The following is a 55987-nucleotide window of genomic DNA, read 5'->3' on the forward strand; positions in this document are numbered from 1 at the left end:
TAATGTTATAGAAGGCGGCGAGGATGGGGTCTCCTAAGCTGGGGGGATAAGTTTTTTCCTTTGTAGGACCATATCAAGGACATATGTGTCCCTGGGGCTGACACCGGCGTCATTTAAAAAATCACCGGCTCGTATTAAGAAGCCGGTGATTTTTTGTGTTACGCGTTTCGTTTCTCCATCGCTCGTATCAGTCGACCAAAACCAATCTCCAAGAGCAATCCGAATGAGTTAATTCAACCCGGCGAAATTTAAAGATCTTCGATGTAACGCACAAGCTTCACAAAGATCAGCACACAGCTGGTACAATGCCTGGGGATAGGCGCTTCCATGGGCCATGAACTGGCTGGAAAGCAGGCAGATTTGGGCACAACCCAGGCAGTGTTGGATAGGGGTACGGCAACGATTCATGAAATCAGATGCCACAGGGGCATTGAACCGAACATGTTTTCGGTTAAGAAAAGCATGAATGCGTTTTTTTAACCGAACTCGCATGATATCCTCGATTTTTAGTTTTAACTCGCAAACATAAGGGGGCGTCAAAATAAACTAATCGTTGTCGTACCCCAAGCTGAGCCGAAAGAATAAAAAATCCAATTCCTGAAGACAGGAGATGTATTTTTTGTTGACCGTTTTAATGGGTATTTGTATTGTACCATCGATTTGTCAAGAATAACTTTGTTGGTTATCACGTAGCCCAAAACCGCCAAAGGGTCCACCAAATCCACCAAATTGATTTGTATAAGCCGGATATTGCAAATAAGTGGACAATTCATTCACCTCTTTCCCGGTTTGATCCTGCTTAACATATTCATGTAGGTGGTTATAAGTGCATAGGGAGAGTGGATAGTATGATAACTATTCAATATGTAGTTACAATGGCTTACTGAATCACATCTTTAACGATTTTAGATAAGGGAATTATTTACTTAGGCCATCAATCTGCACTCTAACGACAATTAAAGGAACTCGGAGGCTACGCTCCCATTGGGATTTTTCCATCAACGTGGTTCTTAGCTAGGAAATCCTCAAAATGCTGTTGGCGGGGGCTATCCCATTTTTTCATTTGAGGAGATTTTGGAGCACCATCATGAAGAGCTGTCGGAAGGCGTCTATGAGATCTGCCGCTTTTTTCATGACGGACAGAATCATTTTGTCATCGCACAGGGGGGCGAGTATTGGGAATGGCAAAGGTTTGACTCCGAGTTCTTCTATGAAGGAAACTCTCAACAAAATCTACTAATACAAAATTTTGTTTGTTAGCGGGATCTCTTTTTAAAAAGTAGGTATCTTTATAAATTACACTACAATATTCCACATCCTCGAATTCTATTGCACGGAGCAATTAATTAGACATAAACCTTGTACGAGTTCTTCATTTATTTCATATTCATACAAAGATAATTCATACACAGTAACTTAATGAAAGCACCGAAGCAGGGGGTGAAGGTCACAATCCTTCCCGCAGTTAAGCGCCGATTCGCAGCCGGCGAAATCAGGGGCTTTTATTTTTATGGAGGTAACAAAAAGGTAATTGCTGTCAATATGTAAAGTGAGATAAATTAATAAGTGGAAGAATCATGTTTGTTCGTATTTTATAGATAGAAGAAGTTGGATTCCAAGACACCTTTGTTGAGAGTTATAATGATAAACCTATAGAATTTTATTGTGTTGTTGGACGAAAATCTGAAAAATGATCCCTGTCGAGGGATTACCGTCGGAGATCCATAATGAAAATGTTGGCTAAAATGAAGCCAATCATCCGGGATCCATTCGTTATTACCATTGCTGCCGGATATGATGTCCAATCACTGGAAAAAACTTTATCCCCTCGGTCCCAGCAGGTGGCGACTCCCGGAGGAGTCACTGCTGCCGGACTGGAGGTACTGGACGAGGGGGAATTTTCCCGTTTGCTCCATAATGCCGTCCATGCGACAAACCAACGGGGAAAAGAAAATGCCGCCAAATGTGAAAAAACGCCATTCCTCAACGATATATGAGGATGGCGCTTTTTTCTGTCCGGTCCGAAGCGATGACTGAGGCGTGAGCCAAAGGAAGAGCTTGTGTACCCACGGCAACAAGCATCCACTGGGCATGCTTCATTTCTTAGTCGCTTTGCTATGGCTCGCCTTCCGTTTCCTTAACGCTTTGTCACTGAGTACGTCGGTCAGGTCACTACTTGGTAGAAGAGTCTTCTTTTTCAAAAATGTGCTTTGTGAGTAGCCTCATTTATTGTTTTTTTGTTTATCAAGAAGTGTGTGCGGATCGGGATGGGATATGCAGCAAATGCTCCTGGATAAAATGACCGACGGCACCTTCTTCGTTGCTGACCGTAATCACATCGGCGGCCTGCATCAATTGAGGGTGAGCGTTGGCCACGGCGGCGGAGATCCCGGCTTGCTGAATCATTCGCAAGTCATTCAGATGATCGCCGATAGCCGCGGTTTGTTCCAATTCCAGATCCAATCGCTCGGCTAATGTTTGCAAAGCAGCTCCTTTGGATACATTTTTTGGCATCACTTCAAAGTAGTGCGCGGAGGATTGCACGAACTCGACTGGGTAAGTGGTGGTATTGCCCCATTGGTGCAACTCCTTCATCGCCGTTTCATCAGCCACGGCAACCAGTTTGATCAAAGGTACAGGGGGGAGTTGGCTGAAGGAGCTGATCATTTCCAAGTGAAACTCAGCGCTGTCCAAGCCGGCTTGGGCCAAGGGACCGATGCGGGTCGCATACACCGTGTTGGCTGTGTAGACAAAGGTGTCTACAGAGGGGGCGGTCCGTTGGATTTCCTGCAGCGCGGACAGCACGACATCCCGCTCCAAATGAGCCACTGGAGTTACTTGCTGACTATCCGGTTCAAAAATCAGCGCTCCGTTACACAAAATCACCGGCAGATCGACCCGGAGCTGCTGAATAAACCGCTGGGCTTCCCGGTAACTGCGGCCGGTTGCCAAAGTGAACCAGCCTCCTGCCTTCCGAAAGCGGTTGATGTGTTCCCGGTTTATTTCCGGGATCTCCTTCATGGCGGTCACCAAGGTTCCATCGATGTCGGAGACCAAGAGACGATATGGCAAATGGGACATGGAATCATCTCCTTTTTCCCGTTCAAAACCAACCTTATCTCTTCAATATAAAGCCAGCGTGAATGGCAAGTAAAAATGCAATGGACCTTTCGTCAAACGTTCCGTCCATTATAACATATTTGAGAGAACTTCTGGTTGTCGATGGGCACAAAGACCTATGCGATAATAAACCATACATCTATGTATGCAATCATCCTGATTTTTATGGGGTTGAGGAGGAAGAGATCGTGGACTTGCTCACGATAGAGAAAACCTATGCCGGATGCACCCGCTGTCCCCTGCATGCGAAGCGGACGCATATCGTGTTTGGGGAAGGCAATCCGGCCTCTCCGCTGATGTTTGTCGGGGAAGGGCCGGGCGCAGATGAAGATCGGCAAGGACGTCCCTTTGTAGGAAAAGCCGGGCAATTGCTGAACAAAATGCTGGCAGCGGCGGGGATTCCACGGGAAGACATCTATATTACCAACATCGTCAAGTGTCGTCCGCCGGGTAATCGAACGCCGACGCCGGAAGAGATGGGCACATGCATCACGATCCTGAGGGAACAGTATCGGGTGATCCGCCCCAAGCTGATCGTAACACTGGGCTCTGCACCGACCCGGGCGATGATCGACCCGAAGGCGAGAATCACCCGTGTGCGGGGACAATGGTTTGAGCGAAAAGGAGTCCGCATGATGCCGACGTTTCACCCGGCTTATTTGTTACGTAACCCCGACAGCAAACGAGAAGCATGGCAGGACTTTCAGGCGATCCGTGATGCCTATCGGGAAGTGTTGGCCATGTAGATCACCCGCATACACCATCGGTTTTTCTGGACACGATGGATCATCTACATATGGGCTGCCGAATGCTCCCTCGGCGTCCCGTAATCGACCAACAGGGCTGACAGTTGAGAATCCAAGTGAGCCGGGCAGTCATTTGCAAAATACCTCGTTCCATTTGTACCATAAGTGTCAAAGACCCTGTCTTCGGGTAAATGAGTTGGGGTACTATGTACTATAGCATCCTTCGTTCCAATATTTTGCTTTCCCAAGGAGGAATCGGGTTTGAAACAACTGCAGCAGATTCTGCACCGCATTGACGGTCGAGGATATAAAGCATACAAAGACATCCAGGGGGAATACCGCTTCCCCGATTTCCGGCTGTTTATCGATTATGTCCAAGGGGATCCTTTTGCTGCCCCTTCCCGGATTCGGGTGCGGATGTCTCAGGAAAAAGCCCGTTACCTTCGAGAATGGTTTCAGGAAACCCATCGACGAGTTGCTTTGGAAGATTGGATTACCCGTTTGTGGGCTCAAAAAACGGCTTCGTATTCCCATCAGGTGAAGGGAACGGGAAAAAGCGGATTGATCGCGGTAGACAAGCCCGGGCAGGAGATTCTTCCCCGTACATCTTGCGTGGTCAACGAAGATTATGTGGAGGTGCGGATCACGGTTGGTTTGCCGGCACGGGGACGGACGGTGCTGGGCCGCAAAGCGGAAGAAATATTGTGCCGCCTTTTGCCCGAGATGGTGAAACAGACGTTGCCCGCTCACGCACTTCAACCGGATCAAGTGGATAAGCGCATGCGCCTGGTGGACAATCAGCTGGCGATTCGCCGCTTCCTCAGCGAAAACGGTTGGATCGCCTTTGTTGCCAACGGGTCTGTCTTGCCCCGGGAAAGCGGGGTAAGCGATCGCCCCTTGAACACGGGGCGGGTGATTCCTTTTCAAGCGCCGGCTTCCATGGAAGTCGCCGTTGAAGTTCCTCACGGGGATCCGATCAAAGGCATGGTGATCAAAGACGGGATTACGCTGATCGTAGGCGGAGGATATCACGGCAAAAGCACACTCCTGAAAGCTTTGGAGCGCGGTGTCTATGATCATGTGGAAGGAGACGGCCGGGAGTACGTCATTACCGACCGGCAGGCGGTCAAGGTGCGTGCCGAAGACGGACGACGGGTGGAAAAGGTGAATATCTCTCCCTTTATCAACAACCTTCCCTTCGGCCGGGATACGGTTCGCTTTTCCACAGAGGATGCCAGCGGCAGTACATCCCAGGCCACCAACATTATGGAGAGCCTGGAGATGGGAGCTTCCTGTTTGCTGATTGATGAAGATACCAGTGCCACCAACTTCATGATTCGGGATGGACGGATGCAACAGCTGGTGGCAAAGGGGAAAGAGCCGATCACCCCGTTTATTGACAAAGTACGGCAACTGTACGAGGAAAAAGGGGTGTCCAGCATCCTGGTCTTGGGCGGTTCAGGGGACTATTTTGACGTGGCCGATACGGTGATTATGATGGATGAGTATCTCCCCCATGATGTAACGGAGGAAGCCCAATCCATCGCCAGGGACCAGTCCAACAAACGTGTTCGCGAAGGCGGCGATCGCTTCGGCGAAGTGACGCACCGTGTTGTGTTGGGAAAAGGATTTGACCCCCGGAAAGGGAGAAAAGAAAAAGTAGATGCCAAAGGCCTTCACTCCATTTTGTTTGGCCGTACGCTGGTGGATCTGTCCGGGTTGGAACAGCTGGTGGATGTCAGCCAAACCCGGGCGATTGCAGAGATGATGCGCAAGCTGGGCAAGGAAGCGGATGGCAGAGCAACGTTGAAGGAATTGGTGGATGATCTGTATCAGCGGATGGAGAAAGAGGGACTGGATGTGATTTCACCATTCCGGGGACAGCATCCCGGGGATCTGGCACTGCCGCGCAAACTGGAAGTGGCAGCTGCGGTTAATCGTCTTCGCACCTTGCGGGTAAAATGAGGAGGAAACCGATGAAAGAAGTGATTATTTACACGGACGGGGCTTGTTCGGGAAATCCTGGCCCCGGCGGTTGGGCGGCGGTGTTGCTGTATGGAGGGCACCGGAAGGAGATCTCGGGCGGAGAAAAGGAGACGACCAACAACCGCATGGAATTGCAGGCGGCCCTGGAGGCGTTGCAACGCTTGAAAGAGCCTTGCCGGGTCAAGCTGCACACCGACAGTGCATACCTATTCAATTGTTTTAGGCAGGGATGGTACCGCAAATGGGAAAAAAACGGTTGGATCAACAGTAAAAAAGAACCGGTGGAAAACAAGGATCTGTGGCAAGCATTGCTGGAGCAAACCCGCAAACATGAAGTCGAGTTTGTAAAGGTCAAAGGGCACAGTGATGTCGAGTTGAACAATCGCTGTGATGAACTGGCCCGTGCTGCGGTACCGAGAAGTTAGTCGGTTTCATCCGCATCACGAGCAACCCGGTATTTACCATCGAGCTCCAGTGTAAAACGACGCCGCAAAACGTTTCTTTTGGTTAAGAATGTAACCCAAGCCAAAGTTTTAAGCATGTGGACTTTGCCCCCCAGATAAAATAACATTATGATCCGGTGTCGATTCAGGGCGGACGGGCTAGGTTCATGTTATGATAATGGAAACGGGAGGAGGTGATGGAGATGAAATGGCAGCCGGAAGCAATAAAGCGTGAGCTGATTCAAGCAGCCAAAGATTTAAACATCGATAAAATCGGGTTTGCTTCTGCTGATCCCTTTGAGGAACTGCGGGAGCGGCTTCTTCGTCATCGGGAACTGGGCTATGAATCCGGATTTGAAGAGCTGGACATCGAGAAACGGACGGATCCGCGAAAAACACTGCCGGAAGCCAAAACCATCATCGCCATCGCCTTGGCCTATCCTTCCAAGATGTCTGATCCGCCTCGATCGGAACCGGGTAAATATAGGGGGGTGTTTTGCCGGGCATCTTGGGGAGAAGATTATCATCGCGTGTTGCGCCGCAGATTGGAAGGGCTGAAAAAACGGTTGTTGGAGATGGTCCCGGAGGCTGCTTGTGAAATCATGGTGGATACCGGTGCTTTATCGGACAGGGCCGTGGCGGAACGGGCCGGGATTGGCTGGATTGGGAAAAATACCGCGTTGATTACGGAAGAGTTCGGTTCATGGGTGTATCTTGGGGAGATGATTACCGATGTGTATATTCCGCCGGATACACCGGTGACCGAGGGGTGTGGGGATTGCACCCTTTGCATCGACGCTTGCCCCACCGGTGCCCTGGTAGCGCCGGGGCAGCTGAATGCCCAGGCTTGTTTGGCTTACCAGACCCAGACCAAAGGGTTTCTTTCTCCGGAATACCGCGACATCATCGGCAACCATCTATATGGCTTTGACACCTGCCAGCTCGTTTGCCCCAAAAACCGCAAGATCAACTTTACCCACCAGGAAGAGTTCCGGCCAGATCCTGAAAAAGTGAAACCGTTGCTTCAACCTTTGCTCACCATGAGCAACCGGGAATTCCGAAAACGATTCGGCAATATGGCCGGTTCGTGGAGAGGAAAAAAGCCGATTCAACGTAACGCCATTCTTGCATTGGGGCATTTTCGCGACCATACGTCAGTGCCTTTGTTGATTCAGCTGTTGCAGGAAGATCCCCGGCCGGTCATCCGAGGAACGGCTGCATGGGCTTTGGGCAAGATCGGCGGGCCGGAGGCCGAAGATGCCTTGCGGCAAGCCAGGGATACAGAAAACGATCCAGATGTACTCCGGGAAGTGGATGAGGGTCTGATGTTGTTGAAAGAAGATCAGCGATCCCACAATCGCAGAGGGCTGGGTTGAGGAAGCAAGCAGAGATGGAGGAGGCACGTTTTATGGCTTCGGGTTCTCGTGTCGTGGCTTGGAGTGAGATGGACAGTCCTGTCGGTCCCTTGACTTTGGCATGGAGTTCCATAGGGTTGTGCCGACTTGAGTTTGGCAACGGTGAATCCTCACTGATGTCTCTCAAGGTGTGGCTAAAAGAATGGTTGGGAACCGTACGGCTCGAGCGGAACGATGTGGAGCTAGCCCCTGTTATTCACCAGTTGCAGGAGTATTTTGAAGGAAATCGGCGGGAATTTCACATCCCTGTTGACTTGCACGGCACCTCTTTTCAAAAGCTGGTATGGCATAAGTTACAGGAAATCCCGTATGGAGAGGTGCGTGCTTACAAGGAGATCGCCCTGGAGATGGGGGCTCCCAAAGCGGTGCGTGCCGTGGGTGGAGCTAACAATAAAAACCCCGTTTCCATCATTGTTCCCTGCCATCGGGTGATCGGTTCCAACGGTTCGCTGGTTGGTTACGGAGGGGGACTAAAGATCAAAGAGTACCTGCTTCAATTGGAAGGATCCCTCCCTCGCGAAGAAAGAGCATAATCTCTTTACCCGCGCAGTTCTTTGCTCTGATTTCTATTTTTCACCGTACAGAACCACTTCAAGCTGACGGAGTCATCGCTCCGTCTTTTTTTTATCATCAGAGCGGCCTTTTCACATCCTGCTCAAGTTCCTAATCATACCCGTCATCCCTTTCCTCATAAGATGATGACAGAGACGTTTTAAGGGTAAAGGGGTCGGTGCCAATGAGGAATCGTGTTTGGAGACAACCGGTGACCGCTTGGTTTCGCGGGCTGAATCAGCTGTGGGTGGAAGGAAACACCGACCGGATTTTTTGCTGGGTCAAAGATGAACAGGCAGATTGGGTTCAGGCGGAACGGGAGCGCTGGCGAAGGATCCGGGAGCAGCAGGATGAGCGTGAGTTGAAACCCTTAAAAGGAGAAACGCGGATCCAGGTGATCCGGGAAGAGGAAGCGGCAGTGGAACAGATAAAGATGGAGGTGCTTGTTCATCATCGGTATCTGTCCACGGTTGCCGGTCATTTCTTGGAGCAGGAAGAAGTAAATGGGTATCGTTTGCAGTTGGAGGAAGGGGCGAACGGGTGGGAGATTTCCCATTGTGAACAAAACCGGGAACGTGCTAGTGATGCGGGCAAAACCTGGTCCTACTATCACCCGCCGGAAGAGCATGTATCTTCCCGATCGGGGTATGACCGGATGCGTGCCGTGCAGTATGCCGAAACCTGGTGGAACGGCCACAATCCGCGATACGCCAAATTTGCGGATGATTGCACTAATTATATCTCCCAGTGCTTGCATGCCGGCGGTATTCCGATGGAGTTTACGATGCGGCGGGATCGAGGCTGGTGGTATAAAGGCAGCCGGGATAATTGGAGTTACAGTTGGACAGTGGCACACAGCTTTCACAATTATCTGGCCGGCGGTGGGAATGCCCAAGCTCGGCCAGTGGGATCGCCTGGAGAGTTGAATCTGGGAGATGTTATTTGTTATGACTGGGACGGTAACGGGCGGTGGCAACACAACACCATCGTAACCGCCATCGATCCGGCCGGAATGCCCCTGGTCAACTCCCATACGGTGGATAGTCGGCACCGTTATTGGGATTGTCGGGATTCGTACGCATGGACTCCTCGAACAAAGTATCGTTTCTTTCAAATTGGGAACAGCTGATGCATCCCCGTTCGGTTGAGCGGGGATAGCTGATTTAATGTAGGATCCCTCGCAGGTGAAAGGTGACAGGTGTCGTAAAAAGAGCCCAAACGCGATGTCTGGGCTGGTAATGGTAACAGGGCTGATGGCTGTCCTTCATTCTTCATCGACGGGATTGATCACAAGGCCGAGAAGGCCGGGCCCCGTATGGACCACCAGTGCAGGGCTGATGCTGCTGAAATACAATTCGCATACGTTTTCCATCTCTTTCAGCCGTTCCTTCAGTGCTTCCGCTTCTTTCTCCGCTCGTCCTTGCAAGACGGTAATCTGTGCTTTGGTATGCTCAATCTGCTCCATGATTGGTTCCAGCAGCTTTTTGATGGCCTGCTTTTTGCCTCGAGCCATGGAATAAGGGAAGTATTTCCCGTCTTTGTCGATGGAGATGACCGGCTTCAGGTTAAGCACGGAGCCCAGTACGGCAGCCACCTTGCCGATCCGTCCGCCTTGCTTGAGATATTCCAAGCTGTCCACAATGAAATACCCTTTGATTCGCTCTTTGGTTGACTCGATTTTGGTCAGGATGTACGGTAAGGAATGTTCTTCTTAATTAATTGGGCAGCTTCGATTACCAGGAACCCCAATACCCAGGACAAGCCTTTGGAATCGATCACATCGATCTTCATCTTTTCAAAGTCCTGAGAGATCACCTTAAATGTATTGAAGGTTCCGTTCAATCCGGAGGAAAGGGCCAGAACGATGCAATGGGTGTACCCTTGTTCCTCCAGCCGTTGAAAAGCAGCATGGATATCTTCGGGGGAAGGCATTGAGGTGGTGGGTACCTCTTCTTCCAGACGGTCGTAAACTTGCTGAGGTGTGATGTCTACGCCGTCCCGGTACTCTCCTTCCTTGTATATCAGACGAAGCGGGATCACTTCGATATCGAACTTTTTTAACATATCCACGGGTAAGTCGCAGGAACTGTCCGTGACCAGTGCAATTTTATTCATGTTGAACCCCCTTTGATGGTACTTTCAGTATATCGGCCGAGGCTTGTGTCATCAATGACCGATATTTCGTCCTTCTTTGTCAAAGGATGGCAAAAGGAAAAAATCACCTTGAGCCGTTTTGATTTAGAAAGTTTTTCGGTACAATAGAAAATGGACATATCAGGTAAAGGGTGTAGAAGAAGATGTCGTTTCATATCTGTCTCGTGGAACCCGAGATTCCCAACAATACGGGCAATATTGCCCGCACCTGTGCGGTGACGGGTTCGGTTCTGCATCTGATCCGGCCGTTGGGTTTTTCGACGGATGACAAGTATCTGAAACGGTCGGGAATGGATTATTGGTATCAGGTGGATGTACGCTACTATGATTCTTTTGACGAGTTTGCGGATGCCTTTCCAAAAGGGCGCTTTTTTTGTGCTACGACGAAAGCGGACAAGCCTTACACTTCTTTTCGCTTTCAAAAGGGGGATATCTTCGTTTTTGGCAAGGAGAGCAAGGGGTTGCCGCCGGAGATTTTGGAGCGCTACCGGGAAACGTGTATGCGGATCCCGATGAAGCCGGCCTTGCGCTCCCTGAACTTGGGGAACTCTGCCGCTATCATTGTATATGAAGCCCTTCGGCAAACAGGCTTTCCGGATATGTTGTAACGAACAAAGATAGACAGGGGAGAAACGCGATGATCAAAGTGTGTTTGTTTGACCTGGACGGAACTTTGCTGCCCATGGATACCGAAGCGTTTGTAGAAAAATACATGGGGACATTGGCACCTTATGTGGCCGATGTGATCCCGCCGAAAGAGCTGGTTTCCCTGATATGGGACGCGACCAAAAAGATGATTGCCGATACGGATCCAACAAAAACCAACGCCGAGGTGTTCGAGGAGCGGTTTTTGGCCCAGTCCCGTTTGGAAAGGGAGGAGATTTGGCCCCTTTTCGACCGGTTTTATGTGGAGGAATTTCCCAAACTGAAAACTTACGCGCAACCGACCCCGATCTCCCGCCAAGTGGTGAAAGCCGCCCGGGAGAAAGGGTATAAAGTAGTGGTGGCGACCAATCCGGTCTTCCCGCGGGAAGCCATTTTGGAACGCATGCGTTGGGCGCAAGTGGATGATCTGGTTCATTGGGCGACGGTATACGAGGAGACGCATTTCTGTAAACCGCAGCCGGGTTACTATCGGGAAATCGCGGAACGGTTGGGCGTACGCCCCGAGGAATGCGTCATGATCGGCAATGATATGCAGGAAGATATGGTGGCTTCCACGGTAGGAATGAAAACCTTCTTCTTGACGGAGTGCCGGATTGACCGGGGACAGCCCAAGTATCAACCGGATCAGGAAGGAACGATGGAGGAGCTTTTGACAGCGATTCGCGAAGGAAAAGGGTTGTTCGCAGCGAGCGGCTCCGCCAGCTCGATAGGGAAATAGGAGGAAGTGGAGGCTGCTGATTAAGCCTTTCTTAAGGGCGAGCGGAATCCTCCCCATTTCACTAGGGTAGATGTAAGCGAGCGTCGGTCGAGGGGAGTGTTATCCCCTCGCAGACCGACCATCCTTGTAGACGATCAGACTATATGTTAAAGAGAAATCCCATGAAATATAGCCGAATACCACCGTGCCCTGTGGGTACTTGTGCCGGGTGCAACACAGGTTTTTCCTGTTGCTCAACAAACAAACCCAAGCCTCCCGAACAGGAAGGCTTGGGTTATTCGTTAGTTTCGCGTAATGTTGCTGGCTGTACCCATTTTCCAGGCATAGACATCATAGCCGGCAGCGAACCAGAGAGACAACGGATGGTCTTTCCGGTCAGTAGTGTGCTGGGTGACGTAGACTTGGCCGTTTTCGATCTTGGTGACGATGGCGGTATGATCGATATCACCGTCGTTATCCAAGTCCCCTTGCACAATGTCGCCCACTTTTAATTCAGACATGTTCTCGGCCTGTTTGGCTCGAACTTTCATGTGTTTGAACAAGCTGTTGGCCAGCCCCCAGGAGTAGGACGGCTTTTTCGGTTGATTGTAGTAATACCAGTAGTAGAGATAGCTGGGACCGCTCTTCCATTGTTTCAGCCCACCGGCATACATGGCCTGGGAAACAAAGTTGGTGCAGTCGTACCAGCAGTTGTAGCAGTCGCCGTTGGCTTTGCTGTAGTAAGAGTATTGCGCGTTATTTCGTTTGTCCCACCATTGGTAGGCATAGTCGCGGGCTTTGGCGCGATCATAACCATTGGCTTCCTTCATCGTTTCCTGGGCTTGAACGATGTTTTGTTCTTGTTGTTGCTGATCGGCGGGCTGCTGTTCATCCTGGACAGGCTGCTCTTCCGGCTGATCTGGGTCGGTAGACGGCAGATCCCCTTGCTGATCGGCAGAAGGCTGGTCACCGGTTGTTTGGTCAGCATCGGTATTGGGTTGTTCTTGGTTTTGAGAAGGCTCCTGCCCCGAGCTGGTACCTTCTTGATCCTCTGGAGTTTGCTGGTTGTTCTGATGCTCATCCTGGGCAGGCGACTCTTGTTGTTGCTCGTCGTTGGTGTTTGGCTCCGGTTTGGCCGTACCCGGCTGCAGTTTAACCCCTTTGTCTTTTGTCGGGAGCAAATCCCGCAGCAGGTTGCGCTCGGCCGGGGTCAAACCCTTGGTCTTCGCTTTTTGTACCAATTGCTTGATTTGCTGGTTTTTCAGTTTGTTTTCGTATGCATCCACTTGTTTAGCCAAAGCGATGATTTGCTCCCGCTCGGTCGGAGACAAAGAAGCCAGGTCGGTTGCCATCCCTTTGATGTAATCCCGGTATTGCTGGTTGTCCAGGTCCGGCTTTACCGGTGCCTTCTCTTTCGCGGCTTTCTCTTTTACTTTTTTGATCGCGGCTTGGTTATTGGACTGAATCTCTTCTTTTTTCGTTTTGGACTCATTGTAATACGAGATGCTATGGATCAGTTCCTGATCCGTTTGCGGATCCTTGGTCACTTCCTCGGGAAGGTCCTGAGGAGACTCGTTATCCAATGCGACGTCTCGGGCAGGTTGTTCCGATTTCGTCAGTTTCTTCACTTTGTCGGAACCGCCAAAAAAGGCATCAGCAAATAAAAAGGAAGAACTCAAGGCTATTGCGACGACTATCCCTGAAGTTACCAGAATTTTTTTCTTCAAGCGCCATTCCCCTTCTCCACGTTCAATCTACGAAAATTCTTCCAAGCATTTAATATGATATTTTTCGTGCCAGAATCCGTCAATAGACTGAAATGCCTAACCATTTTCCTTTGAAACCCTTTCAGGAGAAGGTGAGTGACACGCTTATGCATGTTCATGCAGGTCCGGCTTTTTCCACTCCTTAGAGAAGGAGTAGCTGTTTTTGGGAACTAAGTGAAAGAAACATTGTCCCTCGATTCGCATACATATATAGTATCCCTCGCCAACACTCTTCCGGGGTCATTGCTAGATTGTGAAAGGTTTTCTCCCGGACAGAAAAGGCATCATGTACCTAAGGGACATTGAATACCATGGATAAAAATGCGTTGGAGAACAACAGTCAGAGCGGAGCTGAGGGGAGGCTTCTATGGACATCTTAAAACGCATTGCCGAGCAGCGGGAAAGGGAAGAGAAGCTGGCCTGGGAAGGAACTTTCAGTGATTATCTGGCGTTGGTCCGCGAGCGCCCGGAATTGTCTCAAACAGCTCATTCACGCGTGTACAACATGATTGCTGACGGAGGAGTCGAAAAGGACGCAAACGGGAACACCAAATATTTGTTCTTCAGTCGGGAATTGTTTGGTCTGGACCGGGCGATCGAGCGCCTGGTGGAGGAGTATTTCCACTCGGCTGCACGGCGTCTGGATGTCCGCAAACGCATCTTGCTGTTGATGGGGCCTGTCAGCGGCGGAAAGTCTACCATCGTTACCTTGTTGAAGCGAGGGTTGGAACAGTACTCCCGTACCGACAAAGGAGCGGTCTATGCGATTAAAGGGTGCCCTATGCAGGAAGATCCCCTGCACCTGATTCCCCCACCGCTTCGGGCGGAGGTGGAACAGGAGCTCGGGGTGCGCATCGAAGGGAACCTGTGTCCATCCTGCCGTCTGCGAGTGAAAGAGGAGTATGGCGGACGGATCGAGGATGTACCGGTATACCGGGTCTTGTTGTCTGAGGACGACCGGTTGGGAATCGGTACATTTAGTCCGTCGGATCCCAAATCCCAGGATATTGCAGACCTGACGGGCAGTATCGACTTTGCTACCATTACCGAGTATGGTTCCGAGTCGGATCCCCGTGCGTATCGGTTCGACGGGGAGCTGAATAAGGCCAATCGGGGTCTGATGGAATTTCAGGAAATGTTGAAATGTGATGAAAAGTTTTTATGGAACCTGTTATCTTTGACGCAAGAAGGAAATTTCAAGGCAGGGCGGTTTGCCCTGATTTCAGCGGATGAATTGGTGATTGCCCATTCCAACGAAGCGGAATACAAGGCGTTTATCTCCAACAAGAAAAATGAAGCTCTTCATTCCCGGATTATTGTTATGCCGGTACCCTACAACCTCCAGGTATCCCAGGAGGAAAAGATTTATGAAAAGCTGGTCAAACAAAGTGACCTAGGGCATATTCATATCGCTCCTCACAGTTTACGGGCAACAGCGATTTTCACGATTTTGACCCGGTTGAAGGACTCCAAAAAACAGGGCATCGATTTGTTAAAGAAGATGCGGCTGTATGACGGAGAGTCTGTAGAAGGGTTTAAGGAAGCCGATGTGGAGGAATTGCACAACGAACACTTGGACGAAGGCATGACCGGAGTAGATCCCCGCTATGTGATCAACCGGATTTCCAGCGCCCTCATCCGGACAGAAGCCCCATGTATCAATGCGCTAAATATCCTACGGGCGATCAAGGAAGGATTGGATCAGCATCCCTCGATCAATCGGGAGGAGCGGGATCGTTATCTGAATTTTATATCAATTGCCCGGAAAGAATATGATGAACTGGCCAAGAAGGAAGTGCAGAAAGCTTTCGTTTACTCCTATGAGGAATCGGCCAAGACCTTGATGGACAATTATCTGGACAACGTGGAAGCATACTGCAACTGGTCCAAGATGAAAGATCCCATCACCGGGGAAGAGCTGGAGCCGGATGAGAAGTTGATGCGCTCCATTGAAGAGCAGATCGGCATCTCCGAAAACGCCAAAAAAGCCTTCCGGGAAGAGATCCTGATCCGTATCTCTGCTTATGCCAGAAAAGGGAAAAAGTTCGACTACAACAGCCATGACCGTCTGCGGGAAGCGATCCAGAAAAAACTGTTCGCTGACTTGAAAGATGTGGTTAAAATCACCACTTCCACCAAGACGCCGGATGAACATCAGCTCAAAAAGGTCAACGAAGTGACCGCTACCTTAATCGATGAGTACGGTTACTGTCCCACCTGTGCCAATGAATTGTTGCGCTATGTGGGTAGTCTTCTCAACCGTTGAGGCACCAACCGAATCATTGGGGACAAGGATGGGAGGTGAACCCAATGTCAGAACCGCTCTTTATCGTCTCCCAGGAAGATTGGTCCCTGCATCGCAAAGGGTACCAAGACCAGATGCGGCACCAGGAAAAAGTGAAGGAAGCGATCAAGAAAAATCTCTCCGACCTCATTTCGGAGGAAAACATCATTTTGTCGGATGGCAAGCAGATCGTCAAGATCCCCATTCGATCCATGGAAGAGCATCGTTTTCGCTACAACTACAACAAGGGAAAACACGTGGGGCAGGGAGACGGCAAAAGCCAAGTGGGTGATGTTATCGGCCGGGAACCTGCCGGCAAACAAGGGGGCAAAGGCCAAGGCGCCGGTGATCAGCCGGGAGCAGACTACTATGAAGCCGAAGTCCCCGTAGAAGAAGTGGAGAACATCCTGTTCTCGGAGATGGAACTGCCCCGTCTGCAACAGAAGGAAGAAAGCGAGATCGTCACCCGGGACATTCGTTTCACCGACGTCCGTAAAAAAGGTTTGATGGGCAACATCGACAAAAAACGAACCCTTCTCGAAACACTCAAACGAAACGCATTGCGAGGAAAAAAGGGCTTCGGCCCGATTTCCGACAATGATTTGCGATTTAAAACGTGGGAAGAAACCGTTATTCCCCATTCCAATGCCGTAGTCATCGCCATGATGGATACCAGCGGCAGTATGGGAGTCTTTGAAAAGTACGTCGCCCGCAGCTTTTTCTTCTGGATGACCCGATTCCTCCGGACCAAGTATGACAAGGTAGAGATCGTCTTCATCGCCCACCACACCGAGGCCAAAGAAGTATCCGAAGAACAATTCTTCAGCAAAGGAGAAAGCGGAGGAACCATCTGCTCCTCCGCTTACCGCAAAGCCCTGCAAATCATTGATGAGCGCTATTCACCCCACAAATACAACATCTACCCCTTTCACTTCTCGGACGGTGACAACCTGACCTCGGACAATGAAAAGTGCATCAAGCTGGTGCGGCAGCTGATGGAATGCTCCAATTTGTTCGGATACGGAGAAGTGAATCAGTACAACCGCCACTCTACCCTGATGACCGCTTACAAGAATTTGAAGGATCCGAAATTTATGCACTATGTGATCCGAGAAAAAGCTCAGGTCTATGATGCTTTGAAGCATTTCTTCGAGAAGAAGCCGGAGGGTGCGGTGGTATAGGGGAAATACAAAAAAGGTGAACAGGCACAAACAAAACCGCCTGCCGTGGGAGGGCGGTTTTGTTTATGGATAAACCGCACTGTCGAATGCGAAGGCCAGGCTGCTTTATTCCTTTAATCTCCCTCGAAAAAAAAGAATCCAGCTACGGTCAATACCAACAGGGTGCCGAGAAAACTGAGGATCACCCCGCCGATATCGCCGATGAGCGGCAATTGACCGGGAGCGAAGAAGGCGACGACCAATCCGATCAATGCGAGCCACAGGAATGTTTTTAAGGTGAGTTTGAGAAGCTTCCAAAAGATGAAAGCAAAGACGAGACCGATCAGGATGTGGGATAGATCCATGATGTTCACTCCTTATCGATAAAATAAGACCGTTTATATGACAAGGAATATGTACATACAAAATAATCATTCGATTACATATATACAAAACGGACCACCCGATGGGAGTGTTTCGTTTCTTGTTCAATGAAAAAGTTGTTGTCTTAAGGTTTGACATTTCTTGATCCCTTGGCTAAGATAAAGGAAATTAAACCGCGAAAACCTACCTATTAACTACGGATTAATGGAGTGAAGTTCAATTGAAACGGGTAACATGGATTGTCCTAATAATTTTCTCCTTGCTAGTGACGACGGCTTGCAGCATACAAAGTCCCCCGCAAAGCAAATCCTCTGACACGAATCACCTGTTGGCCGACATCAAAAAACGGGGGGAGATCCGCATCGGTACGGAAGGGGCCTACAAACCCTTCAGCTTTCGAGATGAAAAAACCAATCAACTGACCGGGTACGATGTGGATGTGGCCAAGGAAGTAGCGAAGCGTCTCGGGGTCAAGGCCAAGTTTGTCGAAGGTCCATGGGATTCCATGTTGACCGGATTGAAGACCGGGCGGTTCGACACCATTGCAAACCAAGTCGGGGTCAGAGCAGACCGCAAGAAAACCTTTGATTTTTCGAAGCCCTATACCGTGTCCTACGCTCAAATCGTGGTCCATAAGGATAACAACCAAATCAAGGGCTTGAAAGATGTCAAAGGAAAACGGGCAGCGCAGACGCCCACCAGTAATTACGGAAAGATGGCCAAACAAGCCGGGGCAGAACTCGTCGCTTATGAAGATATGATGACTTCTTTGAGGGATGTTGCCGCCAAACGGGTGGATTTGAGCATCAACGATCGTCTGGCGATCGCTCAAGTGATGAAAAGCTCCAATCTGCCTTTGAAAACGGTGGGAGAACCCTTTGAAAAAGGGGTTTCCGCTTTCCCTGTCCCCAAAGGCAATCAGGATCTGGTGAAGGAAATCAACAAGGCACTGGATGACATGCGGAAGGACGGAACGTTGGCGAAGATATCAAACAAATGGTTTGGTGAAGATGTCTCCAAGCCGTGATGGAAGAGCCTCGGATGCTGCCCATCCGGGGCTTTTCTAGATACTAATAAAAGGAGAGGCGTATAAACTTGGACGTATTACAACAGATCCAATGGGAGAACTTATTCAATCCGCAGCTGGCATGGGAATCATTCCCTTTCATTATACAAGGTTCGGTATACACCCTGTCGCTCAGCTTGGTAACTATGGCGATCGGCTTGATTTTAGGTCTTTTTACGGCAGTTGCGCGCATGTCCGGCAATTTGGTGTTTCGTTGGCCGGCTCGCGCTTACATTTCCGTGATCCGCGGTACCCCTTTGTTGGTGCAATTGTTCATCCTGTACTTTGGTCTCACCGTGACCGGAATTACACTTACTCCGGTTACTGCCGCATTGATCGGTCTTTCTCTCAATGTGGGAGGTTATACGGCTGAAACGATCCGGGGGTCCATTTTGTCCATACCGAAAGGACAGTGGGAAGCAGCAAAATCTCTCAATATGACTTACTGGCAAAGTCTGAGACGGATTATTATTCCCCAGTCGGTTCGGGTGGCACTTCCGCCTCTGGCGAATACCTTTCTGAGTCTCGTCAAAGATACGGCTTTGCTGTCCGTGATCACGGTTCCGGAGATGTTGTATCAGGCGAAAATCGTAGCCGGGCGGACTTATGACTACATGACGGTGTATATTTTGGTGGCTGCAATCTATTGGGTCATCTGCACCATATTGAATATTTTCCACGAGCGGCTGGAGAAGCGTTACGGGCGCTATACGGTATGACAAAGAGGAGTGTCGGGATTGATCGAAATCAAATCATTGCATAAGCGTTTTGGAACAGCGGAAGTATTAAAGGGGATCGACCTCAAGGTAAACAAAGGAGAAGTCTGCTGCATTATCGGTCCCAGCGGTTCCGGGAAATCCACATTGCTGCGATGCATGAATCTCTTGGAAATCCCCTCCGCCGGGGAGCTGACGTTGGCCGGTATACGGTTGTCCTTCGGTGAAAAGCTGCCCAAAGAGAGGGAAGTCCGACTTCTCCGGGGAAAAACGGGCATGGTTTTTCAAAGCTTCAATTTGTTTCCCCACAAAACTGCTTTGGAAAATGTGATGGAAGGGCCGTTGGTCGTGAAAAAGATGGATCGGGCCCCATTGAAGAAACAAGCGGAAGCACTGCTGGCCAAAGTAGGGATGGCGGACAAAAAGGACGCGTTTCCCTCCCAGCTTTCCGGCGGTCAGCAGCAACGTGTGGCTATCGCCAGGGCTTTGGGCATGGAACCGGAAGTGCTGTTGTTTGATGAACCGACCTCGGCTTTGGATCCCGAGTTGATCGGCGAGGTTTTAAAAACGATCAAAGCTCTGGCGGAAGAAAATCAAACCATGGTCATCGTCACCCATGAGATGGGGTTTGCTCGGGATGTGGCGGATCGAGTGATTTTTATGGATGAGGGGCGGATTGTGGAACAAGGGGCCCCCGAGAAGATATTTTCCAATCCATCCGAGGAAAGAACACGCAAGTTTCTTGCGAAAATGCTGGAAAAAGAACCCTGTTGAGATTCCACACGCGTGAAGGCGTGGGATTCTTGGGTAGTTAGCGTCCTCCATCAAGCAACGCCGTTTTTCATCCCACGATGAAAATACTCCAAGGGTACTTCCTATGGGCGCCGTGGGCTTTCAGTCGGCGCTTTCTGTAAATCTGTCTCCTGTCGGCGATACAGCCGTTGTATTTGAAATGGCTCGATTCCAATGGGAGAATAAAGACAAACCCGTCAGCTGGGAGGAATACAAATGCCTGATAAGCCACGCCGTGAGGAATTGAAAAAACGGCTCACCCCCATGCAGTACGAAGTGACGCAAAAGAACGGAACGGAGCCGCCCTTTCGCAATGAATATTGGGATAATGAGCGAGAGGGGATTTATGTGGATATCGTATCCGGGAAGCCCCTGTTCAGCTCCAAGGACAAATTTGACGCCGGGTGCGGCTGGCCCAGTTTTACCAAGCCGTTGGATGAAGAGGAGATTGTGGAGAAGCTGGATACCAGCCACAATATGATCCGGACGGAAGTGCGAAGCAGACAGGCGGACTCCCACCTGGGCCATGTCTTCAATGACGGGCCGGGACCGACAGGACTTCGCTATTGCATCAACTCTGCTGCTCTTCGCTTTATCCCCAAGGAAGATTTGGAGAAAGAGGGATATGGGAAGTATCTGAAGTTGTTTCAGGAAGAAGCTGATTGAAAAAAGAAGAAAACACGAACGCCCGCCGGGAATATGGCGGGCTTTTTGATTTCCCGGCTGAGTCCTGTAGGGATAGGCGAGTCGTCTGTTCCAACTTCCTGATCGGCCGCTCTCTTTTTCTGCGGGTGAGCATTTGTTTTGTGAGGAGGTTATTAAATAAAGGGAATAGAAATAATGAAATAAATACATTTTTGATCGGTCTGAAAACCCGTCGAGAAGAATGGAACACAAGGTGAAAGCCGCCCTAAAAGTGCTACAAGAGGCTTGCGGTATCAGGACAGGAGGGAACAAGGTGAAACCCGTACCTGCAGAACGGTCACGAACAGTGAAAACCTCACTGGTGTTGCCGCCGGACACCAATCAACACGGGACTATTTTCGGCGGAAAAGTATTGGCGTATATCGATGAAGTGGCGGCGATTGCTGCCATGCGTCACTCCCAAAAGCCGATCGTGACAGCCTCCTTCGACTCGGTGGATTTTTTGTCCCCGGTGAAGGAAGGAGATACGATTAATATTGAAGCTTTTGTCACCTGGACCGGTCGAACATCCATGGAGGTGTTCGCCAAGGTGACTTCGGAGAAATTCCCATCTGGCAAAGAACGGTTGACGGCCACATCTTTTGTGACGATGGTGGCGTTGGATGAAAACGGGAAACCGGCTCCTGTGCCGCCGGTCGAACCTCATACTGAAGAAGAAAGGGAATTATATCAGACAGCCCCCGAACGGCAAAAGCAGCGAAAAGCGCGGAAAAAAAATTGGGGGACTGGAAACGGATGAGCCTCTTTACCCTGCTAAAAAGCTAAAATATGATATACAAGGTGCTGGTAACCGCTTTCTCGTGGTTTTTCTCGGGATCGCGGTTCTTTTTTGCCCTGATTTTCCACATGTACTGATGAGGCGATCCTGTTATACTTGACTAATATATACAGACAAATATGCGTTTGGAGTGGACACTCTATGTCGGAGAAACAGTTGAAGAAAGAGTTGGGGTTTGCCGTTGCCTTTTCTTTGGTGGTAGGAACTACAATCGGTTCCGGTGTGTTTATGAAGCCCGGCGAGGTGTTGGAATACACGGGCGGCTCCAGTATGGCGCTGCTGGCATGGCTGTTGGGCGGGGTGATTACCTTGGCCAGCGGGCTGACTGTTGCGGAAGTGAGTGCCCAGATTCCCAAGACCGGGGGCTTATACGTATATATGGAGGAAGCATACGGCAAGGTGTGGGGATATCTTAGCGGATGGGTACAGACAGTAATCTACGGGCCGGCTATTATCGGGGCGTTGGGCCTGTACATGGGATCCATGGTGACGTTTCTCTTCGGATGGGAGAAGGAGTGGGCCCCATGGATCGGAATCGGAACGGTTTTTTTTATGGCCTTGGTGAACAGTTTGGGTACGAAATATGCCGGATGGGTGCAAACGGTATCCACGGGAGCGAAACTGATTCCCATTGTGCTTATCATTGTGTTCGGCCTGTGGAAAGGGGAGGCTCCGGTCTTTGGTGCAGACAGCGGTTCCGGTGCGGCGGAGTTCAGCATGGGTGCGGCGATTCTGGCTACGCTGTTTGCCTATGACGGCTGGATTTTAGTGGGATCGGTGGCTGGTGAGATGAAAAATCCGTCCCGTATTTTGCCCAAGGCCATCTTTATCGGCATCGGTTTGATTACCGTGGTTTATCTTTTGGTCAACGCGGCGATCCTTCATATCCTTCCGGCGGAACAGATCGTCAAGTTGGGGGAAAATGCTGCTGGTGCCGCTGCCAGCGTGGTCTTCGGGCCGATGGGCGGAAAATTGATTACGATTGGTATCATCGTGTCCATTTTCGGCAGCCTGAACGGCAAAGTGTTAACCTTTCCCCGGGTTCCCTTCGCGATGGCCGAACGGGGACAATTGCCGGGAGCCCGCCTGCTTTCCTGGGTCCATCCTGCTGCGGGTACGCCGGTAATTGCCATTCTGTTACAGGTGACCCTTGCCACGCTAATGATGCTTGCCGCCAACCCGGATAAATTGACGCAGATTTCCATCTTCATCATCTTTATCTTTTACTCTTTTGTATTTGCGGCGGTCTTTTTGCTGCGCCGCCGCCATGAGGGAAGGGTACGTCCTTACAGTGTGCCTTTGTATCCGTGGGTGCCGTTGTTGGCAATTGCCGGTTCCGGATTCGTGGTGGTAAGCACCTTGATCCAGCAACCCGCAGACAGTTTGGCTGCGATCGGTATTACGCTGGCAGGGCTGCCGATGTATTGGCTGTTAAAACGGCGGCGTCAAACCGAAACGGAACAACATGAACAAAAGGCTTCTTGAGCTGTAGCCCGCCATTAGGTGGCGGGCTTTTTCATTGGTATCAACTGTTGGCACTTGTGATTCGGCCCCCTGTTTTTTCGTCGGTCGAAAAGGTCACGCAATTGTCAACCATTAGGGTAATATTTCTGGTGTCCATCCGGTACACACAGCAGCCGAAATTTGTTATGATGAAGCAATCATTCAATCAACTTTATTTTTTTCAGTAAATTTGATGAATAAAAAATCAACGGATAAGGAGTATAGAGCGATGAATCAGTTGTCCAAAAAGGAAACATTGTCAGTGGGACTCATGTTATTTGCATTATTTTTCGGAGCTGGAAACCTGATCTTCCCTCCGGCTCTCGGACAAGCTGCCGGGACGGATGTGTGGCCGGCCATTCTTGGCTTTATCCTTACCGGTGTTGGCCTGCCTCTGGTCGGCGTGATCGCCATCGCCGTTACCGGTGGAAACCTGCAAAGCATCGCCAAACGGGTGCATCCCGTCTTTGGGGCTGTCTTTACTTTCTTGATTTATCTGATTATTGGGCCCTTGTTTGGTATCCCGCGTACGGCCAGTGTCGCCTTTGAAATGGGAGTGGCTCCGTTCTTGCCGAAGGGGATCGACTCTCATGGTTGGCCGCTTTTGGTTGGATCGATTTTGTTTTTTGTCGTAACCTATTGGCTGTGTCTCAATCCGTCCAAACTGGTGGACCGGATCGGGAATGTACTAACCCCTATGTTGCTCGGAACGATTGTTGTGATGTTGGTCCAAAGCATCCTTCATCCCATAGGTTCCCTGGGTGAACCGACCAAAGCTTACCATGCGTCGCCGTTTTTTAAAGGGTTTATGGACGGTTATCTGACGATGGATACGTTGGGAGCGTTGGTGTTTGGAATCGTGGCTGTCACTGCCATCCAGAATAAAGGCGTGAAAGATCGGAAACCGTTGGCTGCCACCACCATCAAAGCCGGATTGATCGCGGGGATCGGCTTGGCTTTTGTCTATCTCACCCTGGGATACATGGGGGCGACCAGTCAATCCTTGGGGATGACGGATAACGGCGGACAGATCATGACCATGATGATGCACCATCTTTTTGGGCAATCGGGAGCTTTGTTGCTGGGATTGGCGGTCTTCTTGGCTTGCTTGACCACCTCTGTGGGCTTGGTGACCGCGACCTCGATGTATTTTTCCAAGCGATTCCCTTCGCTTTCCTATAACCATTTGGTGTTGGCGCTGTGTGTTGCAGGTACGGCGGTGGCCAATATGGGACTGACCAAGCTGATCGCTGTCTCCGTACCGGTGCTGACGGCGATTTATCCCGTGGCCATTGTGATGATCTTGCTTACGTTCCTGCACTCGTATTTCAACGGCTATCGCACGGTGTACGGTTGTGCTCTGCTGGGGACCGTGCTGATCAGCATTACGGACGGCCTTAAGGGTTTGAACATTCCGCTGGGAGTCTTGGGCGATGTTTACAGCCAAATCCCCCTCTACCAAGAAGGGATCGGTTGGGTGCTGCCGGCTGCGATTGGAGCGGTGACCGGGTATGTTTGGGGCCGGATCGGGGACCATTTCTCCGTGGCGGAAGGACAAAAAAGCGCCGGATGATGAAAGAAAAAAACCGACGGGATGCCTGGGAGCTTACGACCCAGGCGTGACTTGTACTTTTTGAGTGCACTCCGCATTATGTCGCGTCTCGTTGGTGGACAGTATGGACTTCTGTGTCGGAGGAAAGGGAGCCACGGGCAAAGAGTTGAAGCTATCATACGGGTTTGTCATCAATCTGAGCTTAGTGCGGTTTATTTCCGGTGCTGTCAACGGATGTTCACGCCTCCTTTACGAAATTGCGATATAGTTAAAAGAGAATCCGAGTAAAGGTGGATTGGCATGGACGACACTTTGCTGACATTTCAAACCCATATCGGGAAACAGAAACCGGAGACGATCCGTAACCGGAATAATCCCTGTCCGTTTTGTCAACCGCAGATCACGGAGCAGCTGATCGAACAGGACGGTCCCATCCTGTGGGTTGAAAACAAATATCCGGTATTGAAGGATACCTGCCAAACGGTGTTGATTGAGACGGATCAATGCGATTCGGAGTTGTCCTTATATGAGAAAGCACACCTGCACCGGCTATTTCGTTTTGGAATTCGGCGCTGGTTGGATATGGAGCAAAGCGGGGAGTATCGATCCGTCATCTACCTGAAAAATCACGGGCCGTTGTCCGGAGGAACCATCGCCCATCCTCATTCACAGATTATCGGATTGAAACACGTGGATTGCATGCATCAGGTTCGTCCGGAACATTTTATGGGAATACAGATTGACAGTCGGCAGGAGATGGAATTCAATGTCTCCACTCACCCGCGTTCTGGATTTGTGGAGTTGAATGCATCGGCTCCGGCCGGGGAGGAGCCGGCTTGGACCGATTTGGCGGATTACGTACAAATCGCTGCTCATTTTGTTCTCAACCATTACCATGCTGCTTGTACCAGCTACAATCTGTTTTTTTACCATATCGACGACCGCATCTGGGCGAAGATCATCCCGCGCTTTGTTACCTCGCCCATGTACATCGGATACTCTATCGCTCAGGTGGCGGATCATGTAATGGAGATCGCCGGGAAGGTGCGGGAATTGTATTTTCGTGAAGGAAGTGATTGGATGACCCGGCGAGAAACCGCGGATGTTTGAATCAGCGGCCTTTGCTGGCCGTTTTTTTTTATGAAAATCCGCTGTCGTAAATCCGGCAAAAAGTCCGGCCAAGGGAAAGGATGTCTGCCTGTGGAAGTATACTTCCAACGAGTGCCGAAGGGGGAGAAGAAATGAAGATTGTCCAGGTGGAGGCATTTCCTTTGTGTTTACCGATGAAGCGGGATTTTGCCATTTCCGGCGGCAAAGTGGGGGATCGGGCGAAAGGGGCGCCCCACGTGTATGTGCGGATCACGGACGAAGAAGGATACACAGGGTGGGGTGAGGCCCGGCCCAGTCACCGCTGGAGCGAGGAAACCTTGGAAACGGTGGTGACCACGGTCCGTAATTATTTGGCGCCTGCTTTGGCCGGGCAGGAGGTGGAAGACGTCGAAGGGGCTTCCCGGCAGATGCAGGGGGAGATTCGCGGCGGGATGACCTTGGGGCAGCCGATCGCGAAAGCGGCGGTGGATACGGCTTTGCACGATCTCATTGGAAAACGGCGGGGACAATCGCTGGCTCAGATCTGGCTGCGCCGTCCCTGTTTCACCATCCCGCTGTCGTATCTGATCAGTACCCGGTCTCCGGAGGAGGCGGCCAAGTTGGCCCGCCAGGCCAAGGAAGAAGGATATCGCGGGGTGGATGTGAAGATCGGGTCCGATCCGCGCCGGGATGTAGAGATTGTGGAAGCCGTCCGGGGAGAAGCGGGGGATCTCTTTTTCCGGGTGGACGCTAATCAGGGATACACCTTGTCCCAGGCCCGGTATGTTGTGAGAGAGCTGGTTCGTTTGGGTGTCGATGTGCTGGAACAACCCCTGGCTGCTCATGATTGGACGGGTCATGCGGCATTGCGGCGCCAATCGGATCTGCCCATCGCCTTGGATGAAAGTGTGTGGACAGCCGGACATGTAATGCAGGCGATTCGTCTGGAAGCCTGCGATATGGTTGTCGTCAAGCTGACCAAAATGGGCGGGTTGCAAGAGGCGAAGCGGTGTGGAGAGATTGCTGCAGCCGCCGGGTTGCAACTGTTGGGCGGGGGGTTGACCGAATCTTCGATCGGCTTGGCGGCCAGCGCGCATTTGTTCCACGAGCTGGGTATTGATACCCCGGTGGATCTCAACGGACCTTTCTTTTTGGCGGAGGATCCGGTTCGGGAGCCGATCATTGTGCAAAATGGAGAAGCCTTGCTCCCTGCCGGACCGGGGCACGGATGTACGGTGGAGATGAAGGCGCTGAAGAAGCTGGCCTGGAGCGGCGATGGGACGTAACAACATATTCGGCTGAAGGCTCTTTTCCTCGATGGGGTAGAAGCCCGGTTTTCGGTTCGTTTAACTGTCCCGCGTCAAAAAGGAGAGGCGGTAGATCTGCCTTGGGCGTCCTTTGCTGGATACCTTCTCTTCGCCGACGATTTCCACCAAGGATGCGTCCATCCACTGCAATAAAATTCGGTGGGCGCTGCGAACCGTTACACCGAGCACGGAAGCCAGTTCATGGGCGGTGTAATCCGTTTTGTCGTAGCGGGTCATTTGCGCCATCAATTTGGTCATGTAGGCGGCAGACATCCCGGCTTTCTGAGCTTCTTCCAGGATGTGAGCGTCGGTGATGGAAAGCTCGTAAACAATCGGGTGGCTGATTTCCACCGGGCCGAGCACGCTCCGGTCTTCTCTCACGATAAAACAGATATTGCCCCCGAATTCCCGTGACTGGCGCAAAGCCAACCGGGCATGATTCCCTGCATCTGTCGCGGTTCTGCCAAACCCGATACCGATACTGAGGGATATGCCCAAGTGGTGCCGGGCGTCTTGCAACAGCGGGATGTATTTGTAGCCGCGTGTTTCTCGTTCAAACACTCCGCGGGTGGTGAAAAAAAGGTATTCTCCTCCACCCAGCTTGGTCAAATGACCGTCCAGCTGCTTCACATAATCCAGCATGATCCGGTGAAGATCCAACTCCATCCGCTGAAGTTCATGTTCCGATCGCATCCCTTCCGAGACCCGTTGAAAATGATCCGTACCGATCAGGCCGACGACGATTTGGGACTCTTTGTTGCGGCGGGTTTGCGTTGACAGCAGGGCCCGTTCCAATACCACCACCAAATCCTGGCGGGTGGGAGTCACCCATTCATGGGGGATGTCTGCTTGTCGGAGAGACGCGGCGACGGCGCTTAAGCCGGTTAAGGCGATCGTTCCGGGATGTCTCTGTTGCAGTTGGCAGTGAAACTGAACGATTTCTTCCACCGAAGTGCGACTGGAAGAAGGATGCGGCGTCAACTCGGTGGGGGTTTCGGGTTCCAACTCTTTCAAAATATGACGGACGTAGTTTTCCGGCACGGAATCCACGGACAGCCGCTCCAGCCCGTAACGATTTTTCAGGCGAAACAGAGCCCGGTACAGGCCGGTGCCCATCAAGGGCACGTAATGGGCAGGTGTTTGGAGCTCGCCTTGTTCCATCGCTCGTTTATAGGAGCGGTACTCCGAAAAGAGCAATACTTCCATCTGTTGTTTCACTTTTTTTACAGCGGGGATGACATCGGCTTCATCCGAACAAATGTACATTTCTGCCGTAAAGGAAGGAAAGAGCTTCAGAGCCTCTTGGATCGGTGTTTCCAGAGCGGGGGGTGTAATCACTCCGATGGAGATCCCTTTTTCCGTCGGGGCGGAGATCGACATGGATGAAGGCCTCCTTTCCAGGCTCGTGATTGGATGGTCAGTTACAGACAGTATAGCGTCTTTTTTGAGACAATTTACAGACTTGTCTTTCAATTTGCAGAGCATTATAATGTCTATTAATTTCACAAAAGGGAATATGAGGATTTTTATCGTGTAGATGGAAGGGGGATGGTTATGAAACAGATCCGCATAGGCATGATCGGCTTGGATACTTCCCATTGTACAGCCTTTACCGAATTGCTCCATGATGACACCCATCCGTTTCATGTGCCGGGTGGAAAAGTGGAGGTCGCCTATCCCGGAGGTTCCCCCGATTTCCCTCTCAGTGCCAGCCGCGTAAAAGGAATCAGCCGGGATTTGGAAGAAAAACACGGCGTACAGCTGATGGAGTCACCGGAAGCGGTGGCAGAGACGGTGGACGCCATCCTCTTGACTTCGGTGGATGGACGGGTGCATGCGGAGCAGTTTCAACGGATCACTCCTTACCAAAAGCCCGTGTTTATCGATAAGCCCTTAGCTGTCTGCAGTAAAGATGCGGAGGAGATTGCGAAGGCGGCCGCCTCACATGGGGTTCCCTGGATGAGCGCTTCGGCGCTCCGCTATGCGGAACCCTTGGTACAGTTGTCGGCTTCCGTGGAGGAAGCGGCGGTCAGCGGAGCGGATTGCTATGGCCCGATGCAGATGGAACCGACCCAGCCCGGGTACTTCTGGTACGGGATTCATACCGTGGAGATGTTGTACTCTCTGATGGGACCGGGGTGCAGCAGAGTTTCGGCAGTGTCTACGGCTGATCACGATGTGATCACCGGGATCTGGGAAGACGGACGCATCGGAACAGTGCGGGGAAATCGGGTGGGGAACGTGGGTTTTGGCGGGGCGGTTCATCTTACGAACCGGAGCCTGCCTTTCGATTGTTCCGCTGCTCCAAAGCCGTATTATGCCGGTTTGCTGGAACGGGTGATACATCTGTTTCGCACGGGGGAACCGTTGATCGATCCTGCAGAAACCCTGGAAGTGATCCGGTTTATCGAGGCAGCCAACGAGAGTCGTTCCGACGGATGTGCTGTGGATGTTGCCGTAAAAGAAACGGGGGGTTGACCGGTGCAGATCGCCACGGTGGGCGTGTTTTTGGACCGCAAGGAAGCCGAAGGGAAATGGGCGCGAGGAGAAGAGGTGTGGGGGGAGTACTGGGGGGAGATTCTGGGGCGGGCCCGGATTCCCTTTCGATGGCTGGAGAAGGAAGGGGATGTAAGGGACTCCCCGCCTGATATCCTCGTTGTTGCCTTGGCAGGAGAAGAATCTTGGGAATCGTTGTGGCGTTATGCGGAAGCCGGGGGTGAGCTGATCGTTCACGGGAAGGTGACAGCGGGGATAGGCAGCCGTTTGGGTGTTCGGCAGGAAATATGGTTGGACACCGCCTACACGCGATTGCCCTGGATGGAGGACTTTCCACCGTTACGGTGCTTCGACGTATCCCTCTGGAAAATGAATACGAAACCGGCGCTCGTAGAGAATCGGGGGGAACTTTTGCTTCATCCCCAGGCGGATGGAGAAACCGGAATACTTCAACGCTTTGCGGTGGGAAAAGGATTCATCACCCGATGGGCCGTAGATATCCCGGCTACGATCGTCGGTTTGCAACAGGGACGAAAGCCGGTGGTGGAGGACGGGTCCCCCGCCCCCGACGGTACCGGCAATCTGGATGAAGGGATCTTGAAGGCGGACGACGGGTTTTCCCTGGATTGGACGTGGGACCGCAGACGGACGGAGACTGGGCAGCCGTACTTCTTTTTTCCCTATGGAGACGGATGGCGGGAAGCGTGGATCAGGGAGCTGCTCCGGCAGGTGCTGGCCCGAGGCTGGACGCTGCCCTTCGTGGATACGTGGCCAGCCGGAACCCGGGGAGTGGCCATGATTTCACTCGACAGCGACCTCAATCTGGATATTTCCGCTGAAACGACATTGTCGCTGCTGGGCGAGCGGGGGATTCGTGCCACGTGGTGCATGATGGAGCCGGGGTACAGCCTTGCGATCTATGATCAAGTAAAGGAAGCGGGTCATGAACTGGCTTTCCATTTCAATGCGTATGAGCGGGACGGCGGTGCTTGGAGCGAGGCGGAGTTTGCGCGCCAGCTTCATTGGCTGAAGGAAGCGGCCGAGTTGGAACAGGTGATCTCCAACAAAAACCATTACACCCGCTGGGAAGGGTGGGGGGAGCTGTTCCGGTGGTGTGAAACATTCGGCATCCGCTCCGATCAATCCCGGGGTCCGAGCAAAAGGGGGAATATCGGGTTTTTGTTCGGCACTTGTCAGCCGTACTTTCCCATCGCTCGCGCCGATGAAAAGAACCGCCGCTATGATGTGGTGGAGATCGGATTTTTGACTCAGGACATGAATCTGGGACGCTGGGCGGACGACAGCATGGTCGAACCGCTTTTGCACGAAGTGGGTCAGCGCAGGGGTGTCGCTCATTTTCTGTTTCATCAAATACACCTGCACCGGGAGGAACCGGTACGCAAAGGATTGGATAAGCTGGTCACCCTTGCCCGGCAACGGGGATTCGCCTTCTGGACGGGCCGGGAAATCGCCGAGTGGGAACGGCTGTGCCGCGGAGTCAAGGTAACCGGTTGGCGATCCAACGGGCCTGTGGTAGAGAATCCGGCAGATTGTGACGATGCCGTCGTTCTGGTACCCCTGTCCGGGGAACAAGGAAGAGTGGAGGGGGAAACGATAGTGAGGTACGGCTTTCGGTGCCGGAAGTGGGTGATCTGAGAAAGCGAACCACGGAAAACAACGCGCGAACCGATGGTTCGATAAAGGATATTTGCAACGTGAGTAGGGAGCACCGGTTTAATGACTCGGCTTCGGCAAGCGGATCAAAAGGAAGGAGTGTTCCGACATGCAGGGGACCTTGGCCATCCATGGGGGCTGCAAAGTAAAATCGACCCCCTTTGGCACGGGAAAGCGGTTCGGTTTGGAAGAGGTCCGGGAGTTGGTCGAGGCGCTGGAACAAGATACGCTTTTTTATCACGCTGGGGAAAAAGTAAAAACTTTTCTCGCGCGGTTCAATGAGTTGTATGGGATCACTCACAGCGTGGCCGCGTCTTCGGGAACCGCGGCCATCCATGTGGCGTTGGGAGCCGCCGGGGTGACGGTAGGGGATGAGGTGATTACCAGCCCGATTACCGATCAGGGCACCCTGATCGGGATACTTTATCAAAATGCCATTCCCGTCTTCGCCGATCTGCACCCACGGACGTACAACCTGGATGCGGCATCCGTGGAGAGGCGGATCACTTCCCGGACCAAAGCGATACTCGTCGTCCATCTGGCTGGTACGCCGGCGGATATGGACCCGATCATGGAGGTGGCCCGCCGTCATGACCTCGCGGTCATTGAGGACTGCGCCCAGAGTTATCTGGCCCGGTACAAGGGGCGGCTGGCGGGGACGATCGGCAACTACGGCTGTTTCAGCACCAATGATTTCAAGCACATCAGCACCGGGGACGGCGGCATTGTCACCGTCAACTCCGGTCAGGAAGAAGAATACCGGACGGTCCACGCTTTCGCCGATAAAAATTATCAGCGATTGGAGGGGGAAGTGTTTCGTGATTTGGACTATCTTGCTCCCAATTACCGGATGACGGAACTGCAGGGGGCTGTCGGGATCGCCCAGTTGAAGAAGCTGCCCTGGATCTGCGGGAAGCGCAACGAATACGGAGAGCGGCTGACCGAGCAGATTCGGGAAATCCCGGGCATTTTGCCGCCGCAAGTGCCGGAAGGGAGCAGGTCTTCTTATTGGTTTTATCTTTTCCGTTTGGATCCCGCGCAATTTCGTTGTGACCGGGATACGTTTACCCAAGCCCTTCGGGAAGAGGGAATCCCCGCCCATCCGGGATACATCCCCCGCGTGGTTTACCAGCAGCCGCTCTTTCAAAACAAGCAGGCCTACCTGCATTCTTCCTTTCCATTTGACCGTTCTCCCGATGTCTCCTATGACAAAGGGCTCTGCCCGGAAGCGGAAGCCATCCTGGAAACCTCCATCCGGTTGCCGGTCAGCGAGTTTTTCACTCCCGGCGATATCGATGAGATGGCGGAAGCGATCCGCAAGGTAGCCGCCTACTACCGGCGTTAGGAGGTTGGCTCATGGACGAAACCTTGGCGATCCACGGCGGTCCGCCGGTTCGCAAGCGCCCTTTTCCCGACTGGCCGGTATTTGGAGAACGGGAAGAGACATACGTGCTGGAAGCCCTTCGCTCGGGAAAATGGGGCGGATCGGGACAGGTGAAGCGGGCGGGATTTCAGGCGAAGCTGCCGGAATGGGAACGGCGGTTTGCCCAGTTGCAGGGAGCCAAGTACGGTGTATCGGTGGTCAATGGGACGATGGCCATCACCGTCGCCCTTCAGGCTGCCGGGGTGAAACCGGGGGACGAAGTGATTATACCGCCCTACACCTTTATTGCCAGTGCTTCGGCTGCCCTGCTGTTCGGGGCAGTCCCGGTATTCGCCGACGTCAAAGCCGAAACAATGCAACTGGATCCGGAACAGGTGAAGCGGGCGATCACTCCTCGCACCCGTGCGGTGTTGACCGTTCATCTCGGGGGCGGGATGGGGGACATGACCCGGCTGAAACAGGTGGCGGACAGCCACGGACTGGCGTTGATCGAAGATGCGGCCCAGGCTATCGGAGCCCGGTGGGATGGCATCGGCGCAGGTGCTTGGGGAGATGCGGGCACTTTCAGCTTTCAATCCAGTAAAAATCTGACCGCCGGTGAGGGGGGAATCGTGCTCACCAGCGATCCGGAGCTGATGGAACGCGCATGGTCCGTTGCCAATGTAGGCAGGGTGTTGGGCGGAGAGTGGTATCAGCACGAGCGGATCGGCTGGAATTTACGGATGACGGAGTTTCAGGCGGCGATCCTGCTGGCCCAGCTGGACCGGCTGGAGGAGCAGTTGGCTCGTCGCCATCGCAATGCCATGCTGTTGGATCGGCTGCTGGGGGAAGTGGAGGGGGTCCGTTTCGTGCATCGGGATCCCCGGAACCGCCATGGGTGGCATTTGTATTTGTTTCGGCTGGCGGATCGGGTAACGAAGCGGGTGTCCAAGGCCGAGTGGGTACGGATGGTGCAGGCGGAAGGGATTCCGGTGTCACCGGGGTATTTCGCCTTAAACAAGCATCCGGCCGTGATGCGCTCCATCCGGGATTGGACGGGGGAGCACCGCGCATACCCGTGTCCGGCAGCAGAACGGTTGGCGGAACGGGAAGCGGTCTGGCTGGGACAACAGGTGTTGCTCGATACGGAAGCCGGGATGGAAGAAGTGGCGCGGGCCATAACCAAGGTGAACCGGTATGTGCTTGCCGCCCGATCGTAAAAGTCAAAGGGGGATTCCGATGAACGTTACCTTTTTAGGAGATGTGCGGAGCAACGAACAGGGACTGCACGAACTGGTCAAAGAGCTGGGCTGGACGGTTGTGGCGGACGGGATGCCGATCCGTCTGCAACAGAGGATGGAAAATTGCTTAACGGTGAAGGCGGAATCCGACCGGGGGAGCATCAGTTATCGGGAGCCGATCCATCTGTTCCGGGGACTGGGCCTGTTGGCAGAGGCTTGGAACGAAAAAAAGTACGGAGAAATCACCGAGATCCCCAAGTTTCGGACCAACGGCGTCATGTTGGACTGCTCACGGAATGGCGTGATGAAACCGGAGGCGGTAAAGAGTTGGTTGCGTAAAATGGCCTTGATGGGGCTCAACATGCTCATGTTGTACACCGAAGATACTTACACCATAGAGGGAGAACCGTATTTTGGCTATATGCGGGGACGTTACACCCCGGAGGAACTGAAAGAGCTAGACACTTACGCCCATGAATTGGGGATTGAGCTGATCCCTTGTATCCAGACACTGGCTCATCTGGCGTCCTTCCTGGCCTGGGCCCGGGCGGAAGAGCTGCGGGACACCTGGGACGTACTGTTGGCACAACAAGATGCCACCTATACCTTTATTGAAAAAGCGATTGCCTCTGTCTCCCGATGCTTTCGGAGCCGACGGATCCATATCGGGATGGATGAGGCTTTCAGTCTGGGCCGGGGAAAGTATTTGGACCTGTTCGGTCATCGGCGGGCTTTTGACATCATGTCGGATCACTTGCGGCAAGTGCTTCGTATCACCGACAGATACGGGCTGTCCCCGATGATTTGGAGTGATATGTATTTCCGGTTGGGTTCCCGTCGCCATGAGTACTACGATCTGCAGGCGGACATTCCAGAAGATGTGATTCGGCAGATGCCCCGGGGAGTCCAGTTCGTCTATTGGGACTACTATCATGAAGATTCCTCCTTTTATCGGCAGTTTATCCGTATGCACCGCCGGTTTGGTTCCGACCCGGTGTTTGCCGGCGGTGTGTGGACGTGGTTGGGCCCGGCGGTTCATTATAAAAAAACCTTTGCCGTGACTGAAGCGGCGCTGACCGCGTGCAAGGAGGAAGGGGTCAGCGAAGTGTTTGCCACGTTGTGGGGGGATGACGGGCAAGAAACCAATCAATGGCAGGGGCTGTTGGGCTTGCAATTGTTTGCGGAACACGGCTATGCCGCTGCGGTGGATCGAAAGCGGCTGGGGCAGCGGTTTGCCTACTGCACCGGCGGCGACATGGACGCGTTTTGGCGGCTGGGGAAAATCGATACGTTACCCGGTGCGAGGGTCAACGATCTTACTCCGGATAACCCGTCCAAATTCCTCTTGTGGCAGGATGTGTTGATTGGGCTGTTTGATGAGCATATCCGGGGGCGGGACATCTCCTCCTACTACAGCCGACTCGCAGAAGAATTGGAACGGGATGCGGAACGGGGCGGAACGTATCGCTCTCTGTCGGAGACGGCGGCCCGCTTGTGCCGGGTGTTGAGCTTGAAGGGCGAGCTGGGCCTGCGTATCAAGGGATGCTATGACTGGAGGGATCGGGAGGGGTTGGCTCGGATCGCAGAAGAGGAACTTCCTCGGCTTTCACAAGAGGTAGAAGGGTTGCGCCGGGCCCACCGGGAGCAGTGGCTGTCCACTTACAAGCCCTTTGGATGGGAAGTGCTGGACCTCCGGTACGGCGGGTTGATCGGCCGGATCGAAACGGCCGCTCATCGGATTCAGGCCTACTTGGAGGGAAAAGCAGAAGGGTTGGAGGAGTTGGAGGCGGACCGGATCGGATTTGACAGTTACCAGCCGGGGCCGGACAGCGGAATCGGAAAAGCCAACCTCTATTCCCGGATCGCCACCGCCAATGTGATGGGATTTCGGTAATTCTGATTTATGGACAGTTTAAAGACTTGTCTTGAAGAAACTGTCAGCCCTACAATGAGAGTAACTCCCCGGATTGCTGAACATTCTGAAATATAATGAAAACCTGCGGCGTACTTTAATCTTTCTTACCGGATGTGTGCGGCGGGGAGAAGATGCATCTCAAGGAGGGAGCAAGATGAAAGGTTGGCAGAAAGTCCTGTCGGTGCTGATGGTGGTCATCCTGGCGGGTACCGTGGCAGCGTGCAGCTCCAATCGAGCGGAGGAGAACAAGGATCAGAAATATACGATTACGTCCTTGGACTTCCTCTACACCGATATCCCGCCCAAAGACGGGAAAGGACTGCAAATGATCGAGAAAAAATTCAACGTCGATTATCAGCGGGAGTATGGAATTTACACGGAATATCAGGAAAAACTGGCCGCACGGGTGGCATCGGGAGATGTCCCGGATGTGCTCGGCTTCACCCTGGAAGAGGATAAGGCCAACTTTTTCAAGTGGGCGCGGCAAGGGGCGTTTCTTCCGCTGAATGACTATATTCAGGAGTACCCCACGTTAAAAGCCGTGCCCAAAGAAGTGTGGAATGCGGTGACCGTTAACGGCAAAATCATGGCCATCCCCAAGTACTTCCCCAAGACGTATCTTAATACCCCTATTATTCGCAAAGACTGGCTGGATAATTTGGGACTGAAGATGCCCACCAATTACGATGAGTTGAAGAAAGTGGCGATCGCCTTTACCAAGGACGATCCTGACGGCAATGGAAAAGATGATACTTACGGCATGGTGTTGGCGGAAGACTGGTATCCCTTTTACGCCTTCGGTGCCTACTGGGACGTAAACGCCTGGTATCATAAAAATGCGAAGGGGCAGTACATCCCCGGCGTAATTTCCAAGCCCCACAAAGAAACCATCCGAATGATGGCCGACCTCTATAAACAGGGTGCGTTGACAAAGGATTTCGTCTTGTTAAGTAGCAATGAGGCCAACACCAAGGAATTTTACGCCGGCAAGGCCGGGATCATGGTCGGATCGCCGCGGGGGATGTCGGATCCGTACATGGAAGCCTTGAAAAAGATTCATCCCAAAGCCGAGCTGGCCGCCATCCCGCCGTTTAAGGCACCGGATGGCTCCCAGGGGTATACGGCAGGTTCCGGTTACTACACGGCGATCGCACTGTCCGGCAAACTGGCCCAGGATCCCGGCAAAGTGCGGCGGATTCTCGACATTGTGGATTACGGGCGCAGATTTTACCCCTTGGAGAAGCGGAATGCGGCCAACAAAGATTTTGACTGGCTGTACGGAAAAGAGAACAAGGGCTATCAGTTGGTGGACGGAAACCCGGTCGTCAGTGAAGGGAAAAAAGGGATCGCCCCTTATCACTACATGCTGGACAACAAGATGTGGGCACCGGATGATGCCGCCAACCAATACTCCAAAACCTACAAAACGGAAGGACTACGGCAAGTCACCCGGGATTTGGAGAACATGCACGCTGCTTATAAACACTACCTCAACCCCGTCCACCAAGTCTACTCCCCCACGCTGGTGATGAAGGGACAGGAAATCACCCGCGCGCTGCTCAATGAGCAAGCCAAGATTATTACCGGCGACCGGCCGATGTCCGACTGGGATGCGATCGTGCAAAAGTATTTGAAAGACGGCGGTGCCCGGATGATCACCGAAATGAACAAAGAGATCCAGGCGAAAAAGATTCAACCCGGTTGGGAGTAAGGGGATTGCAGTCGTGCGTTTGAAATAGGAAGCGGACGCCGTTTTTCTCCGGCTGCGCCGTTTGCCCTTTGCAAGCGAGCGGGAGGATAACGGCGTCTCCCGGATTTCCAGGGGTGCAATATCCGGGTAATGGATCATCTCAAGGTGGACTGTGGACATCCGCTTCTTCAACAACGGTTGGTTATTCGTCAGGGACACCGCTGTCCCTGGGTGTGGAGTGGAGGTGGCCTATGAAGACTGTAGCGGAACTGGAAACTTGCCTGGCCCGGCCGTCGGAGAAGTTGGTACGGGATATGGCTCATATAGAGGGAGATATCCTGATCCTTGGTGCAGGGGGGAAGATGGGCCCCAGTCTGGCGAAGCTGGCCAAGAATGCACGGGAGCAGGCCGGCAGCAAACATCGGGTGATCGCGGTTTCCCGGTTTTCTTCTGATCCGATCCGACAGGATTTGGAGCAGCATAGAGTGGATACGATCGCCGCTGATCTGCTGGATGAAGAACAGTTGAACGCCTTGCCAGAGGCGCCCTATGTCATTTATCTGGCGGGGCGAAAGTTCGGAACCCAGGGAGCGGAATCCCTCACTTGGGCGATGAATACGTACTTGCCGGGAAGGGTGGCGGAGAAGTTTCGAAAATCCCGGATTGTCGCGTTTTCTACCGGTAATGTATACCCTTTGCGTCCGGTGGTTCGCGGAGGGGCCTCGGAAGAGGAACCGGCCCGGCCGGTAGGAGAATACGCCCAGTCGTGTCTGGGGCGGGAACGGATTTTTCACTATTTTTCGGAGAAATACGGCACGCCGATGGTTTTCTTTCGTTTGAATTATGCGATCGATCTTCGGTATGGGGTGCTGCTGGAAATCGCCCAGGCAATCCAACAACGCCGTCCGATCGATTTGTCCATGGGAACGGTCAATGTCATCTGGCAGGGAGATGCCAACGCGACCGCCTTGCGTGCGCTGAACATCTGCTCCTCTCCCCCGAAGATCCTCAATGTCACCGGCCCGGAAAATGTGTCGGTGCGGTGGTTGGCCGAGCGGTTCGGAGAGCGGCTGGGTGTGGAACCGATCCTTCAAGGAGAGGAATGCGAAAGCGCTCTTTTGAGCAATGCATCGGCTTCCCACCAATTGTTCGGTTATCCACAGGTTTCCCTGCGCCAAATGATTGCTTGGACGGCGGATTGGGTGAAAGCCGGGGGTCCGTCTTTGGCCAAACCGACCCATTTTCAAGAGCGGGAAGGGGTTTTCTAAAGATGGCACCGGATAGGGGAGTACGGAAGACGGAGAGTCTCCGGCTGGATGAAGACAAACGCCGGGCCCTGCATGAAGGAGTAGTCATCCCGGCGCATCCCCTGGCCTTGAATCCCCATCGCCAGCTTGATGAACGCCGCCAGCGTGCGCTGACCCGTTATTATTTGGACAGCGGAGCCGGCGGGGTAGCGGTGGGGGTGCACACCACCCAATTTCACATCCGTCAGCCGGAAGTGGGCCTGTTGGAGCCGGTCTTGCGCTTGGCAAAAGAAGAGGTGGACCGGGCACGACTAAACCGCCCTCTTCTCCTGGTCGCCGGAGTGTGCGGGCCTACCGCACAAGCGGTGGAAGAAGCGGCGTTGGCAGCCAGTCTGGGCTATGATCTGGGGCTGCTCAGCATGGACGGGCTGGAACATTGGCGGGAAGAAGAGCTGCTGGAGCGGGCAGAAGCGGTGGCGCAGCACCTCCCCCTCTTCGGCTTTTATCTTCAGCCTTCCGTGGGCGGCCGGGTGTTCAGCTATTCCTTCTGGCGGTGTTTTGCCGAAATTGCCGGCGTGATGGCGATCAAGATCGCGCCTTTTAACCGATATCAAACCCTGGATGTGGTGCGGGCGGTGTGCCATTCTTCCCGGTGTCGGGAGATCGCCTTGTATACCGGCAACGATGACAATATTGTCGCGGACCTGTTGACGACCTACCGGGTCCGAGTCGGAAGGCAAACCGTGGAAAAGCAAATCGTCGGCGGGTTGTTGGGCCATTGGGCGGTATGGACGAAACGGGCGGTGGAGATGTTGGCGGCGATCAAGAAAATCCGCTCCCAGGAGGCCATTCCCCGGGACTGGTTGACGAAAGCGGTGCACGTGACGGACGCCAATGCGGCTCTGTTCGATCCCGCTCACGGGTTTCGCGGCTGCATCCCCGGCATTCACGAGGTCTTGCGGCGGCAGGGATTGCTGGCGGGGAGATGGTGTCTCGATCCGAAGGAAGAACTGTCGCCGGGGCAAATGGAGGAGATTGACCGGGTGTATGCGGAGTATCCGGAACTCAACGATGACGATTTCGTGCAAGCCCACCTGCCTCGGTGGATGGAGACATTCTCCCCGGGAAAGGGTTGATCTTGATCGGGTTCACTCCGCTGAACAACGACAGGGAAAAGCTCTTCAAGGGGCAGTGGTGAAAAAAGGCCATGGGAGTCTCTGAGAGACGTCAACAACGTTAAGGGAAAAAGCCACGGGTGAAAACGGCAACGCTTTGTTGACGGACAGGGAGGGGAGGGAATGGCCCTGGAGATGAACGGATGGACCGGCCGCTTGTTATCCGTATGTGAGTGGATCACCCGACTCTGTCTTCTGCAACTCGGGTGGATCCTGCTGTCCCTTCTCGGATTGGGGATATTCGGTCTGTTTCCGGCGACCGGAGCGGTGTTTGCCGTGTGGAGGCAATGGCAGCTCCGGCCGGATGTGCCGGTGGTCCGGACCATGTGGGAGGTGTACCGGAGGGACTGGCTGCGGTACAACGGCTGGGGGCTGGCTTGGAGTGCGGCGGCCTTGGCGTTGGTACTGGATATGCGGCTGTTGGCTTTGGCAGCTGATACGCCTTGGTATTACCTGTTTACAGGAATCTGGTGGGTGGTTTCTGCCGTGGTTCTTATGAGCTTCCTCTTCTTTTTCCCGATGGCGGTCCATTGGAACTGGAAATGGCATCAACATCTGCTGTTTCCATTGTTGGCAGTGTTGGATCATCCGTGGCTGGGATGGTTGGCACTGGGAATGGTCGGCTTGACAGCCACTCTGTACCTGATCGTTCCGGCCTTGGGGATCTTTTGCGGGGTCAGCCTGCCCGCGTATGGGTTGATGAAAAGCTTGCTGCCCCGGTTTCAGGAGTGGAAGGAAGAAAAGGAGGGGAAGCGGGGGCAAGAAGCGGCTTGAGATTTGGAGGGATCGGAGCCGGGAGGATTCCATCACTGGAATCGGACAGGACGACAAGTCTAAGCGCCGGATGCTCTCAAAAGGCTCTCATTCCTCTTACCAGGCACTGTCTGAATCTTGTCTAGCCTGCTGGTACGAATGGTAAAAGGAGGGGAGGGAGGATGGGAGTTATCGGTGTAGACGTCGGAGGTACGAAGATTGCCGCTGCCTGGGTGGATGAAACGGGTGCCTGTTCCGGCTATACCGTGCTTCCCAGCGTCACCCGCGAGGCAGAAGCGATGCTTAACCAAGTGGATCGCTGTATAAGGGAAGTGCTTCGACGAGAAAATCGCTCCTTGGACGAAGTGGAGGGAGTGGGGATCGGGATACCGGGAAAAGTGGACCGCGAACGCGGAATCGCCGTGTACCAAAATAATCTCCCCTGGCGGGACTTCCTGTTGGTAACCCGGTTGCAGGAAACTTTTCCCGTTCCCATGCTGCTGGAAAACGATGTCCATGCCGCTGCCTTTGGGGAGTGGGCCTTCCATGGGGGGAATTCGGAGGAGCTGATGGTGTACGTCACCATCAGCACGGGACTGGCCTGCTGTATCATCCAGGAAGGCGAGGCGCTGACGGGGGCGGGATTTGCGGGTGAAATCGGGCTGGTGCCCGTGGTGCCCGACGGTCAGCGGTTGGAGGAGCGAACAGCAGGTCCGGCCATCGCCAGTCGGATGCAACAAGCAGCAGGCGGCAGCTGGACAACGGCACAAGTGATGGCCGCTTGGAAACAGGAGGACGTGCATGCGAAACGGGTGATGGATGCGGTGTTGGATGAATGGGCACAGGCACTCTATACGGTGATTTGCCTGTTGGATCCGCACCGGCTGGTGTTGGGAGGCGGGGTGATCCTTCCCCATCCGGAATTGCTGTCGGAGATCGGAAAACGGGTGGAATCTCACGCCCATCCCGCTCAGCGCGGGGTGTCCGCCCGGATCACAGGGAGCCGGTTGCAGCACCTGGCCGGGTGTGTGGGAGCGGGAAGGTTGTGTTTGCAACGGGCGGAGCGTTGCTTGCCGCCCGGAGGAAGCTCTGTCAATAAAAAAGAAAGCCGTTCTGTGTCTGATAATCAACGCTAACCGGCGCATGCCTGGAAAGGGGGGATCCGATGGAACCGGTGATCAAACCGGAGGTGAAGAAGCCAACCGTTTTTCGTTCCGTTCCCCGAAAAAAAAGAAAGACGCGGGTAGATGTCGGACTCGTATTGCTGCTCCTGCCGGGTGTTCTCTATTTTCTCGTTTACAAGTACTTGCCGATGTTGGGGTTGGTGATGTCTTTCCAGGATTACAGTCCTTTTCTGGGGTTCTGGAAAAGTCCCTGGGTAGGGTGGAAACACTTTGAAACCCTCTTCCAGGACAAGGAATCACTGCGGGTGATCTGGAACACCTTGGTCATCTCTTTCTATCAGATTCTGTTCGCCTTTCCCCTTCCGATCTTGCTCGCTATCCTGATTCATGAACTGCGTCATCAATGGTACCGCCGTTTTATCCAATCCCTCGTTTATCTGCCGCACTTTCTTTCTTGGGTGGTCATCGTCGGTATTTTCGTCGTATTTCTCAGAAGCGACGGTCTGGTCAATCAGCTGCTGGGCTGGTTCGACATACGTCCCATCTCTTTTTTGACCAGCCCGGATTGGTTTCAGCCGCTTATCGTATTTCAGGTGATCTGGAAGGAATCTGGCTGGGGGACGATTATCATTTTGGCTGCATTGGCCGGAGTCAACCCGGGACTTTACGAGGCGGCGGTGATCGACGGGGCCAACCGGTGGCAGCAGATGTGGTATATTACCTTACCCGCGATTCGCAACACCATCATCATTTTGCTGATTCTCCGGCTGGGAACGGTGATGGACACCGGCTTTGAACAGATTTTCCTCATGTTGAACCCGTTCACTATGGAAGTGGGCAATGTGTTGGATACCTATGTCTACTACAAAGGAATCCAACAGGGAGATGTCAGTTTTGCCACAGCGGTCGGTCTGTTTAAAGGCGCGGTGGGCCTTGTGCTCGTCGTGATCGCCAACCGCACGGCTAAACGCTTCGGCCAAGGCGGCATTTACTAGAAAAGGAGGCGGAACGATGCACTTTCGCAGCCGGGCAGGAAAGATGTTCGACTGGTTGAATGCCGGTTTATTGCTTCTTATTGCTTTGTCGATGCTGTTTCCCTTTGTCTATATCTTTTCTGTCTCCTTTTCCAGTCTGGAAGATGTGCTGCAAAATGATCTCCTGCTCTGGCCCAAACGATGGGTCACAGACGCCTACACCTATATCCTGCATTCCGACCAGTTTCTCACTTCCTTCTGGGTGACGGTCTATGTGACGGTGGTGGGAACGGCTGTTAATATGTTTTTTACCGCTACCATGGCTTATGGATTGTCCCGTCCCTTTCCGGGCCAAAGGGCTGTTTTGTTTATGGTGGTGTTCACGTTGCTGTTTCAGGCGGGACTGATCCCCACTTACATGGTGGTCAAAGAAACAGGGCTGATGGATTCCCTTTGGTCCCTGATTTTTCCGGTGGCGATCAACCCCTTCAATCTGATCGTGATGCGGCAGTTTTTTCTCAACATTCCCCGAGAGCTGCAAGAAGCGGCGATCATTGACGGGGCCAACACCCTGCAAGTTTTTTGGCGGATCGTCCTGCCCTTGTCCAAACCGGCTTTGGCGGCCTTCAGCCTGTTTTATGCGGTGATGCACTGGAACAACTATTTTTCCGCCATTTTGTATATCAACGATCCGGCCAAATGGCCCTTGCAGGTGGTGCTCCGTCAAATCGTCATCGTGGATGAGCCCAACGCCGCGCTGCAAGGCGGGCAGTCGATGATGGAACATCCGCCCCCGCCGGAAACGGTGCAGATGGCTGCGATTCTACTCACTACTCTCCCGATTCTCGTGTTGTACCCGTTCCTGCAAAAGTATTTTGTGAAAGGTGTGATGTTGGGTTCGATCAAGGAGTAAGAAGGAGTTTCGCCGGGGGTCGTGGATGGATGATCCCTCACTTGAAAGGAGTTTGGGGCCATGTCGCGATGGCTCAGGTGGACAGCAGCTTGTTTGACTGTGGTGTTGGCAGGAGGAGCGACGGCGTGCAGCTTCCCGCAGGCGGAAAGGGAGAAAGGTCGCTTCACGATCACCTCCCTGGATATGCTTTATGCGGACTTGCCCCCTGCCGAGGGTCTGGGGGTGAAGATGATTGAAGAAAAGTTCGGTGTGGACTATCGGCGGGAATATGTGGTCTATTCAGAGTACCAGGAGAAGCTGACGGCGCGGGTAGCATCGGGGGATATCCCTGATGTGATCGGCTTGGAGCGGCTGGATGCCAACTTTTACAAATGGGCGAAGCAGGGAGCATTTCTCCCCCTCAATGACTATATCGATCAATATCCCACATTAAAAAGGGTCCCCCGGGAAGTATGGAATGCCGTCAACGTCGACGGCAAGATCGTCGCCATTCCAAATATTTTCCTCCCAAATACCTGAACACTCCGATCATCCGTAAGGATTGGCTGGACCGGCTGGGCTTGAAAATGCCCGCCAACTACGATGAGTTGAAAAAAGTGGCGATCGCTTTTACAAAGGATGACCCCGACGGCAATGGCAAAGACGACACCTACGGCATGGTATTGGGGGAGCACCTGTGGCCCAACTACCATTTCGGCGCCTATTGGGACATGGATGCGTGGTATCATCAAAATGACCGGGGACAGTACATCCCCGGAGTGATCACCCCTCAGCGCAAGGCCTTTATCCGCATGATGAAAGAATTGTACCAAGAAGGAGCTGTCACCTGGGATTTCGCCATCACCAATCCCAACGAAGCGAACACGAAGGAGTTTTACGGAGGGAAAGCGGGGATCATAATCCGGGGGCCGGTGGAGATGACGGAAGCCAACATGGAGGCGCTGCAAAAGATAGATCCCCGGGCAGAGCTTGCACCGATTCCTCCTTTTGAAGCACCCGACGGAAGCCGGGGTTATACGGCGGGGTCCGGCTTTTACACGGTATCGGCCCTGTCAGCCAAATTGGCGGATCAACCGGAAAAAGTGCGGCGTATCTTGAAAATCATCGACGTTGGGCGTACCTTTATTCCGCCGAAACAACGGACTCCCAACAACAAAGATTTCGACTGGCTCTACGGCCGTGAAGGGAAAGGGTATCACATGTCGGACGGACGTCCGGTGTTGACCAACGGAACAAAAGGCCGGGCTCCCTGGCACTATCTGATCGACAATAAGATGTGGGCACCCAACGACGAAGCCAACCGCTACTCCGATACCTACAAAAACAAAGCTTACCGCTCCTTGGCTCAGCAGCTGGAGCAGATGCACAAGAAGACCCGACACTATGTGAACCCGATCCATCAAGTGTATTCGCCCACATCCGCCCAGAAAGGATTTGAACTGAATTTGAAGCTGGTGGATGAACAGGCCAAAATGATCACCGGCAAACGCCCTCTCTCCGACTGGGACGCATTGGTTCGGGAATGGCTGCAGAATGGAGGGCAGCGAATCATTGATGAAGTAAACGCGGATATGAAGAGGAAACATATAAAGCCCGGTTGGAAGTAGGATGCATTTCATCGTGCGAAGTGTCGACGCTCCATAGTCCCGTTTCCATTTAGAACGGAAAGAACACATCTGTGACGTTGATCTATCTATCTTTACCCGATGGGCTTCTTATGACCACACGTACTTTACTTACCCATCCTTCCACTTCGGATTGCTGAATAAAACCGGCCACGGGAGCGCAGGCATTGGAGCAGGCGCAGGCGGTGGCCAGACGAAGGGCTTGTTCTACGGACTCTTGCCGCTGCAGAGATACAGTAAGACCGGCAGTGAAGGCATCTCCCGAGCCCACCGGATTGACGGCAGGGACGACGGGTGGCCAGACGCGGTACACGGTGTTCCGGTAGGCTGCCCAAGCCCCGGATTCCCCCAAGGTGACGATGGCCAGAGGGATGCCTTGGTGATTGAGACGGCTTAAGATGTCCGGGTACTTTTCTGGAGAGACTGGACAGCTCCACCAGTCCAACAGCTCTTCTTCATTCATTTTGACGGCATACGGCACAGCAGCAATGGCATGTTTCAAAGGAGCCCCGCTGACATCGACGACGGCACGGGCTCCTTTTTGCTGGATGCGGGTAATCAGTTTTTGGTAGGTTTCGGGAGCGGCTCCTTTCGGCAGACTGCCGGAAAACACAAACCAGCTGTTCGGTAGGGCCAGAGAATCCAACAACTGTTGCAGCCGCTCAAGATCGGAAGCTGTTACGCGCGGACCCGGTTCCAACAACTCCGTTTGCCGGTTGCCGGCCTCCAGGAGATTGAGACAGCAGCGGGTTTCTCCTGCTGTGGATACCATTCGGTGATCGATTCCGCGTATCTTCAGCTGGTGCTGAAGTGTGCGGCCAGCGGCTCCACCGGAAAAGCCGACAGCAAGTACCGGGGTGTGAAGGGCATGGATGACTTTTGCCACGTTGATCCCTTTGCCGCCGGGCTCAGTATGAACCGACTCGATCCGGTGAACATGTCCCGGAGCAAGCTTTTGAAGAGTATAGGTCTTATCCAGAGCGGGGTTGAGACAGACAGTGGTGATCATTCGGAAATCCCGTCCATTGCTGGGGGAGTGAGGGTTGCTTTTGTCGTAGGCGAAATGCTCACCGCGGCGAGAAGTTCCCGGGCGGCGGCTTTGACGGCTTCTCTCGCCGGGCGAAAAAACCGGCGCGGATCGTTCTCTTGCGGATGGTTCACAAGGTGCTGACAGAGAGCTTTTCGGAAGGCGTCTTTCAGTTCAGTTGAGACGTTGACCTTGCTGATCCCGTGTTGTAGCGCTCGCCGAAGGGAGCTGATCGGGACCCCGGATGCGCCGTGCATCACCAGCGGCACCTGGGTGCGTTGATGAATGGCCGCCAACAGGGAGAAATCCAGACGGACTTCCTGTACATAGTGCCCATGGGCGGTGCCGAAGGCCGGTGCCAGAAAGTCGATCCCTGTTTCCCGGACAAAATGTTCCGCCGTCTCCGGATCGGTAAACCCGGGAGCGTCGTTGTCGGTAGTATCCCCCGCCCCGCCGATGGTTCCCAATTCCCCTTCGACGGGTACGCCCACGGCGTGAGCGGCTTCCACCACCCGACGGGTCAGAGCGATATTTTCTTCCAGCGCCAAATGAGACCCGTCTACCATGATCGAAGTGTAGCCTGCGCGCAGACAATGCATCACTGTCTCAAAGGAATTGCCGTGATCCAGATGCAAGGCGACGGGAACAGCGGTTTTTTCAGCGGCGATGCGCACCATGGCGGCGATGGTATCCGCTCCCATCAGGCGGACAGTGGCAGGTGTGGTTTGTAGGATGATCGGGGCAGCCATCTCTTCCGCTGCTTCAATGACGGCAGTTATCCCGTCCCAGTGGTGAGCGGCAAAAGCGGCAACAGCAGTGTGCAGGGTATAGGCTTCCAGCAGCATTTCCCGGGAACTGACCAGGGGCATCTATTGTCCCTCCCCGGGTAGGATGACTACCTGGTCGAGGTGGCGCGGCCGGTCGGGATGAAGACCCGACTGCAAGGTCCGATAATAGGCCACCCACTGAAGCAGCGGCAGGTAAAGAAGACAGCGCGCTGCATCGGAAAAACCGGCAGGCAATGGAAGCGGACGATCACAGTCGAAGGAGGCGGCATCCTCGGCCAACACGACCACATCGGCGTTCAAGGCGCGGAGATCCCGGGCTACGGCTTGTTCTTGAGAGGAACAGCGTTGTTGGCTCAGCAGGAAGACCCGGCAGCCTTCTCGAAGGACAGAAAGCGGACCATGGCGAAACTCCAAGGGATTGTAGGCTTCACATACCACTTGCGTCATTTCCTTCGCTTTCAACATGCCTTCGCAAGCCAGTCCATAGTAGGCGCCGAGACCCAGATAGATCAAATGGTCATAGCGGAGGTCTGCCCCCAGCTGTTGGCCCAGTGTGTGTGCAGCAGACATGCTTTCTGCGGCGGCTGTCGGCAGGTGTTGCAACTCGCGGGCAGGACCTTCCTTTTTAGCGACTGTGGCGGCGATCCATTGGAGAAAAAGCAACATGCTGGTGAAACTGCCGGTCATCACTACGCTTTTTTCCTTGGCATGGGGCAATGTCCAGGATTGGTGGGCTGCTTGGGTCAACGGACTATCTGGATGACAGGTTAGCCCCCAAGTTGTTACCGTCGGGCGGGAGCGGAGTCGTTGGACGGCTTTGACCACTTCGGTGGTGGACCCTGAGCGGGAAGCGGCGATCACCAACGTCTTGGTGCCGGGTATCAGTACGGTATCCGGCACTAAGAGCATTTCGGAAGCGGGAATGGCACGTGAAGGAATGGTCCACTCCTGAAACACAGCGGCTGCTGTGATGGCGAGATAATAGGAGGTTCCGCAACCCGTTAAGATTACTTCGTCTACCTGAAGCTGGTGAAACAGATGTCGGATGCGATCCGTTTCTTGCTTCCCCTGTGTGAGGGTTTGTTCCCAAAGTTCCGGCTGACGGCGGATCTCATCAAAGACAAAAGGGGCACCCATATTTTCACCCTTTTCCGAATTTTATTTAAATCACTATATCACTGGGGTTTTCACAGGGTCAATGTTACTCGGCATTTTGGACGTTTTTGGGACGCAGGGCAAGGGGAGGGTCTCTTATCCCGTGTGGAGTCTCAAGGGAACCCGGTAGAAATTCGTAAACCTTATCTCTACAATTATACGAGTGAGGCCGTATGCGTTTTTTAAGAGGAAAAAGAAAAGGTAAAGATCATTGGATGCTTCGGAGGGGAATCAAGACCGGCGGTTTTCCTTGTGCCGAACCCCCTGTTTTTTGACACCTCTCGGCTCCAGCCCGGGGGTGGGTTCCGAAGTAGTTTCCCGGCCAGGTTCCCCGATGATTTCTTGGCCGCCTACGGTATTTTCGGAGTTGAAGGGGCCGAAATTGATAGTATTGCCGATATTCACATTGCCCCGATTTTCCCGGATATGAAATCGGACAATCTGGATCTCTGTGTAACATCCCGCCGTGTTAAACAGGCTGCTGACTGACATCTATCATCGCTCCCCCTGCGTATTCAATCAATATAGTATGTGGGGATGAGCGGTTTGAAAGGGCTGAGAGAGCCCGATTGCGGCTATTAGTAGATAAAGGGTGGATGAAACGATGAGTCAATGGGTTTTTATTCTTCATATAGCGGGGGCTGTGGGGATGGGGGTTTATGTTTGGCTGCCCTGGTGGGTGCGGCAGAGCATTCGCCTTCCCTTTGCCGTACAAACCAGTGCCTGGCGCATGGTTTATCGGGCTAACTTCTTTAGCCAATGGATTTTGGTGCTGCAGATGTTCACCGGCGGGTATTTGTTGGCTATTGGAGACCATCCGATATTATGGGTGATCGGTGTGCTGATCGCTTTTTTGGCCATCGGCGGTTTCGGCGGGATGTTTGGCTTGGTGTTACGGCGATTCGATCAAGAAGGGCCGGATCCCCGGTGGATTCAAAAAATAAAGCGGCTGGCTGACGGAACTGCGATTAGCTTTTTTGTGATACTACTGTTGATGTTGTTCCGGCCGTGGTTTTGAAACAACCCTATATACCCCTGGGGGTTTATATTTCTGTCCCAGCAGTATATGTTGTTCTTGAGAGGGAAGCCAGCAAGGGATCAAAAGGAGAGTGAATGGATGTTACTCCGATACTTTACCAACGATTCTCTGGCCCATGCCTCGTATCTGGTGGGCTGCCAGGCGACGGGAGAGGCCCTGGTGGTGGATCCGGGCCGGGATATAACACCCTATGTGGAGACGGCTCGGGCTGAAGGACTGAGAATTGTGGCTGCAGCAGAAACCCATATCCATGCCGACTATGTATCCGGAGCCCGGGAGTTGGGACACCGGCTGGGAGCACGGTTGTACTTGTCCGGAGAAGGCGGGGCCGCATATCCGTATGTGAATGAGCTGGATCATGTGTTGGTCAAGGATGTCGATACCTTTCACATCGGCCGTCTTCGTCTGGAAGTGATGCATACACCGGGACACACACCGGAGCATGTCTCTTTTGTGTTGACGGATGGGGGTGCCGAGCATCCCATGGGAATTTTCACCGGGGATTTTGTGTTTGCAGGCGATGTGGGGCGTCCGGACTTGTTGGAGAAATCCGTCGGGATCCAAGGATCGGCGGAAAAAGGAGCCCGTCAGATGTTCCGCTCGCTGGAACGGTTCAAAAAGTTGCCGGATTATCTGCAGGTTTGGCCCGCTCACCGAGCGGGGAGTGCTTGCGGCAAATCCCTGGGAGCCGTTCCCTCTTCGACTGTGGGCTATGAAAAACTGTTCAACTGGGCACTCCATCATAAAGAGGAGAAAGCCTTTGTCGAGGCTTTGTTGGAAGGACAGCCAGAGCCGCCCGCCTATTTTGCCGAGATGAAACGGATGAACAGGGAAGGTCCGCGTTTGCTGGAAGATGTGGCCGATCCGCAACCGTATCAAGCGGACCCTGACAAAGTACGTACATGGTTGGATGAACAAGTGACCTTGCTGGATCTCCGGTCGGCCAATCGTTTTGCGGACGGCCATATTCCGGGCTCGATCAATATTCCCTTCAACCGCTCTTTTGTTCAGTGGGCAGGTTGGCTTGTGGATTCTAAACGACCCATCGTCTTAATCATCGCCGAACAACAGCGGGAGGAAGCCCTCCGTCAGCTTCGTTCCATCGGTTTAGATCATGTAAAGGGGGTATTTGACCCGGAGATTGTATCCGCGTGGAAGGAATCCGGTAGACGGCTTTCCACGTATCGATCGGTCGATCCGGAAACTGCGGCTTCCAAGATCGAGAAAGGGGAAGTGGACATACTGGATGTCCGCACCCAACAAGAATGGAATGAAGGCCGGATTCCTGGAGCCCGGCGTATTCTGCTGGGGCACCTGCCGGATCAGGCAGAAAAAATATCCGGGGATAAACCGGTGATGGTTTACTGTAAGGCGGGGGGACGTTCCGCCATTGCCAGCAGCATTTTGTCCGCTCGCGGCATTCCGGTCATCAATATGAGCGGCGGCTTTGATCAGTGGAGGAAGAAAGGGCTGCCTCAGGAAAAGGAGTGAGTGAAATAAAACCGGACCTCGTGTCCGGTTTATTGATATCGCATGTTGTCCCACTGATCGAAAAAGGTGAACAACGTTTACGCAAGCTTCGCGTATGCTGTATAAGAAGCCGGAAGGGGGACGACAGAGATGACTGAGGAGATCCGGGCTTTGGAACGGGCGATCGCGGAGATTACGGAGATTGCCAAAGGATTTGGTTTGGACTTTTATCCCATGAGGTATGAGATCTGTCCGGCGGACATTATTTATACCTTTGGTGCGTACGGAATGCCGACCCGCTTTTCTCACTGGAGTTTTGGCAAGGCGTTTCACAAGATGAAGTTGCAGTATGATTTAAATCTGAGCAAAATCTACGAGCTGGTTATTAACTCCAATCCTTGCTACGCCTTTTTGCTGAAAGGAAACAGCCTCATCCAAAACAAACTGATTGCTGCCCATGTACTGGCTCATTGCGATTTCTTCAAAAACAACGTCCGCTTTTCCAACACTTCCCGGGACATGGTGGAGAGCATGGCTGCCAGTGCCGAACGGATCCGGCAGTATGAGTTGGAGTATGGAAAAGATCAGGTAGAAGAGTTTTTGGATCATGTGCTGGCGATCCAGGAGCATGTGGATGCCAGCTTGTTGAAGAAACCCCGGCGGCAGACTACGTCCAAAGAGGAAAGAAAGCGCAAGAGATCTGCCACATCCTATGATGATTTGTGGAATTTGGATCAGACTGGTGAAGAACAAAAGCCCAAACGCAAAAACACAACATTTCCCGAACGCCCAGAGAAAGATGTGGTACTGTTCCTGATGAATCACAGCCGGGTATTGGAAAGCTGGCAGCAAGATATTATGACGGTGCTGCGTGAAGAGATGCTCTATTTCTGGCCGCAGATCGAGACCAAAATTATGAACGAAGGCTGGGCTTCCTATTGGCATATCCGCATTTTGAGGGAAATGGATTTGACCGAGGAGGAAACACTGGAATTTGCCAAGTTAAATGCATCGGTTGTGCAGCCTTCCCAATCCTCCCTCAATCCCTACTATCTGGGGCTGAAAATCTTTGAAGACATCGAGCGGCGCTGGGACCACCCTACGGAAGAAGAGCGGCAAAAATACGGGAGAGAACCCGGCAAAGGGCGGGAAAAGATATTTGAAGTGCGGGAGCTGGACTCGGATATTTCATTTATCCATAATTATCTGACCAAAGAATTGGTAGAAGACCTGGATCTGTACATTTTCCAACGAACCGGAAATGAATGGACCATCACCGATAAATCCTGGGAACATGTACGGGATCAATTGATAGCGAGCCGAATCAACGGGGGCCATCCGTATATCGAAGTGGTGAACGGGGACTTTGCTCAAAACGGGGAACTGTATTTGAAACACAGATTTGAAGGGCTGGAACTGGATATAAAATATATTGAGAAAACCCTTCCTCATGTCCATGCGTTGTGGGGCCGGCCCGTTCATATCGAGACGGTCATCGAAAAGCGCCCTGTTTGCTTCACCTTTAATGAGAAGAAGTGCAATCGGCGGTTTTTGTGAGAACCATAAGCCCGTTATCGAACGGGCTTTTTTGTATGTGCTAAAATGAATGAAAACATCGGATGAGGGGGAAGGGATTATGGCCTTATTGGATGATATCTTGCAATTTAACCGTAAATTTGTGGAAGAAAGACGGTTTGAACCCTACCAGACTTCCAAATTTCCAGACAAAAAAATGGTTATTTTCACTTGTATGGATACCCGCTTGGTAGAGTTGCTCCCCAAAGCGATGAACCTTCGCAACGGGGATGTCAAAATCGTGAAGAATGCGGGTGCCACTTTGACTCATCCTTTTGACAGCACCATGCGCAGCATTTTGGTTGCTATATATGAGTTGGGAGCGGAAGAGGTAGCCGTGATTGGACACCATCGTTGCGGAATGGCAGGTTTGAATCCGGAAGCGACCATAGGGAAAATGAAGGAACGGGGCGTGGCGGAGGAAGTGTTGGACACGCTGGAACACAGCGGGTTATCCGTAGCTCAATGGTTGGAAGGGTTTCAATCCGTCGAAGAAAACGTGCGTAACAGCGTGGAGACGATTCGCCGCCATCCGCTGCTTCCCGAGGGTGTTCCTGTCCATGGCCTGGTGATTGATCCCGACACGGGGAAACTGGATCTGGTTGTCCGTGGACAAGCCTAAGAAAAAATGCCTGTCTGAAAACAGGCGAGGTTGTTGATAAACCCATATCCGGAAAAGAAACGTATCTCTCAAGAAGCGACCTTTGAACGACGCACCAGCTTTGAAACGTAGGACCGAGGCCAAAAAACGAGCCATAGAGCGAACCAAGGTGTGTTTGGTAATTCCATCTTCTTCGATAGATGGGGAGGGTCGGTGTGATCGGTGAAGATCCTTTGCGCTTTTTGCAAGAGATCGGAGACGGGGACACACCGGACCCTCTAAAACAAATGTATCAGATAGACCCTAGAAGCAAGTAACTAAGGCGAAGATTGTGCCCGTGTCTTTGGCTCACACCTGCCCAACGGATCGGAGCGGACAGTCTGACATCTTAACGTGGGAGAGGGAGCGACGGGTACAAGAGCTTTTTACTTTCTTATCCTTCGGAATCATCGTTATTCATTGCATCGTCTCCCCAATCTGTATTTTCAGGATCATCGCTCAGGGAGTCGTCATTCGAAAGGGTAAGAAACTTAAAATCAATAACGTTCTCAACCCCATCTGTTTCCGCAGCTTCGAAGAGGTCGGCAGCTTCCTCTGAGAAGTTGACAGTTTCGTTGATTTCTTCTGAAGTATCGTCGGAGTCCGGATCTGCGTCCTGTTCAGAGAAGTTGACAGTCTCGCTGATTTCTTCTGGAGTATCGTCGGAGTCCGGATCTGCGTCCTGTTCAGAGAAGTTGACAGTCTCGCTGATTTCTTCTGGAGTATCGTCGGAGTCCGGATCTGTGTCCTGTTCAGAGAAGTTGACAGTCTCGCTGATTTCTTCTGGAGTATCGTCGGAGTCCGGATCTGCGTCCTGTTCAGAGAAGTTGACAGTCTTGCTGGTTTCTTCTGGAGTATCGTCGGAGTCCCAATCTGCTTCCTTTGCGCCTGAAAGGGTGGCGTAATGAAGCAGTTCCTCTTCGGTATGCGTGTCCTCACTGGATGTTTCTTCGGTTGTGTCGCGGTCGCAACCGGCGATAAAAGTGACAGGTTCTTCCGCCGGGAAGTCAGATGCAGCGACGCTGTCGGTGGACTCTTGCGCTGTCGAAACGGGGAGTTCTGGGTTTTCTGTGGCGATCCAAAAGAGGGTACCGCTGATTGCTTCTTTGTCGCCGGAGTGACGGCGCAAACCAATGACGAATCCGTCTTCTCGGCGCTCCTGAAGGGATGTGGCACAATTCCATTGATCCGTCATGGCTACGACCACATATTTTGCATCGGCGATGGGAGCGTCCAAATGGACGAAGATGAAAGCTTCCTTCTCTCCTTGGCTTAGGTAAAAGGAGGCAAAGCCGGAGCGTGTGTCGGAGCGGGGGATAGAAAAAGAGAGTTTCTCGGCACCGATGGAACCATCTGCGATCTTGTCGCTCGTTACTGCACCGTATTCGATGTGTTCAGATTGGACCGACTCCGCTGCCAGGTGGTCGGAGTGTATTTGGTTTCTGGCGATATGCCGGCTGTGGATGACATTGTTCAAGAGATGATCACTGCGGACACTGAGCTGTGCCAATTTGTCGGAGGTGACGGATTCATCCTCTAGGTGCTTCGAAGTGACGGAATGAGCTTTGATTTTCTGGCTGGTCACGCTTTGATCCGCCAGATGAGCCTGTTGGATTTGATTGTCAACGATATGAGCAGCCCCGATGGACTCGGCTTGCAGATGTTGGCTGCCTACACTGTTATCAGCCAAATGGGAGGCTTGAATTTGGCATTCGCCAATGTGGGAAGAACCGATGGATTCAGGTAGCACATGTTCTCCCGTTACGCTCTGTTCNAATGACACTGTCCAAGAGATGATTACTGCGGACACTGTGCTGTGCCAGTTTGCCGGAGGTGACGGATTCATCCTCTAGGTGCTTCGAAGTGACGGAATGAGCTTTGATTTTCTGGCTGGTCACGCTTTGATCGGCCAGATGAGCCTGTTGGATTTGATTGTCCCCGATATGAGCAGCCCGGATAGACTGGGCTTGCAGATGTTGGCTGCCTACACTGTTATCAGCCAAATGGGAGGCTTGAATTTGGCATTCGCCAATGTGGGAAGAACCGATGGATTCAGGTAGCACATGTTCTCCCGTTACGCTCTGTTCAGCCAGGTGGTCGGAGTGTATTTGGTTTTTGGCGATATGCCGGCTGTGAATGACACTGTCCAAGAGATGATCACTGCGGACACTGTGCTGTGCCAATTTGCGGGAGATGACGGATTCATCCGTCAGGTGGTCCGAAGTGACGGAATGAGCTTTGATTTTCTGGCTGGTCACGCTTTGATCCGCCAGATGAGCCTGTTGGATTTGATTGTCCCCGATATGAGCAGCCCGGATAGACTGGGCTTGCAGATGTTGGCTGCCTACACTGTTATCAGCCAAATGGGAGGCTTGAATTTGGCATTCGCCAATGTGGGAAGAACCGATGGATTCAGGTAGCACATGTTCTCCCGTTACGCTCTGTTCAGCCAGGTGGTCGGAGTGTATTTGGTTTTTGGCGATATGCCGGCTGTGAATGACACTGTCCAAGAGATGATCACTGCGGACACTGTGCTGTGCCAGTTTGCCGGAGATGACGGATTCATCCGTCAGGTGGTCCGAAGTGACGGAATGAGCTTTGATTTTCTGGCTGGTTACGCTTTGATCGGCCAGATGAGCCTGTTGGATTTGATTGTCCCCGATATGAGCAGCCCGGATAGACTGGGCTTGCAGATGTTGGCTGCCTACACTGTTATCAGCCAAATGGGAGGCTTGAATTTGGCATTCGCCAATGTGGGAAGAACCGATGGATTCAGGTAGCACATGTTCTCCCGTTACGCTCTGTTCAGCCAAGTGGTCGGAGTGTATTTGGTTTTTGGCGATATGCCGGCTGTGAATGACACTGTCCAAGAGATGATCACTGTGGACACTGTGCTGTGCCAGTTTGCCGGAGGTGACGGACTCATCCTCCAGGTGGTCCGAAGTGACGGAATGAGCTTTGATTTTCTGGCTGGTCACGCTTTGATCCGCCAGATGAGCCTGTTGGATTTGATTGTCCCCGATATGAGCAGCCCCGATGGACTCGGTTTGCAGATGTTGGCTGCCTACACTGTTATCAGCCAAATGGGAGGCTTCAATTTGGCATTCGCCAATGTGGGAAGAACCGATGGATTCAGGTAGCACATGTTCTCCCGTTACGCTCTGTTCAGCCAGGTGGTCGGAATGTATTTGGTTTTTGGCGATATGCCGGCTGTGAATGACA

50 protein-coding genes and 1 pseudogene (1 of these 51 running past the window's edge) are annotated in these 55987 nt (G+C 52.8%); 40 read left to right on the top strand and 11 right to left on the bottom strand.

Annotated features, from left to right (window positions below):
- A protein-coding gene (locus tag IEW70_RS15000) for a hypothetical protein (protein WP_188648728.1) crosses the window boundary here: on the top strand, positions 1-3 show its final stretch. Its footprint begins 372 nt before the window's first position; only the last 3 of its 375 coding nucleotides appear in the window; the start codon falls outside the window, past its left edge; its stop codon occupies positions 1-3.
- Between the two features lie 225 nt (positions 4-228).
- On the opposite strand, the gene IEW70_RS18720 is transcribed toward IEW70_RS15000, so the two are convergent.
- Positions 229-492, bottom strand: a complete 264-nt coding sequence (locus IEW70_RS18720) for a four-helix bundle copper-binding protein (RefSeq protein ID WP_505712055.1) — start codon at positions 490-492, stop codon at positions 229-231.
- Between the two features lie 1235 nt (positions 493-1727).
- Between IEW70_RS18720 and IEW70_RS15005 the strand changes: the two genes are divergently transcribed.
- A complete protein-coding gene (locus IEW70_RS15005) occupies positions 1728-1997 on the top strand; it encodes a pyrroline-5-carboxylate reductase dimerization domain-containing protein (RefSeq protein ID WP_188648729.1) in 270 nt (89 codons plus the stop codon).
- Positions 1998-2244: 247 nt separating this feature from the next.
- On the opposite strand, the gene IEW70_RS15010 is transcribed toward IEW70_RS15005, so the two are convergent.
- Positions 2245-3081, bottom strand: coding sequence for a Cof-type HAD-IIB family hydrolase (locus tag IEW70_RS15010; RefSeq protein WP_188648730.1), 837 nt, complete (start codon positions 3079-3081; stop codon positions 2245-2247).
- 227 nt (positions 3082-3308) lie between these two features.
- Here IEW70_RS15010 and IEW70_RS15015 point away from each other — a divergent pair, with 227 nt between their 5' ends.
- From IEW70_RS15015 to IEW70_RS15040, 6 genes are all read left to right on the top strand, one after another.
- Positions 3309-3866, top strand: a complete 558-nt coding sequence (locus IEW70_RS15015) for a uracil-DNA glycosylase (RefSeq protein WP_229752024.1) — start codon at positions 3309-3311, stop codon at positions 3864-3866.
- A 261-nt stretch (positions 3867-4127) separates the two neighbouring features.
- The gene (locus tag IEW70_RS15020; protein WP_188648731.1) at positions 4128-5831 is read left to right on the top strand and encodes an ABC-ATPase domain-containing protein; all 1704 of its coding nucleotides are present in this window, start codon (positions 4128-4130) and stop codon (positions 5829-5831) included.
- 11 nt (positions 5832-5842) lie between these two features.
- Positions 5843-6277 carry a ribonuclease HI gene (gene rnhA, locus IEW70_RS15025; protein ID WP_188648732.1) on the top strand — a complete coding sequence of 145 codons (435 nt, stop codon included), beginning with the start codon at positions 5843-5845 and terminating at the stop codon, positions 6275-6277.
- 221 nt (positions 6278-6498) lie between these two features.
- Positions 6499-7671, top strand: a complete 1173-nt coding sequence (queG, locus tag IEW70_RS15030) for a tRNA epoxyqueuosine(34) reductase QueG (protein ID WP_188648733.1) — start codon at positions 6499-6501, stop codon at positions 7669-7671.
- Between the two features lie 32 nt (positions 7672-7703).
- Positions 7704-8243: a methylated-DNA--[protein]-cysteine S-methyltransferase gene (locus IEW70_RS15035; RefSeq protein ID WP_188648734.1), complete on the top strand. Its 540-nt coding sequence runs from the start codon at positions 7704-7706 to the stop codon at positions 8241-8243.
- 203 nt (positions 8244-8446) lie between these two features.
- The gene (locus IEW70_RS15040) at positions 8447-9391 is read left to right on the top strand and encodes an amidase domain-containing protein (protein ID WP_188648735.1); all 945 of its coding nucleotides are present in this window, start codon (positions 8447-8449) and stop codon (positions 9389-9391) included.
- Between the two features lie 135 nt (positions 9392-9526).
- Here IEW70_RS15040 and IEW70_RS18570 read toward each other — a convergent pair.
- Positions 9527-10377 (bottom strand): annotated as a pseudogene (locus tag IEW70_RS18570) (DegV family protein).
- Between the two features lie 182 nt (positions 10378-10559).
- Between IEW70_RS18570 and IEW70_RS15050 the strand changes: the two are divergent.
- On the top strand, positions 10560-11024 hold the full coding sequence (locus tag IEW70_RS15050) for a tRNA (cytidine(34)-2'-O)-methyltransferase (protein WP_188648736.1): 465 nt from the start codon (positions 10560-10562) through the stop codon (positions 11022-11024).
- Positions 11025-11053: 29 nt separating this feature from the next.
- Entirely contained in the window at positions 11054-11800 is a 747-nt protein-coding gene (locus IEW70_RS15055; protein WP_188648737.1) for an HAD family hydrolase, read from the top strand.
- A gap of 281 nt (positions 11801-12081) precedes the next feature.
- Here IEW70_RS15055 and IEW70_RS15060 read toward each other — a convergent pair whose 3' ends face one another.
- Positions 12082-13506, bottom strand: coding sequence for an amidase domain-containing protein (locus tag IEW70_RS15060; protein WP_188648738.1), 1425 nt, complete (start codon positions 13504-13506; stop codon positions 12082-12084).
- A 406-nt stretch (positions 13507-13912) separates the two neighbouring features.
- On the opposite strand from IEW70_RS15060, the gene IEW70_RS15065 reads away from it, so the two are divergent.
- Positions 13913-15811 carry a PrkA family serine protein kinase gene (locus IEW70_RS15065; RefSeq protein ID WP_188648739.1) on the top strand — a complete coding sequence of 633 codons (1899 nt, stop codon included), beginning with the start codon at positions 13913-13915 and terminating at the stop codon, positions 15809-15811.
- Between the two features lie 44 nt (positions 15812-15855).
- A complete protein-coding gene (yhbH, locus tag IEW70_RS15070) occupies positions 15856-17010 on the top strand; it encodes a sporulation protein YhbH (protein WP_188648740.1) in 1155 nt (384 codons plus the stop codon).
- A 113-nt stretch (positions 17011-17123) separates the two neighbouring features.
- Here yhbH and IEW70_RS15075 read toward each other — a convergent pair whose 3' ends face one another.
- Positions 17124-17354 carry a hypothetical protein gene (locus tag IEW70_RS15075; RefSeq protein ID WP_188648741.1) on the bottom strand — a complete coding sequence of 77 codons (231 nt, stop codon included), beginning with the start codon at positions 17352-17354 and terminating at the stop codon, positions 17124-17126.
- Between the two features lie 239 nt (positions 17355-17593).
- On the opposite strand from IEW70_RS15075, the gene IEW70_RS15080 reads away from it, so the two are divergent.
- The 10 genes from IEW70_RS15080 (at position 17594) to IEW70_RS15125 (ending at position 26860) form a co-directional block, all read left to right on the top strand.
- Positions 17594-18400, top strand: coding sequence for a transporter substrate-binding domain-containing protein (locus tag IEW70_RS15080; protein ID WP_229752025.1), 807 nt, complete (start codon positions 17594-17596; stop codon positions 18398-18400).
- Between the two features lie 68 nt (positions 18401-18468).
- Positions 18469-19158, top strand: coding sequence for an amino acid ABC transporter permease (locus tag IEW70_RS15085; protein ID WP_188648742.1), 690 nt, complete (start codon positions 18469-18471; stop codon positions 19156-19158).
- Positions 19159-19176: 18 nt separating this feature from the next.
- Positions 19177-19929, top strand: a complete 753-nt coding sequence (locus IEW70_RS15090) for an amino acid ABC transporter ATP-binding protein (RefSeq protein WP_188648743.1) — start codon at positions 19177-19179, stop codon at positions 19927-19929.
- 234 nt (positions 19930-20163) lie between these two features.
- Positions 20164-20613, top strand: coding sequence for a peptide-methionine (R)-S-oxide reductase MsrB (gene msrB, locus IEW70_RS15095; RefSeq protein ID WP_188648744.1), 450 nt, complete (start codon positions 20164-20166; stop codon positions 20611-20613).
- Complete coding sequence (locus IEW70_RS15100) at positions 20610-20849, top strand: hypothetical protein (RefSeq protein WP_188648745.1); 240 nt, start codon at positions 20610-20612, stop codon at positions 20847-20849. Before msrB ends, IEW70_RS15100 begins: the two co-directional genes overlap by 4 nt.
- Before the next feature lie 56 nt (positions 20850-20905).
- Positions 20906-21391, top strand: coding sequence for an acyl-CoA thioesterase (locus tag IEW70_RS15105; RefSeq protein WP_229752026.1), 486 nt, complete (start codon positions 20906-20908; stop codon positions 21389-21391).
- Positions 21392-21571: 180 nt separating this feature from the next.
- Complete coding sequence (locus IEW70_RS15110) at positions 21572-22915, top strand: APC family permease (RefSeq protein ID WP_188648747.1); 1344 nt, start codon at positions 21572-21574, stop codon at positions 22913-22915.
- A gap of 247 nt (positions 22916-23162) precedes the next feature.
- Positions 23163-24506 carry a branched-chain amino acid transport system II carrier protein gene (brnQ, locus tag IEW70_RS15115; protein ID WP_188648748.1) on the top strand — a complete coding sequence of 448 codons (1344 nt, stop codon included), beginning with the start codon at positions 23163-23165 and terminating at the stop codon, positions 24504-24506.
- A gap of 279 nt (positions 24507-24785) precedes the next feature.
- Positions 24786-25595: a DUF4931 domain-containing protein gene (locus IEW70_RS15120; protein ID WP_188648749.1), complete on the top strand. Its 810-nt coding sequence runs from the start codon at positions 24786-24788 to the stop codon at positions 25593-25595.
- A gap of 131 nt (positions 25596-25726) precedes the next feature.
- Positions 25727-26860 (top strand): mandelate racemase/muconate lactonizing enzyme family protein, encoded by a 1134-nt coding sequence (locus IEW70_RS15125; RefSeq protein WP_188648750.1) that lies wholly within the window; start codon positions 25727-25729, stop codon positions 26858-26860.
- A 60-nt stretch (positions 26861-26920) separates the two neighbouring features.
- Here IEW70_RS15125 and IEW70_RS15130 read toward each other — a convergent pair whose 3' ends face one another.
- Positions 26921-28261, bottom strand: a complete 1341-nt coding sequence (locus tag IEW70_RS15130) for a hypothetical protein (protein ID WP_188648751.1) — start codon at positions 28259-28261, stop codon at positions 26921-26923.
- Between the two features lie 174 nt (positions 28262-28435).
- Between IEW70_RS15130 and IEW70_RS15135 the strand changes: the two genes are divergently transcribed.
- From IEW70_RS15135 to IEW70_RS15200, 14 genes are all read left to right on the top strand, one after another.
- On the top strand, positions 28436-29359 hold the full coding sequence (locus tag IEW70_RS15135) for a Gfo/Idh/MocA family protein (RefSeq protein WP_308423174.1): 924 nt from the start codon (positions 28436-28438) through the stop codon (positions 29357-29359).
- Between the two features lie 3 nt (positions 29360-29362).
- Positions 29363-31033, top strand: a complete 1671-nt coding sequence (locus tag IEW70_RS15140; protein ID WP_188648753.1) for a polysaccharide deacetylase family protein — start codon at positions 29363-29365, stop codon at positions 31031-31033.
- Between the two features lie 127 nt (positions 31034-31160).
- Positions 31161-32396 carry a DegT/DnrJ/EryC1/StrS family aminotransferase gene (locus IEW70_RS15145; RefSeq protein WP_188648754.1) on the top strand — a complete coding sequence of 412 codons (1236 nt, stop codon included), beginning with the start codon at positions 31161-31163 and terminating at the stop codon, positions 32394-32396.
- Positions 32397-32407: 11 nt separating this feature from the next.
- The gene (locus tag IEW70_RS15150; protein WP_188648755.1) at positions 32408-33634 is read left to right on the top strand and encodes a DegT/DnrJ/EryC1/StrS family aminotransferase; all 1227 of its coding nucleotides are present in this window, start codon (positions 32408-32410) and stop codon (positions 33632-33634) included.
- Positions 33635-33653: 19 nt separating this feature from the next.
- Positions 33654-35549 carry a beta-N-acetylhexosaminidase gene (locus tag IEW70_RS15155; RefSeq protein WP_188648756.1) on the top strand — a complete coding sequence of 632 codons (1896 nt, stop codon included), beginning with the start codon at positions 33654-33656 and terminating at the stop codon, positions 35547-35549.
- Between the two features lie 175 nt (positions 35550-35724).
- A complete protein-coding gene (locus IEW70_RS15160; protein ID WP_188648757.1) occupies positions 35725-37281 on the top strand; it encodes an extracellular solute-binding protein in 1557 nt (518 codons plus the stop codon).
- Positions 37282-37511: 230 nt separating this feature from the next.
- The gene (locus IEW70_RS15165; protein WP_188648758.1) at positions 37512-38528 is read left to right on the top strand and encodes an NAD-dependent epimerase/dehydratase family protein; all 1017 of its coding nucleotides are present in this window, start codon (positions 37512-37514) and stop codon (positions 38526-38528) included.
- A gap of 2 nt (positions 38529-38530) precedes the next feature.
- Positions 38531-39643, top strand: a complete 1113-nt coding sequence (locus IEW70_RS15170; protein WP_188648759.1) for a dihydrodipicolinate synthase family protein — start codon at positions 38531-38533, stop codon at positions 39641-39643.
- A gap of 162 nt (positions 39644-39805) precedes the next feature.
- Positions 39806-40456 (top strand): YesL family protein, encoded by a 651-nt coding sequence (locus IEW70_RS15175; RefSeq protein WP_188648760.1) that lies wholly within the window; start codon positions 39806-39808, stop codon positions 40454-40456.
- A gap of 161 nt (positions 40457-40617) precedes the next feature.
- On the top strand, positions 40618-41571 hold the full coding sequence (locus IEW70_RS15180) for an ROK family protein (RefSeq protein ID WP_188648761.1): 954 nt from the start codon (positions 40618-40620) through the stop codon (positions 41569-41571).
- A 29-nt stretch (positions 41572-41600) separates the two neighbouring features.
- Positions 41601-42554: an ABC transporter permease gene (locus IEW70_RS15185; RefSeq protein ID WP_188648762.1), complete on the top strand. Its 954-nt coding sequence runs from the start codon at positions 41601-41603 to the stop codon at positions 42552-42554.
- 16 nt (positions 42555-42570) lie between these two features.
- A complete protein-coding gene (locus IEW70_RS15190; protein WP_188648763.1) occupies positions 42571-43446 on the top strand; it encodes a carbohydrate ABC transporter permease in 876 nt (291 codons plus the stop codon).
- Positions 43447-43506: 60 nt separating this feature from the next.
- Positions 43507-43965: an extracellular solute-binding protein gene (locus tag IEW70_RS18215; RefSeq protein WP_188648764.1), complete on the top strand. Its 459-nt coding sequence runs from the start codon at positions 43507-43509 to the stop codon at positions 43963-43965.
- Positions 43899-45053, top strand: a complete 1155-nt coding sequence (locus tag IEW70_RS15200; RefSeq protein ID WP_188648765.1) for a type 2 periplasmic-binding domain-containing protein — start codon at positions 43899-43901, stop codon at positions 45051-45053. The genes IEW70_RS18215 and IEW70_RS15200 overlap by 67 nt, the downstream gene beginning before the upstream one ends.
- 82 nt (positions 45054-45135) lie before the next feature.
- Here IEW70_RS15200 and IEW70_RS15205 read toward each other — a convergent pair whose 3' ends face one another.
- The 4 genes from IEW70_RS15205 to IEW70_RS15220 form a co-directional block, all read right to left on the bottom strand.
- Positions 45136-46080 (bottom strand): 1-phosphofructokinase family hexose kinase, encoded by a 945-nt coding sequence (locus tag IEW70_RS15205; protein WP_188648766.1) that lies wholly within the window; start codon positions 46078-46080, stop codon positions 45136-45138.
- Positions 46077-46967, bottom strand: coding sequence for a class II fructose-bisphosphate aldolase (locus IEW70_RS15210; protein WP_188648767.1), 891 nt, complete (start codon positions 46965-46967; stop codon positions 46077-46079). Before IEW70_RS15210 ends, IEW70_RS15205 begins: the two co-directional genes overlap by 4 nt.
- Positions 46968-48023: an SIS domain-containing protein gene (locus tag IEW70_RS15215; protein WP_188648768.1), complete on the bottom strand. Its 1056-nt coding sequence runs from the start codon at positions 48021-48023 to the stop codon at positions 46968-46970.
- Positions 48024-48272: 249 nt separating this feature from the next.
- Entirely contained in the window at positions 48273-48533 is a 261-nt protein-coding gene (locus IEW70_RS15220) for a hypothetical protein (RefSeq protein WP_188648769.1), read from the bottom strand.
- A 112-nt stretch (positions 48534-48645) separates the two neighbouring features.
- Here IEW70_RS15220 and IEW70_RS15225 point away from each other — a divergent pair, with 112 nt between their 5' ends.
- The 4 genes from IEW70_RS15225 (at position 48646) to IEW70_RS15240 (ending at position 52747) form a co-directional block, all read left to right on the top strand.
- Complete coding sequence (locus IEW70_RS15225) at positions 48646-49059, top strand: hypothetical protein (protein WP_188648770.1); 414 nt, start codon at positions 48646-48648, stop codon at positions 49057-49059.
- A gap of 99 nt (positions 49060-49158) precedes the next feature.
- Entirely contained in the window at positions 49159-50571 is a 1413-nt protein-coding gene (locus IEW70_RS15230) for an MBL fold metallo-hydrolase (protein ID WP_188648771.1), read from the top strand.
- A 129-nt stretch (positions 50572-50700) separates the two neighbouring features.
- Positions 50701-52107, top strand: a complete 1407-nt coding sequence (locus tag IEW70_RS15235) for a SpoVR family protein (protein ID WP_188648772.1) — start codon at positions 50701-50703, stop codon at positions 52105-52107.
- A 79-nt stretch (positions 52108-52186) separates the two neighbouring features.
- Positions 52187-52747 (top strand): beta-class carbonic anhydrase, encoded by a 561-nt coding sequence (locus tag IEW70_RS15240; protein WP_188648773.1) that lies wholly within the window; start codon positions 52187-52189, stop codon positions 52745-52747.
- Positions 52748-53159: 412 nt separating this feature from the next.
- On the opposite strand, the gene IEW70_RS15245 is transcribed toward IEW70_RS15240, so the two are convergent.
- Positions 53160-54515 carry a WIAG-tail domain gene (locus tag IEW70_RS15245; RefSeq protein WP_188648774.1) on the bottom strand — a complete coding sequence of 452 codons (1356 nt, stop codon included), beginning with the start codon at positions 54513-54515 and terminating at the stop codon, positions 53160-53162.
- Positions 54516-55987 lie beyond the last annotated feature (1472 nt).

Source organism: Marinithermofilum abyssi (assembly GCF_014641195.1).
Taxonomy (GTDB): domain Bacteria; phylum Bacillota; class Bacilli; order Thermoactinomycetales; family DSM-45169; genus Marinithermofilum; species Marinithermofilum abyssi.

Bases quoted from the DNA above. Each gene is read 5' to 3' on its own strand.
- IEW70_RS18720 (WP_505712055.1), bottom strand. From the start codon at position 492: ATGCGAGTTCGGTTAAAAAAACGCATTCATGCTTTTCTTAACCGAAAA.
- IEW70_RS15005 (WP_188648729.1), top strand. From the start codon at position 1,728: ATGAAAATGTTGGCTAAAATGAAGCCAATCATCCGGGATCCATTCGTT.
- IEW70_RS15010 (WP_188648730.1), bottom strand. From the start codon at position 3,081: ATGTCCCATTTGCCATATCGTCTCTTGGTCTCCGACATCGATGGAACC.
- rnhA (WP_188648732.1), top strand. From the start codon at position 5,843: ATGAAAGAAGTGATTATTTACACGGACGGGGCTTGTTCGGGAAATCCT.
- queG (WP_188648733.1), top strand. From the start codon at position 6,499: ATGAAATGGCAGCCGGAAGCAATAAAGCGTGAGCTGATTCAAGCAGCC.
- IEW70_RS15035 (WP_188648734.1), top strand. From the start codon at position 7,704: ATGGCTTCGGGTTCTCGTGTCGTGGCTTGGAGTGAGATGGACAGTCCT.
- IEW70_RS15040 (WP_188648735.1), top strand. From the start codon at position 8,447: ATGAGGAATCGTGTTTGGAGACAACCGGTGACCGCTTGGTTTCGCGGG.
- IEW70_RS15050 (WP_188648736.1), top strand. From the start codon at position 10,560: ATGTCGTTTCATATCTGTCTCGTGGAACCCGAGATTCCCAACAATACG.
- IEW70_RS15055 (WP_188648737.1), top strand. From the start codon at position 11,054: ATGATCAAAGTGTGTTTGTTTGACCTGGACGGAACTTTGCTGCCCATG.
- IEW70_RS15065 (WP_188648739.1), top strand. From the start codon at position 13,913: ATGGACATCTTAAAACGCATTGCCGAGCAGCGGGAAAGGGAAGAGAAG.
- yhbH (WP_188648740.1), top strand. From the start codon at position 15,856: ATGTCAGAACCGCTCTTTATCGTCTCCCAGGAAGATTGGTCCCTGCAT.
- IEW70_RS15075 (WP_188648741.1), bottom strand. From the start codon at position 17,354: ATGGATCTATCCCACATCCTGATCGGTCTCGTCTTTGCTTTCATCTTT.
- msrB (WP_188648744.1), top strand. From the start codon at position 20,164: ATGCCTGATAAGCCACGCCGTGAGGAATTGAAAAAACGGCTCACCCCC.
- IEW70_RS15110 (WP_188648747.1), top strand. From the start codon at position 21,572: ATGTCGGAGAAACAGTTGAAGAAAGAGTTGGGGTTTGCCGTTGCCTTT.
- brnQ (WP_188648748.1), top strand. From the start codon at position 23,163: ATGAATCAGTTGTCCAAAAAGGAAACATTGTCAGTGGGACTCATGTTA.
- IEW70_RS15120 (WP_188648749.1), top strand. From the start codon at position 24,786: ATGGACGACACTTTGCTGACATTTCAAACCCATATCGGGAAACAGAAA.
- IEW70_RS15125 (WP_188648750.1), top strand. From the start codon at position 25,727: ATGAAGATTGTCCAGGTGGAGGCATTTCCTTTGTGTTTACCGATGAAG.
- IEW70_RS15130 (WP_188648751.1), bottom strand. From the start codon at position 28,261: ATGTCGATCTCCGCCCCGACGGAAAAAGGGATCTCCATCGGAGTGATT.
- IEW70_RS15135 (WP_308423174.1), top strand. From the start codon at position 28,436: ATGAAACAGATCCGCATAGGCATGATCGGCTTGGATACTTCCCATTGT.
- IEW70_RS15145 (WP_188648754.1), top strand. From the start codon at position 31,161: ATGCAGGGGACCTTGGCCATCCATGGGGGCTGCAAAGTAAAATCGACC.
- IEW70_RS15150 (WP_188648755.1), top strand. From the start codon at position 32,408: ATGGACGAAACCTTGGCGATCCACGGCGGTCCGCCGGTTCGCAAGCGC.
- IEW70_RS15155 (WP_188648756.1), top strand. From the start codon at position 33,654: ATGAACGTTACCTTTTTAGGAGATGTGCGGAGCAACGAACAGGGACTG.
- IEW70_RS15160 (WP_188648757.1), top strand. From the start codon at position 35,725: ATGAAAGGTTGGCAGAAAGTCCTGTCGGTGCTGATGGTGGTCATCCTG.
- IEW70_RS15165 (WP_188648758.1), top strand. From the start codon at position 37,512: ATGAAGACTGTAGCGGAACTGGAAACTTGCCTGGCCCGGCCGTCGGAG.
- IEW70_RS15170 (WP_188648759.1), top strand. From the start codon at position 38,531: ATGGCACCGGATAGGGGAGTACGGAAGACGGAGAGTCTCCGGCTGGAT.
- IEW70_RS15175 (WP_188648760.1), top strand. From the start codon at position 39,806: ATGGCCCTGGAGATGAACGGATGGACCGGCCGCTTGTTATCCGTATGT.
- IEW70_RS15180 (WP_188648761.1), top strand. From the start codon at position 40,618: ATGGGAGTTATCGGTGTAGACGTCGGAGGTACGAAGATTGCCGCTGCC.
- IEW70_RS15185 (WP_188648762.1), top strand. From the start codon at position 41,601: ATGGAACCGGTGATCAAACCGGAGGTGAAGAAGCCAACCGTTTTTCGT.
- IEW70_RS15190 (WP_188648763.1), top strand. From the start codon at position 42,571: ATGCACTTTCGCAGCCGGGCAGGAAAGATGTTCGACTGGTTGAATGCC.
- IEW70_RS18215 (WP_188648764.1), top strand. From the start codon at position 43,507: ATGTCGCGATGGCTCAGGTGGACAGCAGCTTGTTTGACTGTGGTGTTG.
- IEW70_RS15200 (WP_188648765.1), top strand. From the start codon at position 43,899: ATGGAATGCCGTCAACGTCGACGGCAAGATCGTCGCCATTCCAAATAT.
- IEW70_RS15205 (WP_188648766.1), bottom strand. From the start codon at position 46,080: ATGATCACCACTGTCTGTCTCAACCCCGCTCTGGATAAGACCTATACT.
- IEW70_RS15210 (WP_188648767.1), bottom strand. From the start codon at position 46,967: ATGCCCCTGGTCAGTTCCCGGGAAATGCTGCTGGAAGCCTATACCCTG.
- IEW70_RS15215 (WP_188648768.1), bottom strand. From the start codon at position 48,023: ATGGGTGCCCCTTTTGTCTTTGATGAGATCCGCCGTCAGCCGGAACTT.
- IEW70_RS15220 (WP_188648769.1), bottom strand. From the start codon at position 48,533: ATGTCAGTCAGCAGCCTGTTTAACACGGCGGGATGTTACACAGAGATC.
- IEW70_RS15225 (WP_188648770.1), top strand. From the start codon at position 48,646: ATGAGTCAATGGGTTTTTATTCTTCATATAGCGGGGGCTGTGGGGATG.
- IEW70_RS15230 (WP_188648771.1), top strand. From the start codon at position 49,159: ATGTTACTCCGATACTTTACCAACGATTCTCTGGCCCATGCCTCGTAT.
- IEW70_RS15235 (WP_188648772.1), top strand. From the start codon at position 50,701: ATGACTGAGGAGATCCGGGCTTTGGAACGGGCGATCGCGGAGATTACG.
- IEW70_RS15240 (WP_188648773.1), top strand. From the start codon at position 52,187: ATGGCCTTATTGGATGATATCTTGCAATTTAACCGTAAATTTGTGGAA.